This window comes from Falsiroseomonas algicola, from assembly GCF_011040385.1.
Taxonomy (GTDB): Bacteria; Pseudomonadota; Alphaproteobacteria; order Acetobacterales; family Acetobacteraceae; genus Falsiroseomonas; species Falsiroseomonas algicola.
In genome coordinates, this window is record NZ_JAAIKB010000024.1 from 1 (window position 1) to 53,156 (window position 53,156).

The following is a 53,156-nucleotide window of genomic DNA, read 5'->3' on the forward strand; positions in this document are numbered from 1 at the left end:
GGTGGAGCAGCCCGGTAGCTCGTCAGGCTCATAACCTGAAGGTCACAGGTTCAAATCCTGTCCCCGCATCCCAATGATACCTCCAAAGCCCCCACGGCCACCGCCGCGGGGGCTTTCGCACGTCCAGCCCCGGAGACGCGCAGCAAAGACGCCAGGGCGGCCGCTTCCCCAACCGCGTACCACCAACCAGGGACCGACGACAAAGGCGGTGCCAGGCGATGCTGGCCCAGCGCGTCGACGCCCCGATCTCCGCCTGAACGGCACCGTGACATGTCCGCTGCCACGAACGGGGCGAGGCCCGGCGTTCGGCGGTGAGGCCGCCTGTCCGGCCTGCCAGACGAACCAACGGAAGGATTCGGGAAATCGCCGCCGGCGCCGAACCGCGATCCGAGGGTGCCGTTCGGCCGTGACACTGCGCTCTGGCGCAGGGTCCAACGGGCAAGGAGGAGGGATGATGATCGGCCTCACGACACGGATGGCCGCAGGCCTGGCGCTGGTGACGCTGCTGGCCGGGCCGGCCGCCGCGCAGGGGGCGCCTTCCGCGTCCTGCCTCGACAGCCTCGGCGCGCTGGACCGCCGGATGGACCAGGACGGCTTCTGGCTGTCGGGCTACCGGGCGAGCCTGGGGTGGAGCGGCGTCGCGACCCCGCCCGGGACGGAGCCGAACATGGGCGTGCGCGCACCAGGGCTTGTGGCGCCTGGCGGCGCCGTGGCAGCGGGCGCTGCTCCGACGCGCCCCCCGGCGGGCACCGATGCGGGCACCGATGGGGGCGTCAGCCCCTTCGCCGCGGTGGATTGGGACGGCGCGCCTGCACAGGCGCTTCGCATGCTCTTCGCAGCGGCCCAGATCCTCGGCCAGACGGGGCGGGAGGAACCCTGCCGGGCCGTGCTCGCGGCGGCCGAGCAGGATTATGAGGGCTATATCGAACGCCTCCGTCAGGCCGGCGTGCGGCCTGCCGACATCAGCAGCTGGCGCGAGAAGCAGCTCGCCATCGCCCGTCCCGTGGCCGAGGCCGGGCCGCTGCCGTCGGAGGTGATCGAGGGCACCGATCTGCGTAACCCCCGGGACGAATACCTCGGCAGGGTCGCCGATCTGGTCATCGGCCCAGGCGGCGAACCCGCGCTCGCGGTCGTGCGACGGGGCGGCTTCCTCGGCGTCGGGGGCGGTCATGTGGCGGTGCCCTGGCAGGCCCTGCGCGTCACGCCTGGCCTTGATGCCTTCGTGCTGGATGCGACGCGGGCGCAGATGGACGCGGCGCCGCGCCTGGACCGCAACCTGTCCCGCACGCCGGAGGCCCATGGGCGGCTGGCGGAGGACGTGCGCGCCTTCTGGTCTGGCCAATCCGCCGCGACCGGCGGCGGCGGCTGATGGAAGGCCGGGGCGGCGTGGCGCGGTGCCGCCCGCCGCTCCCGGCTCCGCGTGGCGCTGCCGACGAAGCCGTCGTCATCTGCCTCGCAGGCGGCCTTCTGCCTGCGCGACCCGACGGAGGGGCAGCCCGCGATCGCTCTCCCGCTGCACGGCACGCGATATGACCCTGCGCGGCGGCATCGCCTCGCCCAGGGCGCCAGGCGGCTTTCCGCCGCGCGGCCGCCGAATGGCGCCACCGCATCCAACAGCCCGGCCGGCACCCTGACCTGCAACGGCCGGTCCCGCGAGTTCCTGCCCCCAGGCCGGACGCCGCCGGATCAGCCGTCTGGCGGCCCTGCCACGTCGCGGGACAAGTCGCGCGCCAGGCGCGCCTGGCACCACCGCCCGTACCAGTCGCTGATGCGCGGGAAGGCCAGCATCGCTCGCGGCCCCAGCCCCGGCGCGGCGTAGCGGCGGCCCGACAGCGTCGCGGACAGCAGGCTCCGTGCAACAGCCTCCGCCGACAGGATGGGCGCGTCGCGCAGGTAGCGGCGCGCGACGGGTGGGCGCTCAGCGATCTCGGCTCGCAGTTGCGGCGTGTCGGTGTCGCCCGGGAAGGCGACTGTCACGGTGACGCCGTGCGGGGCCATCTCCAGCGCCAGCACATCGCCAAGGGCGCGCAGCGCGGCCTTCGACGGTGCATAGGCGGAAAAGCCATGGAAGGAGCCGAGCGCTGCCGCCGAGGAGACGAGCAGGAGCCGGCCCTGCCTGGCCTCCGCCATGGCGGGAAGGCATGCATGGGCCAGGTTGAGACTGCCCAGGTAGTTGGTTGCCATCGCCGCCTCATGATCGGCCAGCGGCAGGTCCAGGAACACGCCCGGCTTCGCGATGCCCGCGCAGGCGATCACCAGCGTTGGCGGCCCGTGCCGAAGAATGGACGCGCCGCAGGCTGCCCGCAGGGCCAAGGCGTCCCGGACATCGCAGGCGGTGGTCGCATAGCGGGCGCCCGCTGCGCCCAGTTCCGCGCGGGCGGCGCGGAGCCTGTCCTCGCCCCGCGCGATCGCCAGCACCTCCATGCCCGCCGAGAGCAGTTCGCGGGCCATCGCCAACCCGATGCCGCTGGATCCGCCGGTGATGATGGCCAGTCCCACGCGTCGTCCTGAAGCCTCCGGTGGTGCAAACCATATAGTTGATGATGGCCAGGATAAATCGCGAAATGCTTTCTTTCCTCTTTCGGCCGGCAAGCGGCGGTGAATATAAATGCGCGATGCCAACGACCATCCGGACCTCGCCGGCGCCCCGCATTCCATCGGCTGTGCTGGTGGTGCCCCCTTCCTCGGCGGGCCGTCGCGGCGGCGGCACATCGTCCAGCCAGACACTGCCGGGATCAATGGGATGATGGAGGCGCCCTTGCCGCGTGACCCGCATGCGGGCGCCACCGCCCCCTGGTCGATCGGCCGCTGCCCATCGGGCGCCGCGGCGGGGCCAGCCGGGTGATCTGCGCGCCGGAGAAGGGGCTTGATGTCCTGGGCCTTGCCGCCCGCCTGCCGGGTGCGCCGGGCCTCGACGCCTTCTGGACGGCGCTGCTTCAGGGGCGTTGCACCGTCTCCGATTCGGTCCCGGCGGGGCGCTGGCGGCCGGAGCGCTTCCTGAGTCCGGACCGGGCCGCGCGCGGCACGACCTACACCTTCGCGGGTGGCTACCTCGACGATGTCTTCGGCTTCGACGCCGCCGCCTTCGGCTTCTCCCCGCGGGAGGCCGCGCAGACCGATCCGCAGCAGCGGGTGCTGCTGGAGGTGGTGTGGGAGGCGATGGAGGATGCGGGCATCCCGCCCTCCAGCCTCGCGCGGCGGCGGGTCGGCGTCTTTGTCGGCGCCTCCGCAACCGACTACGCGGATGTGCCGCTGCTCGACCTCGGCGCGATCGGCGCGCATTTCATGGTCGGCAACAGCCTCTCCATCCTTGCCAACCGCATCTCCTACGTCTTCGACCTGCGCGGGCCGAGCCTGACGGTCGATACCGCCTGCTCCTCCTCCCTCGTCGCGCTGCACCAGGCGGCGGTGGCGCTGGAGCGCGGGGAGGTGGAGATGGCGGTGGTGGCGGGGGTGAACATCCTGTCCTCGCCGGCGCCCTTCGTGGGCTTCTCACGCGCGGGCATGCTGTCGCCGACCGGGCGCTGCCGGCCCTTCTCCGCGGCGGCCGATGGCTATGTGCGGGCGGAGGGCGCGGTGGCGCTGGTGCTCGGGCGGCCGGGGGCGGATCGCCCGCTGCCGGCGCGGGCCAGGCTGCGCGCCATCGGCACCAATTCGGATGGGCGGAAGAACGGCATCGCCTTCCCCTCGGTGGAGGGGCAGCGGGCGCTGCTGGCGGCGACCTATGCGCAGGCCGGGATCAGCCCCCGCTCGCTCGCCTTCGTCGAGGCGCATGGCACCGGCACCGCGGTCGGGGACCCGGTGGAGGCGCGGGCGATCGGGGAGGCGCTGGGGCAGCCGCGCGACCGGCTTCTGCCCGTGGGCTCGGTAAAGTCGAATATCGGGCATCTCGAGGCGGTGTCGGGCCTGGCGGGACTGGCCAAGGCGATGCTGGCGCTGGAGCACCGGCACCTGCCCGCGACGCTGCACCTCGATGCCATCAATCCCGCCATCGACGTGGCGGCGCTGAAGCTGGCGCCGGCCCGCCAGGCCCTGGACCTGCCGGCGACGGGCCCGCTGCTGGCTGGCATCTGCAACTACGGTTTCGGCGGCACCAACGCCCACGCCATCCTGGAGGGTGTCCAGCGCGCCGAGGCACCGGCGGCGGCGGCGCCGGACCTGCTGGTGATCTCCGCCCCGACGCGGGAGGGGCTGGCGCGACTGGCCGCTTCCTATGCGCCGGCGGTCGAGAGCCTCGGCGGAGCCGCGGTGGCGGCGGCCGCCGCCGCAACGCGCGACCTGCTGCGCCATCGCCTGGTGGTGGACCTCAAGGAGGTAGCCGATCCCGCCGCGGCCCTGCGCGGGATGGGGGGGCGAAGCGGGGAGGCGATCGCCCCCCGGGCCCGCATTGCCTTCGTCTTCACCGGCAATGGCTGCCAATATGCCGGCATGGCGCTGGAGGCGCTGGAGCGCTCCGCCGTCTTCCGCGCGAGCGTGGAGGCGACCGCGGCGCTGATCCGCGATGCCGGCGGCACCTGCCCGCTGGAGACGCTGCACGCGCCGGATGCGGAGGAGCGCCTGGCCGCCACCACGGCGGCGCAGACGGCGCTTTATGCCATCCAGATGGGGCTGGTGGATGCGCTGGCGGCGGAGGGGCTGGCGCCGGCGCTGGTGCTCGGCCATTCGGTGGGGGAGGTCGCGGCGGCGGCGGCGGCCGGCATCCTGGACCGTGCCCAGGCCGCGCATGTCATCGCGGCCCGCAGCGCCTGCCAGGAGGCGATCCGCGGCCTCGGCCGCATGGCGGTGCTGGGCTGCGAGGCCGGGCGCGCCCGCGCCCTGGCCGAGGCGCTGGCGCGGGAGGAGGGGGCGTCCCCTGCCGCGCGGGTCGAGGTGGCGGCGGAGAATGGCCCGGCCTCCACCACCATCTCCGGCCCTGCCGCCGCGATCCGCGCGGTGATGGCCGCGGCGCGGCGGGAGGGCATTCCCTCCGTCCTGCTCGACATCGACTACCCCTTCCACCACGCGCTGCTGGAGCCGGAGCGCGACACGGTGCTGCGGGCCCTGGCGGGGCTGGCGCCGGCGGCGGGGCAGGTGCCGCTGGTCTCCGCCGTGACGGGGGCGATCGCCCCGGGGGTCACGCTCGGCGCCGGATACTGGTGGGACAATATCCGCTCCCCCGTGCTCTTCGCGCCAGCGATGGCGGCGGCGATCGGGCAGGCGGAGCTGTTCATCGAGATCGGGCCCCGGCCGCTGCTGGGCAATGCCATGGCCGATGTGGCGCGGCGGGCGGGGCAGGCGGTGGCCGTGATGGGCAGCCTGGCGCCCAACCCGCCGGCGGGGAGCGACCCGATCCGCGCCATCCTGGCGGAGGCGGTGGCGCGGGGCGCGGTGCCGCGGGGTTGGGGCGTGGCGCGCGGGCAAGGCCGGCGCGTGCTGCCGCCCATGGCCTGGAACCGCGCGCATCACCTGATCGAACGGACGCCGGAGGCCTATGGGCTCTATGAGGGCGAGGCCGGCAGCCCGGGATGCCATCCCCTGGCCGGGCTGCGCGTGGCGCCGGGCGGGCTGGAGTGGCGGCACCGGCTGAGCCTGGAAACCGTGCCCTTCCTCGCCGGGCACCGCGTGGACGGCCAGGCGGTGCTGCCCGCCACCGGGTTCATCGAGATGATGGCGGCGGTGGCGGAGCAGGTGCTGGGCACGGCGCGGCTGCGGCTGCATGACCTCGACATCCTGCGCGCCCTGGTGCTGGAGCCCGGTCAGACGCGGGAGGTGAGCATCACCTTCGACCCGGCCGACCAGGTGCTGGCCGTGCGGTCCCGCGCCCGCACCGACCATGGCGAGCCCTTCGTGCTGCATGCCCGCGGCACCGCGCAGGTCCTGGCCGGGGAGGCGCCGGCACCGGCGCTGCCGGCCGAGGCGGGCACGCCGGTGGAGGCCCGCGAGGTCTATGCCGCGGCGGCGCGCGCGCGGCTGGACTATGGCGGGGCCTTCCGGGCCGTGACGGCGCTGACGCGATTCTCGGGCGGCTTCGCGGCGGTGCTGGAGGGGCCGGCGCCGGACCTCGGTGCCTTCCCGCCGATCATGGTGACCGATCCCGCGACGCTGGACGCGGCGCTGCACGGGCTGTTCCTGGACCTGATGCCGGTGCCGAACTGCGCGGCGGGGGAGTTGCCGGTGCGCGTCGGGCGCCTGTCGCTCTTCGTGCCGCGGGCGCGCATCGCGCGGGCCGTCGCCCGGGTGGTGCGCCGCAGCCGGGGCACCCGCGTGGTGGATGTGGACCTGATGGGCGCCGACGGGGCGCTGGTGGCACGGGTGGACGGCGCCGTGATGCGGCGCGTCGTCTTCGCGGCCTGGCGCGATGCGGACCGCATCATCCTGCCCTGCGACCATGACGCGGGGAGGCGGCGCCTGGCCCTGCGGGAGGCGCCGGCGCTGCCGGCGTTGACGGCGGAGCCGGAGGTGGCGGCCGCGCTGTCCGACTGGGCGGTGGCCCTGGCCGGGCGCTTGCCGGCCGACCCGGAGGAGGCGGTGCCGGCGACGGCGCGGCCGCTGTGGCACGCGCTGCGGGAGGTCCTGCGGGAGGGGCGTTCGCCCGCCGATCCTGAAGCGGCGCTGCGCGACCTGCTGCGGCGCTGCCCGGCGGCGGTGGCCGATCTTCGCCTGGCCTCGCATGCCATGGACCGGCTGGGCGAGTTCCTGCGCAGCGGCGTGCCCGCGGCCCCGGAGCCCTCGCTGGCGGATGGCTGGCTGGCGCGGTCGCGGCTGGTGGCGCCGACGATGGAGGCCGTGGCCTCCGTGATCCTGGCCCGGGCGGGGCAAGGCGCGCCGCTGAGGGTCGCGCTGCTCGAGCCCGGGCTGGAGGGGCTGCTGCCGCGCCTGCTGCCCGCGCTGCGGGAGGGGAGGCTGGTGGCGGAGGTGCTGACCGCCACGCCGCGGCAGGCGGAGGCGGTGCTGGCGCGTCTCGGCGCGCGCGGCCTGGTGCCGGTGCGGGAGGCGGCGGAGGCTCGGGCGGCGCTGCCGGATCTGGTGGCTGTCGTCGCGGTCCAGCCGCTGGACGCCTCGCTTTCCCAGCCGCTGCGGCAGATGCGGGCGCTGGGCGGCGGGGTGCCCCTGCTGCTGGGCGTGCCGCCGCATCTGCCGGTGATCGACCTGCTGCGTGGGGCGGAGGAGGGGTGGTGGGCGCTGACGGCGGACCCCGAAGCGCCGGTCGGCCAATGGCCCCTGCCGGCGGAGACGCGGGGGGCGGTGCTGGCCGCCGGCCTCGGCCCGGTGGTGGCGGAGCGGCTGGACGCCGATGGCGCAGGGCTGATGCTGCTGGGCGGCACGGATGCCGTCGCGGCGCCGCCAGCCCCTGCGCTGCCGCCCATGCGGGTGCGGCAGGCCGCGATGGGCCGGGCGCGCGCGCTGTTCCCCGACCTGGAGCTGCGCGCTCATGGCGCCGGCCTGCCCGATCCGGCGGAAGGCGAGCTGGTGCTGGACCTGGAGCCGGGGCCGGCGATGGCGGAGCGGGCTGCGCTGCGGGACCGCATCCTGAGGCTGCGCGACCTGGCGCAGGCGCTGGCCGCGGCGCCCGGACGCCGGCTGCTGGTGGTGGTGGAGGGCGACGGCGCGCTGGCGGCGGCAACCGGCGCGGTGGTGCGCAGCCTGGCCAATGAATGCCAGGCGGTGGCGATGGGCGTGCTGCGGCTGGCCGATGGCGCGACCGCCGATGGCGTCGTGCCGGGGCTGCGCGCCTTCCTCGATGCCGGGGAGCGGGACATCCGGGTGGATGCGGCGGGCATGACCGTGGCCCGGCTGCGGCGCGGTCGGCCGGCGCCGTGCGCGCCGGGTGAGGATGAGCGGACGCTGCTGGTGCAGCAGGGCACGGGGATCGATGGCCTGGGCTGGGTGCTGGCGCCCCGCACGGCGCCCGGGCCAGGGGAGGTCGAGGTCGCGGTGGCGGCCACGGGGCTCAATTTCCGCGACGTGATGCTGGCCATCGGGCTGCTGGACGAGGAGATCCTGGGGGAGGGTCTGACGGGCGGGAGCCTCGGCTTCGAATTCGCGGGGCATGTGCTGCGCGTGGGGGAAGGGGTGCCGGACCACCTGCGGCCCGGCGCGGCGGTCGTGGGCTTCGCGGAGAATGCCTTCGCCTCGCATCTGGTGGTGAAGGCCGCGCAGCTGCTGCCGGCGCCGGCGGGGATGCCGATCGAGGCCGCGGCCGCGCTGCCGGTGGCGGCCACCACGGCCTGGCACGCGCTGGTGGACCGTGCGGGGCTGCGGGCCGGGGAGACGCTGCTCGTGCATGGCGGGGCGGGCGCGGTGGGGCTGGCGGCGCTCGGCATCGCGCGGGCGCGGGGCGCGCGGGTGATCGCGGCGGCGGGCACGCCGGAGAAGCGCGCGCTGCTGCGGCGGCTCGGCGCCGATGCCGTGGTGGATTCGCGCGCGCCGGACTTCGAGGCGCAGGTGCGCGCCGTGGCGGATGGCGTCGATGTCGTGCTGAACGCCGTGGCCGGGGAGGCGATGCGCGCCACGCTGCGCCTGGTGCGGCCCTTCGGGCGCTTCGTCGAACTCGGCAAGCGCGATTTCCTGGAGAACACACGGCTCGGCCTGCGGCCCTTCGCGCGCAACATCGCCTTCATCGGCGTCGATCTGGACCAGCTGCTGGCGCATGCGCCGGCGGTGGCGCTGGAAGCGGCGGCGGCGGCGCTGGATGCGGTAGCGGGCGGGAAGACCCTGCCCTTGCCGACTCTGGTGCTGGAGGGGCCGGCGGTCAGCGACGCGTTCCGGCTGATGCAGGCCTCCGGCCATGTGGGCAAGATCGTGGTGCGGCCGGCGCGGCAGGGCGCGGCCCGCGCGGCGGCGGGCTTCGTCCCTGCGCCAGGGCTGCATGTGGTGCTGGGTGGGACGGGCGGCTTCGGGCTGGCCATCGCCTTCTGGCTGGCGGAGCGGGGGGCGAGGGCGATCCTCGTCGCGTCGCGGCGCGGGCTGGTGGATGACGACGCCCTGGCGCGGATCGAGGCGCTGCGGGCGAGCGGCGTCGTCTTCGAGGTCGAGGCGCTGGACGTGACCGACGCGGCCGCGATGGCGGGCGCGGTGGAACGCTGGCGGGCGGCGCATGGCGCCATTGCGGGGGTCGTCCACGCCGCCATGGTGCTGGAGGACGGGCTGCTGCAGGGCGTGACGGCGGAGACGCTGGACCGCGTGCTGGCGCCCAAGGTCGATGGCATCCGCGCCGTGGGGACGACGCTGGTGGGGCAGGGCCTGCAATACCTGCTCGCCTGTTCCTCCGTGACCACCATGGTCGGCAGTCCCGGCCAGGGCGCCTATGTCGCCGCCAATGGCTTCCTGGAAGGCGCCATGCGGGAGTTGCGCGGGCAGGGCCTGCCGGCGCTGGCGGTGTGCTGGGGCGCCATCGCGGATGTCGGCGTCGTCGCGCGGACGCGCGGCCTGGCGGAGCGGCTGCGGGCCTCGACCGGTGTCGCGGGCGTCACCGCGGCGGAGGCGCTGGCCTATCTCGAGCGGCTGCTCGCCGATCCCGCCGCCGCGCCCGTGGTCAGCGCCTATACCGTCGCGCATTGGGCGGCGGGGGCACGGGGGCTGGCGACCGTGCGGGCGCCGCTCTTCGCCGAATTGTTCGCTGGCGGCGTGGAGGAGGAGGAAGCGGCCGGCGCGCTGCTCGACCTTGCCGCCCTGCCGCGGGAGGAGGCGGCGGAGCGGCTGCTGGCGGCGGTGCGGGAGGAGGTGGGGCGTATTCTCCGCCTGCCGGTGGAGGAGGTGGATGCGGACCGCAACCTCATCGACCTCGGCCTGGATTCGCTGATGGCGCTGGAACTCCGCCTGGCGCTGGAGAAGCGGACGGGCGCGGCGATGACCGGGCTGGCGGCGCTGGGCGGCGGGCAATCCGCGCGGCAGCTGGTGCACCGGCTGCTGCCGGGCCTGGTCGGCACCGTGCCGGAGGGCGAGGCCACGCCGCCGCCCGAGCAGCAGCCGGCCGAGCCGGTGGCGGGGGAGGCGCGGGCATGAGCCGCCCCGTCAGGCAGCGCGCCCTGCCGGCGGCGCCGGCGCGCGATGACCCCTTCCTGCAGCATCCCCTGCATGAGGAGATCGAGCAGGAGCGCTACTGGGGCGGCGTGCTCGGCGTGCGCGATCCCTACTACCGGGTGCGGGAGGCGCTGCCGGAGGGCCAGGCCCGGCTGGATGGCCGGGTGATGCGCAACTTCGCCAGCTACGACTATCTCGGCCTGAACCGGCATCCGGAGGTGCTGGCGGCGGCGGCGGAGGCGGCATCCCGCTGGGGCATCTCCGCGGGGGGCAGCCGAATGACCTCCGGCGAGCGGCCCGTGCATGGGGCGCTGGAGCGGGAGCTGGCGGCGTTCACCGGCGCGGAGGCCGCGGCGGTCTTCGTCAGCGGCCATGCGACGGCGATCTCCGTCATCCTGACGCTGATGGGGCCGCGCGACCTGGTGGTGCATGATGCACTGGCCCACAACTGCCTGGTGCTGGGCGCCGATTCCTCGCGCGCCGCGCGGCTCGCCTTCCGGCACAACGACCTCGACCACCTCGAGGAGATCCTGCGCCGGTCTCGGCACCTGCATGACAAGGTGCTGATCGTCTCCGAGGGGCTCTTCTCCATGTCCGGCGATGGGCCGGACCTGCGGGCCCTGCTGCGGATCAAGCAGCGCCACGACGCCTGGCTGATGATGGACGAGGCGCATGCGCTCGGCGTGCTCGGCGCGACGGGGCGCGGCATCGCGGAACACGCCGGCATCGACCCGCGCGAGGTCGAGGTCTGGTTCGGCACGCTGTCCAAGTCCCTGGTCGGCTGCGGCGGCTATGTCGCGGGGTCGCGGGCGCTGGTGGACATCATGCGGGCGCGGGCGCCGGGGCTGGTGTTCAGCGTCGGCATGCCCCCGCCGGTCGCGGCGGCGTCGCTGGCGGCCCTCGGCGTGCTGCGGCGGGAGCCGGCGCGGGTGGCTCGGCTGCGCGCGAATAGCCGGCGGCTGCTGGAGGGCGTGCGGGCGCTCGGACTCGATGCCGGGACGGCGTGGGGGGAGGGGATCGTGCCGGTGATCCTGGGCGAGGTGCCGGCCACGCTGCACGCGGCGCAAACGCTGGAGGAGGCGGGCATCTGCACCTTCCCCGTCCTGCCGCCGGGCGTGCCGGAGGGGACGGCGCGGCTGCGCTTCTTCGCCTCCGCCGACCACGCGCCCGCGGATATCGATGCCGCCCTGGCCGCGCTGGCGGAACTCACGGGATGACGCCGCTGCGGCGGAATGGTGGGCTGCTCGCGGCGCCGGAGGCGCGGGCGCTGGATGCGCTGCTGCCGATTCTGCCGCGCTGGGTCATGCCGGACATGCTCTCCGCCATCGGGCTGGTCGGCGCGGTGGTCGCGGCGCTGGGCGTCGCGCTGGCGGCGGAGGGCGCGGCCTGGTGCCTGGTGGCGGTGCTCGGGCTCGCGCTCAACTGGTTCGGCGATTCGCTGGATGGCCGCCTGGCGCGGCATCGTGGCATGGCGCGGCCGCGACGGGGCTACATCCTCGACAACGGGCTCGACATGCTGGGCTACCTGGCGATGGCCATCGGCTTCGCCGTGTCGGGCCTGATGTGGCCGGCGCTGCCCTTCATCGCGGTGGCGCTGCATTTCATGCTGGTGAACCTGGCGGCGGCGCGGCTGGCGGTGACGAATGTGCTCGACCTCTCGGCCGGGCCGGTCGGCACGACGGAGCTGCGCGTGATCTTCGCCGGCGTGGTGACGCTGCTGGCGGTGGCTCCGCCAGGCATGGCCGCGGCGCCGGTGATGGCGGGGTGGACGGCGCTCGACCTCGGCGGCTGGGCCTGGGTGGTGGCGATGGGCTGGGGCTATGGCGCGGCGCTGCGGGCCGATCTGCGCGAGGCCACGGCCCGCGATGGCGGCGTCGCGCGATGAGCGAGGGCGGGATGGGGGAGGCGCCTTGCCTCCGCCTGGCCATGGTCAGCACCACCGATGCCCTGTGCGGGATCGCGAGCTACACGCGGGCGCTCGCGCCGCAGTTGCAGGCTTGGATGGAGGTCGAGGTCTTCGGCCTGGACCAGGACCTGCTGCTGCAGCGCCATCCGCGGCTCGCCGCGCTGGGTGACCGCCACATCGAGGCGATCGCGGCACGGCTCGCGGGCTTCGACGTCGTGAACATCCAGCTCGAATTCGGCACGCTCGGCCTGACGCCGCCGCGGATCCTGCGCCGGCTGCGCTGGCTGATGGAAGCGGCGCCGGCGCTCTCCCTCACGCTGCACCGGGTGCCGGAGCCGGGGGGCTGGGGCACGATCGGCGGCGGCAGGCCGCGGGAGGTGTTCGACCGCTTCATCGCCGCGGTGCATGAGGCGCGGCTGGCCCGCGGGCTGCACGGGCTGATGCGGCAGGCGGAACGGCGCGGCCCCTTCGCCATCATCGTGCATGGCGCGCGGGAGGCGCGGCTGCTGCGGGACCTGCATGGCTACGGGACGGTGGAGCATCACCCGCTGGCCTTCCTGACGGCAGCGCAGGCGCAGGCCGTGCGGGCAGCGGCCAGCCGGACGGAATTCGCGCAGATCGCGTCGCTGCCGGCCAATGCGGTGCTGGTCGGCGTCTTCGGCTTCCTGTCGCCCTACAAGGGCATCGAGACGGCGATCGAGGCGATGCGCCTGCTGCCGGAGACGCATCACCTGCTGCTGTTCGGCAATGTCCATGCGCAGCGCTACCGGCCGCATCAGGCGATTGATCCCTACCTCCAGCGCATCGTGCAGGCCTGTGGCGGGCCCATGGCGCGGCGCGTGCACTTCATGGGCAGTCCGGGGGATGAGGATTTCGCGCGGGCGATGGCGATCTGCGACGTGGTGGCGATGCCCTATCTCGAGGTGGGGCAGACCAGCAGCGGCGCGGTCGCCATGGCGCTGGAACTGGGCTGCCGCGTCGTCGCGTCCCGGACGCGGAACTTCCTGCAGCTGGATCGCGCCATGCCGGGGCTGATCGAGTTCTTCGACATCGGCAACGCGGTGGAACTGGCCCAACGCCTCCTCACGCCGATCGAGCGTCGCGACGGCAGCTTCCTGCCCTTCACCGTCAACACGAATGTCGCGCTCTATCGGCGGGTTCATCGGGCGCTGGCGCAGGCACGAGCGACAGAACTTAAGGTTGATGAACATCGCTAATTGTTTGACTCATGGGTGAGCGAGGGCGATCATTGCGACGGTGGTGACCGGCAGGATTTCGGGTTTGGATCACGGCCCCGCCGCTGCCCAATGCGGGCCCGTTGGGTCCAAGACACGGACGATGCCGAATGAGCGCCGAGTTGTGCCTTGCGACTGCCGAGCCGGTGCTGCGGGACGAGGTGCCTGGCGAATCCCTGCCTCGGCGCCTGCGCTTCCTGCACATCCGCAAGACCGCGGGGACGACGCTGCATTCGCTGCTGGATGACCTGATCGCCAGCGACCGGACGGCGCGTGCCAGCAGCCTTCGGCATGAACGGATCACCAGCCGGATCACCGAGGCGGACCGAGCGCGCTACCTCTACATTCATGGCCACGGCTCCATCGATTGGTTCGAGGAACCGGACGCCTTCGTCTTCGCCTTCTTCCGCGACCCGCTGTCCCGCTTCCTGTCGGAGCGCCGGCAATGGTCGCAGGCGAGCGACGAGGACCTGGCCGCGGCGCCGGAAGCGCCGTCCCGCGCCATGGCGCGGTTCAGGACGCTCGACATCTGGGGCTTCCTCGATGCCATCGCCGAGCATCCGATCGCGATGACGTCGATGTGGAACCACCAGACGCTGTCGATGGGCCTCTGGCCCGTCCTGACGGCGCGGCTGGGGCGCGAACGCTGCGAGGACCTGGCGTTCGGCGAGCCCTGCACGCTGTTCGAGACGGGCGAGGCCTTCCGCGCCTTCCTGGAGGCGGAGGCGGATGCCATCCTCGACGTCGCGTTGGCGAAGCTGGAGAGGCTGTCCTTCATCGGGCTGACGGAGCGCTTCGCGACGCAGGTGCCGGAACTGTTCGACCATCTGGGCCTGCGCCTGCCGCGACGCCTGCCGGTGCTGAATGCACGAACCTCCTTCGGCGATGAGGGAAATCCCGGTGTCGCCGACGCCATCGCGCCCTTCATCCGCCTCGATGAGATCCTGGTCCGCGAAGCCTGCCGCATGATCGATGCGAAGCCGCGGCTCACGCGGTCCGCGCGGGCCGACTACATGGGACGCGAGGTTCGGCGCGGGGAGCGGATCGAGCGGGATGCCGCCGATCCGCCGGGCGGGCCAGGCTGGCATCCCCATCATCGGCGCGCCGACGGCCACGCCAGCCGCTGGTCGCGCAGTGAGCCCTGGCTGTCCTTTCGCGGCGAGCCCGGCGGCTATGCGCTGGCGCTGGATGTCTATGGCGCGAACGACGCCAATACGATCCTCGGCGCGCGGCTGCGTTGCGGCGACCGGGTGACGGACGCGGTCGCGGAGCAGATGGCGGACGGGCGCTGGCGGCTGCAGGCGCCGTTCACGGTGCTGGAGCCGGGGCTGTGCGACCTGGCCATCCTGCTGCCGACCGAGGCCGAGGTGGGCATCGAGGTTGCCGGCTTCGCGATCACGGCGGATGACTGGATCGCGCCGCCCGATGCCGATGCGGTGGATGCGGAACGTCGCCACTACGGCGAGGAACGCGTCCGTGGCCATGTGGCCTTCCGCGAGGCCGTCGGGGCGCTGCGCGCCCGGCCGATGCTGACCACGGAGATGGAGGCGGTCCTCGCCTTCGGGCGCGTGGCGGAAGCCTTCTGCCGCCGCTTCGACCTGCGCTTCGCCGCCGGCTGGCAGCATGCCGCGGGATGCCTCACCGCCGCCGATGTGTTCGCGGCGGCGATCGACCTGGTGGCGGCCGGCGCCGAGGCGGCCGGGCTGGCGCCGGAGGCGCGGCAGCGACTGGAGGAGGAGGTCCGGGGGCAGGTGGCGCAATCCCTCGCCCGGCTTCCCGGGGTACCGGCGCCGCCGGGCTTCGCGCGCGTGGAGAGGGGCCCGGAGGCGGTCCCGGAGGCCTTCCCTCGGGGCGACCCGCGCGCGACGCGGGTGCTGGCGGATGCGGTGCAGAACCTGGTGGCCATCATGGACTGGCTGACCGAGGAAGCGCTGCGGCGTCGATAGGACGGCGTCCGGCAGGGCGGTGCCAGGGGCGAGATTGACCCGCCGATGGGACGTGTCACGCGGAATGGAACAGGACCGGTGAAGAAAATCGCCTCTGAGGCGATATTGGGGTGGAGAATATTCCACCTGTGGTGCATCGTCGCTGGCGACCGTTAGCTTCCGGTTGAGGACCCTCGGACGGGCCGGCCCGGCGGCGCTGCAACGGGTTGGGACGGCCGGCAGCGATCCGGTCGGGTCTTCGAATGGCCCAAGACGGGGGACCGAGCCTGATGGGCAAACGACTGGCGATTGTGTCGAGTTTCAACGAGGAATGCGGCGCGGCGTTCTACTCGTCGCGCCTGAAGGTCCATCTTGAAGCCGCGGGCCACCAGGTGGATGTGAAGCGGCTGCCGGTCTCCCTGCTGCGGGTGCAGACGCCGCGCGTCATCCGCAACAAGGGCGACCAGGCGGTGGCGCAGATCGCGGGCGAGTTGCGCGACTACGACGCGGTGCTGCTGCAGTTCGAGCCCGGGCTCTATGGCAGCAACCGACGCACGTCGTACCGGCGCGTGACGAAGCTGCTGAAGGCGGCGCGCAACGCGATCGTCACCGTGCATGGATTCGATCGCGCCTCCGCCGGCGCGGGCGTGCTCTCCGCCATCGATGCGCTGATCGACCGCGACCTGCGGCGCGCCTATGCGCATATCACGGTCGGCGGCCTGGTGGATGAGATCGGGCGCTTCTGGAAATTCGTCGCCAGCGCGCCGCATGTGAAGGTGATGACCTTCTGCCGCGGCGACGAGACGCTGCTGAAGCGCTTCTACGGGCTCAGCCGCATCACCAACTACCCCATCACCTACTTCTCAGCCGAGCAGGCGCGGGAGATCCGCGCCTCGGTGGACCGCGATCTCTTCCTGCGGAAGGTGGGGCTCGATCCCCGGCACAAGCACTTCGCGGTTTACGGATTTCTTAACGCCTACAAGGGCCACATGACGGCCATGAAGGCGCTGGAATACCTGCCCGACGATTGGCACCTGTCCATCATCGGCGGCGAGCATCCGCAGGGCCTTTCGCCGGATCGCGACATCGGCCCCTATGTGCGCCAGCTCCTCGCCTTCGGGCTGACGACGGAGGGGCCGGCAAGCGCGGACCAGGCGATGGTCGCGCTGCCGGGGGAGGGGCAGGCGATGAAGCCCGTCTCCTACGAGAAGCAGCAGATCCGCACGGAGCTGTTCCGCTACTCCGAATTCCGCAACTTCCTGCCATCGCGCGACCTGCGCGACCGCATCCACTTCCTCGGCCAGGTGAGCGACGAGGAGATGCCGCGCTACTACCACGCGATGGACTTCGCCGTGCACCCCTACATCAAGACGATGTCGGGGCAATCCGGATCGGGGCCCGCGACGATGGCGGTGGAGTTCGGATCGGACGCGCTGTTCAGCAACGCGCCAGTGTTCCGGGAGATGGGCCAGTACTTCGACGGCGCCATGGGCTTCTTCAACATCGGCAATTTCGTCGAGCTGGCGGAGGCGCTGCAGCGCTTCCCGAACTTCCGGCAGGAGCTGTCAGCGAATCGCGAGAAGGCGCTGCAGACCTACAATCCCCGCGGCATGGTTCAAACCTACATGGATCTGATCGATGCCTGAACGCGCGCATTGGAACGTCCTCATCACCGGCGCCTGCGGCATGGTGGGGTCGCACATGTATGAACGGTTGCAGGCGGAATGCGCCTCCGTGACCGGGACCTACACCAAGCCCACCACGGATATCCGCGAATTGCCGCTGGCCGACCGGCTGGTGGAGATGGATGTCCGCTACGGGCAGCATGTGACGGAGGTGATCGAGCGGCTGCGGCCGAACGTCATCTTCCACCTGGCGGCGCAGAGCTATCCGACCGTGTCCTGGGAAAGGCCGCAGGAGACGCTGGAGACCAACGTCGTCGGCACCGCCAATGTGTTCGAGGCGGTGCGGATGCTGCGACGACGCAGCGCGGGCTACGACCCGGTGGTGGTGGTGGCGTCCTCCTCCGCCTCCTACGGCGCGAGCCTGCTGAACAGCAACGGACCGATCACGGAGGATGCGGCGCTGCTGCCGCTGCATCCCTATGGCGTCAGCAAGGCGGCGACGGATCTCCTCGCCTTCCAGTACTGGAAGTCGGACGGCATCCGCAGCATCCGGGCCCGCATCTTCAACTGCAGCGGGCCGCGCAAGAAGGGCGATGTGGTGTCCGACTTCGCGCGCCGCATCGCGGCGCTGCCGGCGGAAGGGGGCACGCTGCGCGTCGGCAACCTCCGCACGCGCCGCGCCTTCCTGCATGTCGCCGACTTGATCGAGGCGCTGATCGGCCTGGCGCAGAAGGGCGCGCCGGGCGAGGCCTACAACATCAGCGGCGAGGAGGTGGTGGAGGTCGGCGCGCTGCTGCCGATGTTCGAAGCCATCTCCGGCAAGCGCGCCACGCCCGATGTCGATACAAGCCTGCTGCGCCCGACCGATGAGCCGGTGATCGCCGGCGACAACACGCGGCTGCGCTGCCGCACCGGCTGGGTGCCGCAGCGGCGCGTGCGGGACATCGTCGAGGATGTCTACGCCGATGCCGCCTGGCGCGTCGCCAGCGCCCGCGCCGCCGCCGCCACGCCCCTGCCACCCGTCATCCGTCGCACGGCCACACTGGGAGATCCCCGCCTTGGACTCGCACTCCGATCCCTCGCCGCCCAGCATGCCGACAGACCTGTCGCCAGCTAGCTTCGCCGCGGAAGCGGCGCCGGAACCGGCACCGCCGCCCTTGCCGACGCTGAAGGACCTGCTGCCCGCCAGCATCTTCAAGCTGCGCACGGAAGCGAATCTCGGCGTGATCGAGCCGTGGTTCTTCAAGTCGCTCTCCGTGCCGGGCGACATCGTGGAGATCGGCTGCTTCCGCGGCACCATGTCGCTGAAATTTGCCTGGGCGCTGCGCGAACTCGGCCTGACCGCCGAGAAGACCGTCTATGCCTTCGATACCTTCGAAGGCTTCCAGATCGATGATCCCGGCGGCGGGGCGCTCGGCATCGGCGCCTATTCCGACAACGAGAATGCCTTCGAGCACCTGACGGCCTGGTCGCATGTTCTTCCGATCCGGCCCATCAAGGGCGATGCCACGCAGACCTGGCGGCAGCTGACGAAGCCGCTCTCCTTCGTGTGGCTCGACCTCGACATGGATGTGCTGATGGCGCCGGTCTTCGAGGGCATCCTGCCGCTGATCGGGCCCAACACCATCGTCGGCATCGACGATGTCGGCAGGCCGGAGACGCCGACGGTGAAGCCCTGGGTGGAGCCGCTGATCGAACAGGGGCGGCTGACGCAACTCGCGGAATATCCCGGCGCCTTCATCCGGTTCTTCCATCTGAACAAGGGCTGAGGCTACTCCGGCGCGCGCTGCTCCGCGGGTGCGAGCAGCGTCGCCTCGTAATAGTCGAAGGCATCGTCGAGGCGGTCGAAGACATCGAGCCGGCCTTGATGCATCACCGCCGCGCAATCGCAATGCCGGCGGATGGTGTCCATGTTCTGCGACACCAGGATCAGCGAGGCGTCGTGCAGCCTTGCATCGAAGGCGGCGGCGCATTTGGCGCGGAAGGCGGTGTCGCCGACCTCGAAAGCCTCATCCACCAGGTAGATGTCGAAGTCGAAGGCGAAGCTGGAGGCCATCGCCATGCGCGCGAACATGCCCGAGGAATAGGTGGCGACGGGCATGTCGAAATAGGGGCCAAGCTCCGTGAACTCCTCCACCCAGCCCGCCGTCTCCGCATGGTCCATGCCATAGACCGTGCAGAGGAAGTGCAGGTTCTGCCGGGCCGTCAGCATGGGGTGGAAGGTGCCGGTGAAACCGACGGGGAAGGAGACGGCGCCCTCCATCACGATGCGGCCGGCATCCACCGGCTCGCTGCCCGCGAGCAGCTTCAGCAGGGTGCTCTTGCCCGCGCCGTTGCGGCCGAGGATGCCGAGGCGCATGCGACCGGGCAGGTCGATGGAGACGTCGTCCAGGATCACCTGGTGGCCGCCGCGGCGGCGGAAGGTCTTGGTGACACGCTCGAATCGCATCATGGGCGGACCTGGCGCCGCAGCGCCACCTCCAGCACCAGGCCGAGCACGGTGAGGCAGACCGCCCATTGCAGGACATAGAGCGGGGACAGCCAGGGCGGTTCGTATTGCGGGAAGATGCCGTGCCGGAACCACTCGATGAGGTGGAGGACGGGGTTCATGATCATCCAGTCGCGCACCCATTCCGGCATGTGCATGGGCAGGTAGAAGATGCCGGAGACCATGTAGAGCAGGCGCTGCGCGCTGACCCAGAGCTTCTGCACGCCGCGATTGAGGCTGTTCAGCGCGGCGCCGAGCAGCGCGAGGCCGGTGCCGAGCGCGATGCCGGCGAGGAAGGCGGCCGCGACCGTCCACCAATCATCCACCAGCGCGTGTTCGCGCAGCAGCACCATGCCGCCGAGCACGACGAAGCAGGCGATGCCATCGACGATGAGATGCGCGAGGGCGACGCTGAAGACGAGGTCCAGGCGCCGGATCTGCGGCACCTGCAGCAGGCTCGCTTCCTCGCGATAGGCGTTGAAGGAATGCTGGGTGATGTGCGTGAAGGCGAGGAAGACGAGGACGCCCGAGGCGTAGAAGAAGAAGAGGTCCTTCCCCAGCGGCGGGCGGCCATGGTTGAAGTAGTACATGCCCGCCGCCAGCACGGCCATGTGCAGCATCGGCTCCAGCACCGCGGAGAAGAGGCCGAGGCGGGAGAACTGCGTCATGTGGTGGATGCGGTAGCCGACCAGCGCGTTCAGCGCCCGCGCCTGGCCCGCCGCGCCGCGGCGCAGCGCATCCCATTCGGATCGGGGCGGCCCTGCGCGGCCGGGGCGGCGTGGGAGCGGGCGATCCGGCAGGGCGGCGGCCTGGGTCGTGATGTCGGGTTCCGCCTGCAGCAGCAGCGTGGCGCGGCGCTGCCGCACCCGTTCATCGGCCGGCAATGCGTCCCGCGCCCGGTCGGCAAAATCCAGCGCCAGCTGGCGCTGGCCGGCGGCGGATTCGAGTTCGACCCGGAGCAGCCAGGCTTCGGCATGGGTGGGCGCGACCTCCAGCAGCCGGTCGAGCAGCGAGCGCGCTTCGGCGAGGTCGTGCAGGCGCATGGCGATGCCGGCGGCGTGGTAGAGCAGGGCGGGGTCGCCCTCCCGCAGCGCCAACGCCTTCAGCGCGCCGGCCAGCGCTTCCCGCAGCCGGCCGAGATGCAGCAGGACGGCGCTGCGGAGGTGGTGGAAATCCACCCCGTCGGCACCCGCGGCCGCCGCGCGATCCAGCACGGGCAGCGCCGCGGCCCAGTCCTGCTCCGCCGCCAGGCCGCGCGCCAGGATCATCAGCAGCGTCGTGTCGTCCGGCGCCTGGGCGAGCCCCTGCAAGGCGGCCTCCGCCATCTCCCGCGCCTGGCCGAGGGAGGAGGCGATATGGGCGCGCAGCCGGCAGGCATCGGCATGGGCGGCCGGGTCCTCCAGCGTCACCGCATCCAGCATGGCGCGGGCTTCGAGCGGCTTGCGGAGATGCAGCAGGATGCGGGCGCGGGCGATGGCGAGGGCGGCTTCCCGCCGGCCCGTCGCGGGCAGCTGGGCGAGGGCGGCGAGCGCGCCGGAGCCGTCGCCCTGGCGGACCAGCATCTCCGCCAGCCGCACCCAGCCCTGCCAGTCCTGCGGCGTGCGCAGCAGATGGGCGCGCATCACGGCGGTGGCGGCGGCCTCATCCCCCGATCGCAGCAGCACGCCGACCAGGCGCCAGCGCTGCGCCGGCGTGTCGCGATCCGGATGGGCGGCGATCAGCGCCTGCAGCCAGGCGGCCGTCAGCGCGCTGTCACCGGCGCGGTGCGCGACCTCGATCGCCACTTCCAGCGCGCGGGCATCGAAGGCGTCGCGGTCTGTCAGCCAGCGCCGGGCGATGACGTCGATCGGGGTGTCGAGGCTTGGCGGCCAGTCCGCGGCCTCCGGTGGCGGGCTGTCAGGCATGCTCGCGGATGGAGCGCAGCGCGAAGGCGGCGAGCAGCCACAGCACGGTGCCGCCGGCGGCGACCTGCAGCAGAATCAGCCAGCGCCGCGGCCATTCCGAGGTCTCGGCGAGGGTCGGTGCGACGAAGGTGGTGAGGTAGACGAGCTGCCGCGCGGCCTCGGCCTGCGCCGCGGAGAGCGCGGTCTGGGCGCGTTCCAGCCGGGCGACGGCGAGGCGTTCCTCGACCTCCAGCGCCGTGTAGCCGCTGAGGCGGGAGGCGATGGAGCGGTCCTGCGTGCCGCCACTGGGCCCGGGGCCCGTGAGTTCGCCGCGCACGCGGATGATCTCCTGCTCCAGCCCCGTGACGCGGCGGCGGAGGTTGTCGACATGCACGGCATTCGGATTGCCGCCGCTGGCGAGTTGCACGGCAAGCTGGCTGCGGAGTTCGGCCAGGGATTCGCGCAGGCGCGTTTCCACCTGGCTGACCATCTGGGCGTTCAGGTTGGGGAACAGCATCTCGTTGGCGTTGCGGAACTCCGCCATCTCCAGCCGGACGCGCTGGAGATCGGCCTCGGCTTCGGCGAGGTCGCGCTGGGCCTGGCGGAGCCAGTCATCCTGCGACCGGCGGCCGAGGCCGTTAACGAGCGACTCGGCCTGGTCCCGCAGCGCGGCGGCGAGGCGCTGTGCATCCTCCGGCGAGAAGGCCCAGACGCGGACGGTGGTGACGCCCGTGGTGTTGTCGAGATAGGGCTGTACCATGCCGCGCCAGTAGCGGAGCCGCTGTTCGATCGGCATGGCGGGGTCGAGCCTGAACAGCCAGTCCTGCTCCGGCCGCGCCCAGAGCGTCGTGACGTCGAGATCGCCGCGGATGTCGTCCAGCGCCTGCCGGCTGCGGAGATACTGGTTGATGATCTCGCTGTCCTGCAGCAGGGCGGCCAGCGGATTGACGCCGGAGAGCGCGCCCATGACGGAGGGCTGGTCCGCGCGCGTCACCGCCTGGCGGCGGACGGTGAAGCGGAATTCGGAAACATACTGGTCCGCGGCGAGATAGTGCAGGTAGCCCGCGGTCACCGCGAGTGGCAGCAGCAGGAAGACCAGCGCGCCGATTAGCAGGCCCTTGCGGGACCGTCGGCGTGGCGCCCAGGTATTCGGCAGCGGAGCGATGGTGGCATTGGCGTCGCGCCGCGCCAGCGCGCCCTCGCCCCGCGTCGCCAGCGACCGGTCGCCCGGTCGGCGTTCCTCACTGACCGATCCGAAACGGGGCGCCACGGGCGATGTCATGCGCCCCATATTCTACCGGTGCGATAGATGGGGGGCAAGAATGAAGCGCCCGTGGCGCCGTGCTCAATCCGCGAACTGGCCCGCTTCCAGGATCAGCGGGCGCAGCCGCGCGATCTCGGAGGCCAGGAACTGGGTGTGATGCTCGGGCGTCACCTCCTCGTCCCGCGCGACGGTCGTCAGCGTCTCCGCGAAGCGCTGGCGCAGGCGTTCGTCGCGCAGCGCGGCGCGGATGGCCTGGGCGAGGCGCTGCTGGATCTCGGGCGGCGTGCCCGCCACGGCATAGAGGCCGTGCCAGGCGGACATGATGAGATCGACGCCCTGTTCGCGTGCCGTCGGCACGTCGAAGCCCGGGATGCGCTCCGGCAGCGTGACGGCATAGGCCTTGATGCGCCCGTCCCGCGCGAAGGGGGCGGCGACGGTCGCCTGTTCGCAGGAGATGTCGAGCCGGCCGGCCATCATCTCCGTCATCGCGGGCGCGCTGCCGCGGAAGACGATGGTGGTTGCGCTGCGCCCCGCCGCGGCCTGCATCAGCATGCCGCAGAGCTGGTTGGATCCGCCGAGCCCGGCATGGCCGAGGTTCAGCCGGTCACCCTGCTCCCGCAGCACGGCGAGGTAGCCGGGCAGGTCGCGCGCCGGGAAATCGGGGCGGGAGACGACCGCCATGCCGGTATGGGAGACGACGCCGAGGGGGGCGAAGCCGCGTTCGATGTTGAAGGGCAGTTGCCGGTAGAGCGTGGCCGCGGCGGCCAGGCCGATATGGTGGATCATCAGCGTGTGGCCGTCCGGGCGCGACTGCGCGATGCGGGCGGCGGCGATGGTGCCGCCGGCGCCCGTGACATTCTCCGCCGCCACGGGCTGGCCGAGTTCGCGCGACATGCCCTCCGCCAGCAGGCGAGCGATCATGTCGGTGGGGCCGCCGGCGGCGAAGGGGATGGCGATGGTCAGCGGCCGGTTCGGGAAGGCCTGCCCGAAGGCGTTGCGACCGATGAAGGGCAGCGCGAGCGCGCCACCCAGGATCCCGCGGCGGGTCGTTCCCAAGATTTCCTCCCATGGCCGTCACGCGGCCTGTTGTGCGGGGGGAGTGTCGCATGCGGGGCCGCGACGGCGTCAATCCTCGAAGAAAGGCGTTTCCTCTGCCGCCGGGCCGCGCAGGCGGATGTCGAAGCGGAAGATTCGCAGGCCGTCTTCCGTGCCGTCCGCCACCGCGACGAGCTTCGGTCGCAGCGCGGGCGGCACGAGCGTCAGCACGGGATCGGCTGCATGCGCGGCTTCGTGATCCGGGAAGAAAACGGTGGTCTGGGCACGGCGCATCAGGCCGGCGCCCATGATGGCGATGTTGATGTGCGGTGCGCGGGGGCCGGCCTCGTCCTGGTAGGCGCCGGGCATGACAGTTCGGAACTCGTAGCGTCCCTCGGCATCCGTCCAGGCGCGGCCCCAGCCGAGGAAGTTGGGATCGGCCTTGTCGCGGCCAGGATCGAGCGGATGGTCGAAATGCCCGCCGGCATCGGCCTGCCAGGCCTCCAGGATCATGTTGAGGCAGGGCACCGCATCCTCCCGCCGCACCTGGCCGCGGAGGATGATGACCTCGCCGGTCGCGGTGCCGGTGGCGCCGTCGGCGACCACCGTCAGGTCGTTGTCCTGCGCGCGGAAGAAGGTGCGGGGGAAGAAGGGGCCGATGGTGTGCTCGGAACTGGGCAGCGACATCACGGCGCCTCCGGCGTGGCATGGCGGCCGCGCAGCACGATGTCGAAGCTGTAGCCGAGCCAGAGGTCACCGACCTCCGCCGGCGGCAGGTCCTTGGCGATCAGGCGCTGGCGCGCGGACTCGTCGGGGACGGATTGCAGGATGCGGTCGATCGCGTTCAGCGGGTCGCCGGCGAAATACATCTGCGTGACGAGGCGGGAGAGGGAGGCGGGGCCTAGGACGGAGAAGTGGATATGGGGCGGGCGCCACCAGGTCTCCTTCACCGGGACGGGATAGGCGCCGGGCTTGATGGTGAAGAAGGCGTAGCGGCCTTCCTCATCCGTGCGCACGCGGCCATTGCCGACGAAGTTGGGGTCGAGCGGCGCGGCGCGCTGGTCGATCGGGTTGAAATAGCGGCCGGAGGCATTGGCCTGCCACAGCTCCACCACCGCGCCCCGGACCGGCCGGCCCTCCTCATCCAGCACACGGCCGGCGAGGTGCATGAGTTGGCCGATGGCGGGGCGGCCCGGGATGGGCTCGGCCAGGTTGGCGTCGCCGCAAGGCAGCTTGCGGTCGAGCCGCAGCGGGCCGGTGGCTTCCGTGCGCGTCGTGGGGCGCCGGATCAGGGGCTGGGACGGGGTGTGGGTCCAGGTGTTCGGATAGCCCGCGATGGGGACATCCGGCTGGATGCCGGGCGGCCAGGGATCGAAGCGATCCGGCACGGTCTCGTGGTTCATGGTCTCGTTTCCCCGCGCCCCGGTCAGGCGGCGCGGACGAAGCGTGGCCCGGGGTGGGGGCCGCCGTCAACGTTATGATGCATAATGATCGCGCTGGCCGGCCCTTCCGGCAGGCGAAGCCGTGTTTCTGCGCCCGAAACGCTGCGCAGCCGTGTTGCGCGCCTGCGCCGCAGGATTGAAACGCAGCCGAGGCTATCCCGCCGGGGCCATCAACCCCAGCGAGGACCACCCCCATGCCTGTCATCATCGGCGGCGCCGCAGCGGACATCATCACGCCCGGCGTCACCACCACCCGGCCCATCGGCACCCGGCCCAGCTTCGGCGCCGATACCATCGACGGCGCGGGCGGCAACGATACGATCGATGGCGGCGGCGGCAATGACTGGCTGCTGGGCGGCGCTGACGATGACAGCGTCGCCGGTGGTACGGGTGCCGACACGGTCTTCGGCGGCACGGGTGCCGACACCCTCCTCGGCGGCTTCGGCAACGACCTGCTCAAGGGCGAGCAGGGCAATGACCGGCTGGACCTGACCGAGGCCGGCATCGGCGATCTCTGGGAGATGGCCGATGGCGGGGAGGGAGCCGACCTGCTGATGGGCCATCAGGCCGCGGTGAAGGGGGCCAACGTGTTCCTCGCCGGCGGCGCCGGCGACGACACGATCAGGGGCTACGGCATCTACGACAACATTGCGGATTACGGCCAGGCCGCGCAGGGCATCAAGGCGACGCTCGGCACGACCGGCAGCGTCGTCACGGGCGCGGAGGTGGACACGCTGGACCAGGTGATCCGCATCCGCGCCACCGCCTTCAACGATACGCTGTCGGGCAGCGGCGCGGCGGAAACCTTCATGCCGGGCCGGGGGACCGATACGATCAGCGGCGGCAGCGGCCAGGACTGGATCGACTACTCCGACGAGAGTGCCGCCGTGAAGGTGGACATCGCGGCCAAGCAGGCGACCGACGGCGGCGGGGCCACCGACAGCTTCACGGGCATCGAGAACGCGACCGGCGGCAGCGGCGACGACACGCTGATCGGCAATGACCAGGTGAACGTCTTCCGCGGCATGGCCGGCGCCGACCAGATCGATGGCGGCGCGGGCTGGGACAGCGTGCGCTACGACCTTGCGGGCACGACGGACGGCACGGCCGGCACGCTGCCATCGGGCATCATCGCCAGCCTGCAGGCCAACGAGGTGACGGACAATTGGGGGAACAAGGACACGCTGTCCAACATCGAGGAGATCGTCGGTTCCGACCTCGCGGATGACATCACCGGCCGCAGCGGCGACAACAACAACCACCTGAAGGGGCTGGGTGGCAACGACACGCTGCGATCCCCGCTGGCGGACCAGCCGGTGCTGGCGGATTACCGCGAGAGCCCGCAGGCGATCGAGATCAACCTCTCCGCCATCGATGCCGTCAGCAGCTTCGGCAACACCATCGCGGCCGGCACCGGCAAGGATGGCCACGGCTTCGTCGACACCTTCGACAAGATCCAGGGCATCATCGGCAGCAGCCAGGGCGACTGGATCCAGGGCGGCGACCAGCCCTGGGAGTATGGCGAACGCCTGCTCGGCTGGGCCGGCAACGACACCATCATCGGCGGCTGGGGCGACGATACGATGTTCGGCGGCCAGGGCGTGGATGTGCTGGTCGGCGGCAAGGGCATGGATTTCCTGTCCTTCGCGGCCTACGCCTCCTCCGAGGGTACGCAGACCCAGGGCGCCATCGCCAATCTGCTGACGGGCGTCATCGCCAATGACGGCTGGGGCAATGTGGAGAGCCTGGGCGCGAACAATGAGTTCGAGGTGCTGCTCGGCACCGCCTTCGGTGACGACTTCACCGGCAAGAAGATCGCCGATGCCGGCGTGATCGCGGAGCAGATGGAATGCCAGCTGCGCGGCGGCGCGGGGCAGGACACGCTGCGCGCCGCGGCGGGCGATGAGCGCTGGGTCTCCGCCGACTACATGACGGACACCAAGGGCGTCACCGTGAACCTGTCGACGCAGACGGCCACCGATGGCTGGGGCTTCCAGGACGTGCTGATCAACATCGGCGGCACGCGGGGCAGCGCCTTCGATGACGTGCTGACCGGCAATGCGGGCGACAACTGGTTCCGCGGCGAGAAGGGCAACGACGTCATCAATGGCGGCGATGGCGTGGACCTCGCCAGCTGGTTCAGCAGCGAAAATGGCGTGCTGGTGGACCTGATCGCCGGCACGGCGCAGGACGGCTACGGCACGGTGGATACGCTGATCTCCATCGAGCAGGTGGTGGGGTCCAAGGCCAACAACGACACCATCTTCGGCAGCAACATCGACAACCGGCTGTCCGGCTTCGGCGGCAATGACCGGCTGGATGGCCGCGGCGGGATGGACAGCCTGTTCGGCGGCATGGGCGCGGATACGCTGATCGGCGGCACGGGCGCGGACAAGCTGACCGGTGGCGATGGCGCGGACCGGTTCCTGTGGCAGAACAGCGGGCAGGGCGGCGATACGGTGTTCGACTTCGCGGGCGGCGCCGGCGGTGACCGCCTGGTCTTCGAGGCCGCGGGCTTCGGCGGTGGGCTTGCCGTGGGCACGCTGGCCGCGGGGCGCTTCGTGGCGGGGACGAATGCGCAGGCGAATGCCGGCTTCGGGCAGTTCCTCTACAACACCGGGACCGGCGCGCTGAGCTGGGATGCCGATGGGAATGGCGCGGGCAGCGCCGTGCATATCGCCACCTTCGACACCCTGCCGACGCTGACCGCGAGCGACATCCTGATCGGCTAGTCCAGCAGTTCCGGCGGCGCCTCCTGGTCGGTCTCGTAGAGCTCGATCGGGGGGATGGCGCCGGGCTTCCAGTCGGGATCGTCCCAGGCGGCCATCTTGCCGGGGTTGAGCAGGCCCTTGGGGTCCGCCTGCCGCTTGAAGTCGAGCTGCGCCTGGTCGACCAGCTTCATGCCCCCTTCTTCCAGCAGGAAGGTGTGCGGGTTGAAGATGGGGCTGCCGGCTTCCTCGTGGATGCGCATGATCTCCGCCAGGCGCTCCTCCGTCGTGAAGCGGACGATCGGCAGGCCGATGGCGCAGACGGTGCCGGCGAAGCGCACGGCCTCCACATGGAACAGCACCTCGTCGCCGAAGCGCTTCTCGAGCGTTTCGATCAGGGCGAGGTGGTCGGGAGCCGGGAAGAGGGATTGCAGATAGGTGATGGTCTTGTCGGTCTTCAGCACCTGCAGCGTGGTGTGGTTCCAGGAATGCTCGTAGCAGGGCACGGCGGCGTCTTCCGTGCGTTCGCGATGAATCTCCTGCCCGGCGTGATCGGCGATGAGCCCATCCAGCCGTGCGAGGTCGGGTGCTGCAACCATCAGGCACGCGACGGCCATGCCCGCCGGCACCTTCGCGCCCCAATGGCGGAAATGCTTCTGCGGCAGGGGCGCGGGGACGACGCAGGCGAGCTTCTTCGTGATGTCGTCGCGCCGCGCCAGCGCATCGGCGAAGCGGCAGGCGGCGGGGAGCGTCCCGAAGGCCACGACGACGTCGATCCACTCATGCGCGGGGGCGAGGGGCATCTCCAGCGCGGTGATGATGCCGTTGGTGCCATAGGCATGGTTGGCCTGCTGGATCTCCGCGCCGCGGAGTTCCAGCACGCGCGGCTCGGCCTCCATGGTCATGACGCGTAGGCCGAGGATGTTACCCGGTGCGCGCAGCCCGCCCCAGGTGATGCTGCCGACACCGCCGGAGCCGCCCGCGATGAAGCCGCCCAGCGTGGCGGTGCGGAGCGTCGAGGGATGGATGCGGAGCTCCCCGCCCACATCGCGGCGCAGCTGCGCGTCGAGGTCGATGAGGCGGATGCCGGCCTCCGCACGGACCATGCCGGGCTCGGCGTGCAGGATGCGGTTGAGGCGCAGCAGGTCGAGCACGATGCCACCGCGGAGCGGCATGGCCTGGCCGTAATTGCCGGTGCCGCCGCCGCGGGGCGTGACGGGCACGTCATGCGCATAGGCGGCGGCGAGGAGGGCGCGGAGCTCCGCCTCGTCCCGCGGCGCGACCACCGCTTCGCCGGTGACGCGATTCAATTGGCGCTTCAGCACCGGGGAGTACCAGAAGAAGTCGCGCGACTTCTGGCGCACCAGGGCCGGGTCGGTGGTCCAGTCGAGCCCTGGCAGCGCGTTCATCACGGCCGTCACGCCACCGGTCATGCTTCGTCTTCCCTGAGCCAGGCCGCGACATCGAAGGCGGCGAGTTGCGTGAACAGGTCTGCCAGCCGGGTGGCTGCGTGGTCCAGCAGCGCCTGGCCCATCGCGGGCGTGGCGGCTGCGGCGTTGCCCACGGCGCCGGCGGGATGCAGGTCCTGCGCCTGCCAGCCCGGCGGCATGGCGCGTAGCGCGGGCGGCAGGGCCATGAGGCGGCTGGTGAAGTCGCAGGCGCTTTCCATCCGCACGCTGGCGGGGGAGAGGGCGAGCATGAGCGCCGTCTCGTCCCTTCCGGCATGGATGCCGAAGGCGGCCTCCACCGGGTCATGCAGCGCCGCGGGGCGGCCATGGCGCGGCCAGGCGGTATTGAGGACGAGGATGTCGTGTGCCTGCCGGACGCGGAAGGCCGCCGCTTCCAGCACCGGGATGTTGCCGCCATGGCTGTTGATGATGACGAGGCGGTCGAGGCCCGCCCGTGCGACGCTGGCGCCGATATCGCTGACCAGCGCCAGCAGCGTCTCCGCCGAGAGGGTCAGCGATCCGGGATAGCGCAGATGCTCGGCGGCAAGCGCGACCTTGATCGTTGGCAGGACCAGCAGCGGCACCTCGGCCGGCAGGCGGGCCAGCGTCGCCTCCACCACGCCCTCGCCGATCACCGTATCGACGGAAAGCGGCAGATGCGGCCCGTGCTGTTCGGTGCTGGCGACCGGCAGCATCGCGATGGTGTTGCGCGGCAGGTCGCGGAAGGCGGGCCAGGGAAGATCCTGCCAGAGGCGGGAGGCGGTCATGCGTCGGGGTTATCGAAGCGGGGCGAGTGGCGCAAGCGCGTTGGACAAGCCGCGCCGGGCTGTGGGACCGTGCCGTCGCCGCCCCGAATCAGGACGCCCCATGCCGATCACGCCCGCCCCCGTCACCCGCCGCGCGCTGCTGGGCGCCGGCCTCGGCGCCCTTGCGCTGCGCGATGCCGCGGCGCAGGCCGCCTGGCCGAGCCGCCCGATCCGCTTCATCGTCATGACGCCGCCGGGACCGGGCAGCGACCAGATGGCCCGCGCCCTGGCGGGGCACTACCAGACCACGCTCGGCCAGCCCGTGGTGGTGGAGAACCGGCCCGGCGCGGGGGGCGCCATCACGGCGCAGGCGGTCGCGACGGCGACGGATGGGCACACGATCGGCCTCGTCTTCGGCGGGCCGACGACGACGGCGCGGATGCTGAACCCGGGCCTGCCCTATGACCCCGCGACGGCCTTCTCCTCGGTCAGCCTGCTGACGCGGTCTCCCTTCGTGCTGACGGTGCATCCATCCTTCCCGGCGAAGACATGGGCGGAGTTCGTCGCCGTGCTGCGCGCCAATCCGGGCAAGTATCGCTATGCCTCGATCGGGCCCGGGACGACGACGCACCTGGCGATGGAGGAGACGAAGCAGCGGCTCGGCCTGGATATCGAGCACGTGCCCTATCGCGGCTTCGCGCCGGCGACGCTCGACCTGCTGGCGGGGCGCGTGGAGGTGATGTTCCACTCCCCCTTCAGCGCGCTGCAGCACATCCGGGCCGGCGCGCTGACGGCGCTGGTGCAGACCGGCGACCGGCGCGTAGCCCAGATGCCCGACGTGCCGACACTGGCCGAGGCCGGGCTGCCCGACAGCGCCTTCTTCGGCTGGACCGGCATCATCGCGCCGGCGAGTTTCCCGCCCGCGGTCGCGGAACGCCTGGCGGCACTGACGCGGGAGGCGATGGCGAAGGACCCCGCGGCCCGGGGCGGCATGGAGGAGACGGGGGCGGAGATCGTCGGTTCCGCGCCCGCGGAACTGGCGGCGCTGCAGCAGCGGGAGACGACGCGCTGGGGCGCCGTCATCACGCGGCTCGGGCTGACGGTGACGGACTGAGCCTCAGTTCAGGGTGACGTTGCCGGCGCGGACGACGTCCCGCCACTTCGTGACCTCGTCCCGCACCAGCGCGGCGAACTCGCCCGGCGTGGAGGCAGCGACGATGAAGCCCTGGGCGGCGAAGGGGTCGCGGATCTCCGGCTGGGCGAGGGCGGCGGCGACTTCAGCGTGCAGGCGGGCCAGCACGGGGGCGGGCGTGTTGGCGGGGGCGAAGAGGCCCTGCCAGGAGGTCGCCTCGAAGCCCGGCAGCCCGGCCTCCGCCATGGTGGGGACGTTGGGCAGCAGCGGGTGGCGCTCCGGCGAGGTCACGGCGAGCGCGCGCACGGCGCCGGACTGGATGTGGGGCAGCGTGACCAGGACATCGGCAAACGACGAATAGACGAGCCCCGCAATGAGATCCGTCGTCGCCTGGGCGGAGCCGCGATAGGGCACGTGGGTCAGCGGCACGCCGGCGCGCTGGGCGAACATCTCCCCGGTCAGATGCATCGAGGTGCCGTTGCCGGGCGTTGCATAGGTCAGCGGCGCGCTGGCGGATGCGCGGGCGGCGGCGATGTAGCCGGCGACGTCGCGCGCGGGGCTCGATGGGTTCACCACCAGCACCAGCGGCGCCGAGACCAGGCGGGAGACCGGCGCGAAATCGCGCACGGGGTCATAGGGCAGGTTGGGGAAGAGGCTGGCGGCGATGGCGTTGCTGCCGGTGACGCCCATCAGCAGCGTGTGGCCGTCCGGCGCCGATTTCGCGACCATGTCGGCGCCCGTCGTGCCGCCGGCGCCAGGGCGGTTCTCCACCAGCACGGTCTGGCCGAGGCTCGCCGTCATGCGCTCCGCCAGGCGCCGCGCCAGAAGATCCGTGCTGCCACCGGGCGGGAAGGGGACGACGATGCGGATGGGGCGCGTGGGCCAGGCCTGCGCGAGGGCGGGCGCGGCGATCGCGGTCAAGGCAATGCCGCCGAGCAGGCGGCGCGTCAGTGTGGTCATCGTCAGGTCTCCCCGTTGGATGGCGGGCCCCAGCCCCCGCCGCCGGCAGTCTCGATGATCAGCAATTCCCCGGCCAGCCAGGCAAAGCGGGCCTTGGAGGGGAAGGCGCGTTCGGTCCCGTCCACGGCCACCAGCCGAAGCCGCGCCACGCCGCCCGCGCCGCCACCGAGCGCGCCAGGCGCGCCGGCCAGGTGGCGTTCGCCGCGATAGGAGATCTCCGCCGTGCCCGACAGCAACCGATAGGCGCGGCGGACGCCATCGCCGCCCTGCATGGCGCCTGCGCCGCCGGAACCGCGGTGGCGGGCGAAGGCCTCCACGCGGATGGGCGCGATCTCCTCCAGCACCTCGGCGGGCAGGTTGCGGGCGTTGGAGACATCGGCGGAGAGGGCGTGCAGGCCGGGGCGGTCCGGACCACCGCCCTCTCCGCCCGCCAGGATTTCAGTGAACATCCAGCGCCTGCCCTCGTCATCGGTGCCGGCGACGGCGAGCACGACGGCGACGCCGGCATTGGAGGCGCGGGCGCGGCGTGGCGCCAGCCGGGCATGTGCGGCGAAGAGCGCGTTGGTGGCGAGCTTCACCGTCGCGGTGCGCGCATTCACCGCGGCGGGGAAGCGCGGATTGACGACGCTGCCCTCGGGCAGCGACAGGTCCAGAAGGTCGAGCAGCCCGTGATTGGCCGCGGCCCCCGGCGCGATGCGCTGCAGCAGGGCGAAGCAGGCAGCGAGCAGGCCGGAGGGGGCGGCATTCACCGGCCCCGCCGTCTGTGGCGCCGACCCCGCGAAATCCACCGCGAGGCGCGGGCCGGGCAGGCGTTTCAGGGTGGCGCGGATCGGCACGGCATCGGGCGTGATGCCATCGCCTTCCAGCGCAACCTCGGCGCTGGCCTCGGCTTCGGGGATCGCGTCCAGCGCCAGCGCCAGCGCGTCCCGGGCTTCGTCGAGCAGCGACGCCGCGCGGCTTGCGAAGGCCGCCACACCGATGCGCGTGGCCAGGGCGGAGACCTCGCTGGCGGCCTGCGTGACGGCGGCCCACTGCGCGTCGAGGTCGGCGCGCAGCATGGCGGGGGTGCGGGTATTGGCGAGCAGGATGGCGGCGATGCCCGCATCCTCGGCACCGCCGCGGCGCCACTGCACCGGCGGCAGGCGCAGCCCTTCCTGGAAGATGTCGCGGGCATCGGGCGGGATGGAGCCGGGCGCCAGGCCGCCGACATCCTGGTGGTGCAGGATGGTGCCGGCCAGGGCCACGACCTGGCCCTCCGCCAGGATCGGGCGCAGCAGGATGAGGTCCGGCAGATGCGTGCCGCCGGACCAGGGATCGTTGGTCAGGAAGCCGTCGCCCTCCGCCATGCCCGCTGCCGGGAAGGCACGGAGCATGCCGGCGATGGCGGGGATCATCCCGCCGAGCAGCAGGGGCAGGGACCGCGCCTGGGCCAGCACGCGGCCATCGGGCAGGAAGAGGGCGGCCGCGCAATCCATGCCCTCCCGCGCCACGGGCGACTTCGCCTTGGCCAGCAGCATGTCCTGCATGCGGTCGGCAAGGCCTTCGAGGGCGATGCGGAGGATGGCGGTGTCGCTCATGCGGCGCGGTCCAGCAGCAGGGCGCCGTCGCTTCGCAGCGAGGCGCGCCAGCCCGCGGGGATGCGCGCGGTGGCGGTGCCGTCGTCCAGCAGCAGCGGGCCGGCTGCCGTGCCGGTGAAGGGCGTGCCGTTCCGGCAACGCCAGGCGGCGGGGAGGGCGGGCGGCGTATCGAGCATTCCGCTCGCCGCCATCACGCCGGGGCAGGGCGGGATCAGCACGCGCGGGCAGCCGATGAGGGCGGCGATGGCGGCGGCCAGCAGCGGGCCGAAACCGCCGCCGGCGACCAGCAGCGACAGGTCGGGATGGATGTTGCGACGGAGCGCGATGCGGCGGAGCGATTCCGCCAGCATGGCCTCCGCGATGGCGAGCGTGCCGGCATCGCCATTGCCATCACCCGGCAGCCAGCCGGCGGCGCGGGCGGCGGGAGTCAGCGCATCGCCGCCGATCGGCAGGCTCTCCACATCCAGCGCCTTCAGCCGGAAGGCGAGGGGGCCGAGCGTCACGCTGCCCGTCTCCAGCGCGACGCCATCGCGCACCAGGCTGACCTCCGCCGTCGTGCCGCCCATGTCGAGGCCGATGGCGGTGGGCACATCGGATGCCCAACGCGCCACGGCGCGTGCGCCGGCGGCGGGGCCCGACAGCACCAGCGGCAGGGGCGCTGCCAGCGCCTCGTTCGGCGAGGCGGCGCGCCCATCGGCGAGCGCGAAGCGGGGCTCGGGCAGGCCGGCCGCGACCAGCGCCTGTCCGACCGGCGCAAGCGTCCGCGCCACCAACGGCTTCAGCGAGGCATCGAGCATTGTGGCCAGCAAGCGCTCGAACTCCCGCGTCTCCGGATCGACGCGGTGGGACAGCGACAGCGCCGTGCCGCGCGGCAGGGCGGCCGCAACAGCGCGCTCATGCGTGGGGTTGCGATGCGCGAAGAGCAGGCAGGCCGCGACGGGCAGGTCGGGCAGCGCGGGCAGGGCCGTCAGGTCGAGCGGCGCGACCTCCACGCCGCGCGCATCGATGCGGCCGGGCAGGCCGAAGCGGAGCTTGGGCGGGGAGAGCCAGGCGGGCACCGGCGGCGGCGGGTCCAGCGCATCGGGGTCGCGGCGCGACTGGCGGCCGAGATCGGGCAAATCCTCGAAGCCCTGGGTCGTGATCAGCACGACGGGCGAGGCCGTGCCGGTCAGGATCGCATTGGCGGGGAGCGTGGTGGCGATGGTGATGCGGGCCGGCGTGAGGCGCTCCGCCTGGCAGAAATCGATGATGGCGGCGGCAAGGTCCGTGGCCTCCGCGCGCGGGCGCTTGGCGATGCGCGCGGGGCCGCCGCCCTCCGGCGCCGCGATGATGTCGAGGAAGCTGCCGCCCTGGTCCAGCGCCAGGGCGTGGCGCGGCCTCACGCCGCGCGCCGGAAGCGGGTGGGGGAGAAGGGCGCCAGGTCCACCTCCGGATCGCGCCCGGCGACGAGGTTCGCGACCTCCCGCCCCGTCGTCGCCGCGCCGCACATGCCGACATGGCCATGGCCGAAGGCGAACCAGGCATTGTCCACGCGCGGCGCCGGGCCGATCACCGGCATGGAATCCGGCAGGCAGGGGCGGTGGCCCATCCATTCGCTGGTGCGCGAGGTGTCGAGATGCGGGAACATCTCCCGCCCCCGCTCCAGCAATGCAGCGGCTCGGCGCATGTCGGGCGGCGCCTTCAGCCCCGCGAATTCGACGGAGCCCGCAAGCCGAAGCCCCATGCGCATCGGGTTCACCATCATGTTGTGCTCGACCGCCATGACGGTGTGACGGAGTGCGAGGTTGTTGCTCTCCACCGTCACGTGGTAGCCGCGCTGCGTCTCCAGCGGGATGGCGGGGCCAAGCTGCGCGGCGAGCTTCGCCGACCAGGCGCCACCGGCCAGCACCACGCCCTCCGTCTCCCGGCTCGTGCCGTCATCGAGCGTGAGGCCGGTGACGGAGCCGCCCTTGACCGTGAGGCCCGTGACGCGTGCGCGCACCACCTGCGCGCCATCGGCGACGCATTGGTCGAAGATCGCGCGCGTCAGCGCGGCGGGGTCGAGCGTCGATCCGTTCTCCGGCGCCAGGATGCCGAAGCGGAAGCGGCCCTTGAGGTCGGGCTCCAGCGCGACGAGTTCGTCCTCGCCCACGTCGCGCATTTCGACGCCGAGGCTGCGGCGAAGCTTCATGCCCCAGGCCCATTGCCGCGCCGCTTGCTCGCCGGAATAGACATAGAGGCAGCCGCTGCGGCGCATCAGGCCCGTGGCGTTGGCGCGCTGCAGGATCGGCTCATAGCAGTCGAAGATGGGCGCCAGCAGGCCGCGCATGGCGGTGGCGATGCGCGTCACCTCCGCGGGCGTGGAGGCCTGGAGGAAGCGGGCGATCCAGGGCGCGACGATCGGCGCGTACCACCAGCGCACCGTCAGCGGGCCGAGCGGGTCGAGCAGCCAGCGCGGCACCTTCTTCCACATCCCCGGCATGCCGACCGGCAGGCAGGCGGAGGGGGAGAGGGAGCCGGCATTGCCGAAGCTCGTGGCCTCCGCGGGGCCGAGCGGGTCGATGAACGTCACCTCATGCCCATCGCGTTGCAGCCAGGCGGCGCAGCAACTGCCGACGATGCCGTTGCCGATCACCGCGATGCGCATGGGTAGCCCTTCTGTCGTGGGAGCGCGAGCGTAACCGCCGGCTTTGCAGGCGTGAACCCCGCTGCCATGCTGGGCGCAACCGAAGGAGGAAACCCCATGACCAGCCGCCGTGCCCTGCTGGGCGCTGCCGCCGCGCTGCTCGCGGCGAAGCCTGCCCTCGCCGCCTTCCCGGACCGGCCCATCCGCGTGGTCGTGCCCTTCGCGCCCGGCGGCAATGCGGATGTGGTGGCGCGGCTGCTGCAGCCGCGGTTGCAGGAACGGCTCGGCCAGCCGGTGGTGGTGGAGAACCGGCCCGGCGCAGGCGGCAGCCTGGGCGCGCAAACCGTCGCGCGATCGGCGCCGGATGGCTACACGCTGCTGATCGGGTCGAACGGGCCGCTCAGCGTGAACCCCGTGGTGCAGGCGCGGCTGCCCTATGACGCGGCGAAGGATTTCGCGCCGATCGGCATGGCGATGCAGGTGCCGCATTGCCTGGTGGTGCAGGCAAATGCGCCGCAGCGGCGGCTGGCGGAACTGGTTTCGGCATCGCGTGCGCGTGCGGATGGGCTTGGCATCGGCACGGCAGGGGTGGCGAGTGCCACGCATCTGTCGATGGAGGCCTTCGCCGCGGCCAGCGGCGCGCGGCTGCTGCATGTGCCCTATCGCGGTGGTGGCGCCGCGGTGCCGGACTTCATCGCGGGCAACATCCCGTTGCTGTTCACGGAATTCTCGACGGCGCTGCCGCTGCATCGCGCGGGGCAGGGGCGCATCCTGGCCATCGCATCCGCCGCGCGGCTGCCCGCGCTGCCGGAGGTGCCGACGATGATCGAGGAAGGCACGGCGGGCTTCCTGGCGGGGTCCTATGTCGGCCTGCTGGCGCCCGCCGGCATCCCGGCGGAGGCGATGCGGGCGCTGGGCGGCGCCATGGCGGCGATCGTGCGGGAGGAGGATTTCCGGGCCCGCATGGTGGCGATGGGGGGCGAGGTCGCGTCCGATGCGCTGGCGACGCCGGCCGGCTTCGCGGCGCTGATCGCGGAGGACCTGCAACGGTCGCGCGTGGCGGCGGAGAAGGCGGGCATCCGGCCGGAGTAGGGCCGGCTGGACAGGGACGCAGGGCGGCGCGACAAGCGGCACAACATCAAGGAGGACGTCGATGACGAAGCGCATGCTGCTGGCCGCCCTGCTGGGCGGCGCGCTCGCCATGCCTGCCGCGGCGCAGGAAACCTACCCGAACCGCGCCATCCGCTTCATCGTGCCCTTCGCCGCCGGCGGGCCTTCCGACATCGTGGCCCGCATCATGGCGCCGCGCATGGCGGCGACGCTCGGCCAGCCGGTGGTGGTGGAGAACCGCGTCGGCGCAGGCGGCGTCACCGGCGTGGATGTCGCGGCCAAGGCGGCGCCGGATGGCTACACCTTCGCCATCGGCAGCGCCGGCGCGCTGGCGATCTCCCCCAATCTCGGCCGCGGCACGCCCTATGACCCCGTGCGGGACCTGGCGCCGATCACGCTCGGCGTGCTGGTGCCGGAGCCGGTGGTGGTGCCGGCCGTTTCCCCCTTCCGCACCATCCAGGAGCTGGTGGCGGGGGCCAAGGCGCGGCCGGGGGCGCTGAATTTCGGGTCCACCGGCAATGGCAGCATGCCGCATCTGGCGGCGGAACAGCTGCGCGCGGCGGCGGGGATCGAGATCGTCCACATCAGCTACAACAGCGGCGGCCAGCTGGCGACGGCGATCCTGCGGAACGAGGTGCAGCTGGGCTTCGCCGACCTGCCGGTGCTGCTGCCGCAGATCCAGGCGGGGTCGCTGCGCGCGCTGGCCGTGGGCACGCCTCGGCGCCTGTCCTGGCTGCCGGATGTGCCGACGATGACGGAGGTCGGGCTGGCCGCGGTGGACGCCAGCAACTGGCACGGCCTCGTCGCCTCCGTCCGCACGCCCGCCGGCCCGCTGGCGGCGCTGCGCCGTGCCGCGATCGGGGCCCTGCAGGATGCGGAGGTGATCCGCCTGCTGGACGCGCAGGGCGCCATTCCCGGCGGCAACAGCCCGGAGGAGTTCGGCGCCTTCATCCAGCGGGAGAACGCGAAGTGGGGCGAGGTGATCCGCCGGAACAACATCCAGGCGGATTGATCAACCCGGGCGTTTCGCAACCCGCCGTTCCCGGGGTTTCACCCTGGGGGCGGCGGGTTTTCCATGCGCGCAGCAAACTTGCGCATGTGACAGTTTTGTTGCAATGGAATGGCAGGAGCGCGGGGCGACGGGAGGCGGTTGTGCCACGCCCGCGGCATCACACGGGATGAGGGAAAGAAGAACCATGCAACGCCGCCTGCTGATCCCGGCCATCGCCCTGGCCGCGCCGCTCGGCCTGGCCTCGCCCGCCGCGGCGCAGGGGACGCTGAACCTCTACTGCTCCGTCCAGATCGAGTGGTGCCAGGCCATCGCGACCAACTTCAACCGCGACACCGGCATCCGCGTGAACATGACTCAGCGCGGATCGGGCGAGAGCCTGGCCGCCATCCGGGCCGAGGCGCAGAACCCGCGCGGCGATGTGTGGTTCGGCGGCACCGGCGACCCGCATCTGGCGGCGGCGGAGGAGAACCTCACCCAGGCCTATGAAAGCGGCAACAACGCCGCGCTTCATCCCTGGGCGCTGACGCAGTGGAACCAGTCCGGCCGCCGCGCCATCGGCGTCTACGCCGGCGCGGTCGGCTTCGGCTACAACAGTGAACTCCTTGCCCGGAAGAACATCGCGCCGCCGACCTGCTGGGCCGACCTGGCCGATCCGCGCTTCCGCGGCGAGATCCAGGTGGCGAACCCCAATTCCTCCGGCACCGCCTACGTCATCATCGCGACGCTGGTGCAGCTGATGGGCGAGGAGGAAGCCTTCGCCTATATGCGTCGCCTGCACCCGAACGTGAACAGCTACGCCCGCAGCGGCACCGGGCCCATCAAGGCCGTGGCGCGGGGCGAGACGGGCGTGTCGCTCAGCTTCGTGCATGATGCGGTGACGGAGCGGAATGCAGGCTTTCCCGTGGCCTACAACACGCCCTGCGAGGGCACGGGCTACGAGATCGGCTCCATGTCCATCATCCGCGGCGCGCGCAACATCGCGCAGGCGCGGCGCTTCTATGACTGGGCGCTGACGGAGCCCGCGCAGCGCCTGGGCTTCGAGGCCGGCGGCCAGCTGCAGCAGCCTTCCAACCGCAGCGCGCCGCTGCCGCCCAATGCGCCGGACCTCGGGCGCATTCGCCTCATCGAATACGACTTCGCGAAGTATGGCCGTGCCGCGGAGCGCCGGCGCCTGATCGAGCGCTGGGACCGCGAGGTCGGCTCGCTGCCGCGCTGATCGCCCCCGCATCTCCCGAGCCCGACGGAACCTGCCCATGTCCCTTCGCCTGATTGCCGCCACCGGCGCGGTCTTCGCGCTGTCCACGCCCGCCATGGCGCAGGGCAGCCTCAACATGCTCTGCGCGCCCGCCGCCGATTGGTGCGAGGCCATCGCTGCCGGCTTCCAGCGGGAGACGGGCATCCGCGTTGCCATGGCGCGGAAATCGGCGGGCGAGATCCTGGCGCAGATCCGCGCGGAGGCGGCCAATCCGCGCACCGACATCTGGTTCGGCGCCTCGGCGGAGACGCATATCTCGGCGGCGGAGGCGAACCTGCTGCAGCCCTACACATCGCCGAACATGGCGGGGCTGCATCCCTGGGCGCAGCGCGTGCACGCGATGTCCGGGGAGCGCTGCGTCGGCGTGTCGTCGGGCGCGATCGGCCTGGCCTGGAACCGGGAGCTGATGGCGCGGAAGAACCTGCCGCTGCCGGCGAGCTGGGCGGATCTGCTGAACCCCGCCTATCGCGGCGAGATCCAGCTGCCGAACCCCAACTCCTCCGGCACCGCCTACACCATCATCGCGGGGCTGGTGCAGCTCTGGGATGAGGATCGGGCCTTCGACTACCTGAAGCGCCTGCATGCGAATGTGAACGCCTATACCCGCTCCGGCGCCGCGCCGATGCAGGCGGTGTCGCGGGGCGAGACGGCGATGGCGGTGAGCTTCAACATGGAGGTCACCTCCATGCAGCAGGCGGGATTCCCGATCGAGCTGGTCTTCCCGACGGAGGGCACGAGCTACGAGGTGGCCTGCATGTCGATCATCCGCGGCGCCCGCAACCTGGCGCAGGCGCGGCGCTTCTATGACTGGTACCTGACCCCCGCGGCGATGAACATCGCCACCACGGCCAACCAGTTCCACACCCCCGCGCATCGCGACGCGGCGCCGGATGCGCGGATCGCAGACCTGTCGCGCGTCAACCTCATCAACTACGATTTCGCCGCCTATGGCCAGGCCGATACGCGCCGGCGAATCCTCGCGCGATGGGACCGCGAGATCGGGTCCCTGCCGCGATGAGGGCCGCACTCGGCTGCACCGCGATCCTCCTGCTCCCTGCGCTGCCGGCCTCCGCGCAGGGATCGCTGAACCTCTACTGCTCCGCCACCATCGAATGGTGCACGCCGATCGCGCGAGGGTTCGAGCGCGAGAGCGGCATCCGCGTGGTGCTCAGCCAGAAATCCACCGGCGAGATGCTGGCGCAGCTGCGCGCGGAAGCGCGCAACCCGCGGGGCGACGTCTGGTGGGGCGGCACGGGCGATCCGCATGTGGCGGCGGGGGAGGAAGGCCTCACCGTCGCCCATGAAAGCCCGCGCATCGCGGAGCTGCATGACTGGGCGCAGGCGCAGTGGCGGCAGACGGAGGGCCGCACCGTCGGCGTCTATGCCAGCGTGCTCGGCTTCGGCTTCAACACGGAGTTGGTGGCGCGCCGCAACCTGCCCGCGCCGCGCTGCTGGGCCGATCTGCTGAACCCCGCCTATCGCGGGGAGATCCAGATGGCCAATCCCAACTCCTCGGGCACCGCGTATATCGTCATCGCGACGCTGGTGCAGATGATGGGGGAGGAGCCGGCCTTCGACTACCTGAAGCGCCTGCATGGCAGCATCAACGCCTATCCCCGCAGCGGCACGGCGCCGATCACGGCGGTGGCGCGGGGGGAGACGGCGCTGTCCATCTCCTTCGTCCACAACGCGGCGGAGGAAGCGGCGGCGGGGTTCCCCGTGGGCCATGCCGTGCCGTGCGAGGGCACGGGCTACGAGATCGGGTCCATGTCCATCATCCGCGGCGCCCGCAACATGGCGAATGCGCAGCGCTTCTACCACTGGGCGCTGAGTGCGGAGGCGCAGATCGCGGCGAGCGCGGAAGCGCGCAAGCTGCAGACCATGGCCAACCGCAACGTGCCGCTGACCGATGGCGCGCCCAACATGGCGACGGCGCGGATCATCGACTACGACAATGCCCGCTTCGGCGCGGGTGCCGAGCGCCGCCGCCTGCTGGCGCGCTGGGACCGTGAAGTGGGCGCGCTGCCGCGATGAGGTTTGCCGGATCCTCCCTGTTCTTCTGGCTGATCGCCGCCATCGGCACCGCGCTGGTGCCCTGGCACATGCAGCAGGATGGGCTCACCGTGCCCGGGCTGATGGCGCTGGGGCAGGAGGATCCGGAAGCATCTTCCGCGCTGTGGCAGGCGATCGCGCATGGGCGCTGGTGGTTCTGGCCGGTGGTGGCGCTGGTGGCGCTGGCGCTGCCGGGCGCGCTTCCCGCCGGCAGCGCGCGGGCGCGCTCCACCTTCCTGCTCTGGGGCGGCGGGCTCGGGCTGGCGGCCATCGTGGCGCAGGGCCTCGCCATCGGGGTGCAGGGCTGGTCCTTCCCCTGGCTGGAGGCAAATTTCGGCGAGTTGAACGATCGCCAGTTCGGCTTCGGCCTCGGCGCCTGCATGGCCTTCCTCGGCTGCCTGGTGATGCTGACGGATGGCCTGGCGCTGCGCGGGCTGTTCAAGGGGGATCGCTTCGTCTCGGGCGCGGTCGGGCTGCTCGTCGCCTCCATCATCGTCTTCACCGCCTGGCCGGTGCTCACGATGATGAGCCAGATGTTCGCGCCGCGCGGCGACATGTCCATCGCGGCCTCCATGGCCGACCGGCTGGTGGACAACAAGATCTGGGGCCTCGGCTGCGTGACGGGCCGCGTCAATTGCGGCGTGTTCTGGAACACGCTGGTGCTGGCGACGAGCACGGCGACGGCGGCGACGATGCTCGGCCTCTGCTTCGCGCTGATCGTCACCCGCACGGCGTTTCCGGCCAAGCGGGCGATGCGGCTGCTGACGGTGCTGCCCATCATCACGCCGCCCTTCGTCATCGGCCTTGGCCTGATCCTGATCTTCGGGCGGTCGGGTGTCGTGAACCAGATCGTCGCCTCCGTCTTCGGCGTCGAGCTCGGGCGCTGGATCTACGGCTTCAACGGCGTCTTTCTCGCCCAGGTCTTCTCCTTCACCCCCACCGCCTTCCTGGTGCTGATCGGCGTGGTGGAGGGCATTTCACCGACCATGGAGGAAGCGTCCCAGACGCTGCGCGCGTCCAAGATGCGCACCTTCCGTGCCGTGACGCTGCCGCTGATGGTGCCGGGGCTGGCCAATGCCTGGCTGGTGGTCTTCGTGGAAAGCCTGGCCGATTTCGGCAACCCGATCGTGCTCGGCGGATCCTTCGGCGTGCTGTCCACCGAGATCTTCTTCGCCGTCGTCGGCGCGCAGCAGGATTTCGGCCGCGCGGCGGTGCTGGCGGCGATCATGCTGGTGGTGGGCCTGGCAGCCTTCATGCTGCAGCGGGCCGTGGTGGGGCGGCGGTCCTATGTCTCCGTCACCGGCAAGGGCGATGGCGGGCTGCAGCAGGTGCTGCCGCGGCCCGTGAAGATCGTGGCCTTCGCCATCGCGATCCCCTGGGCGGTGCTGACCATCACGGTCTACACCATGGCCATGGCCGGGGCGTTCGTGCGCGTCTGGGGGCGCGACTGGACCTTCACGCTCAGCCATTTCCAGCGCGCCTTCGCCATCGAATGGGCGGCCGATGGGCGCATGCTGTTCAGCGGCGGCGCCTGGCATTCGCTGGTGACGACGATCCAGCTGGCGGCCGTCGCGGCACCCATCACGGCGGGCATCGGCTTGCTCGCCGCCTGGGTGCTGACGCGGCAGCGCTTCGCGGGTCGCACGGCGCTGGAATTCGCGCTCATGCTGACCTTCGCGGTGCCGGGCACCGTGATCGGCGTCGCCTATATCCTGACCTACAACATCCCGCCGCTCGAGATCACCGGCACGGCCTTCATCCTCGTCGCCTGCTTCGTCTTCCGTAACCTGCCGGTCGGCGTGCGATCCGGCGTCGCGGCGATGAGCCAGCTTGACAAGTCGCTGGATGAGGCCGCGATCACGCTCCGCGCCTCCACCTTCCGGGCGCTGACGACGGTGGTGCTGCCGCTGCTGAAGCCCGCCATCGTCACCGCGCTGGTCTATTCCTTCGTCCGTGCGATGACGACGGTGTCCGCCGTAATCTTCCTGGTCTCCGCGGAATACGAGATGGCGACGGTCTTCATCATCAACCGCGTCATCAATGGCGATTACGGCCTCGCCATCGCCTATTGCGCCGTGCTGATCGTGCTGATGATGACGGCGATCGGCCTCATCAACCTCGTCGTCGGCCGTCGTCGCCTCGGCCGACGGAGCGCCCAGCCTGCCGGAGCCGCCGCATGACCCTGCCCCTGAAGCTCAGCGGCGCGGAGGTGCGCCTCGCCGGCATCGGCAAGCGCTACGGGCAGGTGACGGCGGTGAAGCCGCTCGACCTGGTGATCGAGGGCGGCACGCTGGTCACGCTGCTCGGCCCCTCCGGCTGCGGCAAGACGACGCTGCTGCGCATGATCGCGGGGCTGGAGCAGGCGACGGAGGGGCGGCTGTTCATCGGCGGCAAGGACGTCACGCTGCTGCCTGCGGGCGAGCGCAACGTCTCCATGGTGTTCCAGTCCTACGCGCTTTTCCCGCACATGTCGGTGCTGGACAATGTCGCCTATGGCCTCGTCTCCTCCGGCATCCGCAAGCGCGATGCGCATGCGAAGGCCGAGGCGGCGCTGGAAACGGTGGGCCTGAAGGGCTTCGGCGGGCGCCTGCCGTCGGAGATGTCGGGCGGGCAGCAGCAGCGCGTCGCGGTGGCGCGGGCGCTGGTTCTGGAGCCGGAGGTGCTGCTGTTCGACGAGCCGCTGTCGAACCTCGATGCGCGGCTGCGGCGGAGCATGCGGGAGGAGATCCGGGCGCTGCAGCAGCGGCTCGGCCTGACCGTCGTCTATGTGACACATGACCAGGCGGAGGCGCTGGCCGTCTCCGACAAGATCGTCGTCATGCGCAATGCGGAGATCGCGCAGGCCGGCACGCCGGAGGAACTCTACACCCAGCCGGGCAACGTCTTCGTCGCCACCTTCATGGGGGAGGCGAACCATGTGCGCGGCGTGGTGGAGAGCATCGACGGCGCGCTGGCGACGGTGAAGCTGGATGAGGCGGTGCTGACCCTGCCGCATCGCGGGACGACGCCCGGGCCGGTCGATATCGTCATCCGGCCGGAGGCGATCCGCATCAGCAATTCGCCCGTAGGCCTGCCGGCCAAGGTGGCGCGTGCGACCTATATGGGGTCGCACACCGAATATCACTTCGCGACGGCGGCGGGCGAGTTGTTCGCGGTCGGCGCGGACCGGCTGAAGCGGCGCGCGCCCGGCGAAGCCGTCATGCTGGCGCTGGACCCGGAGGGGGTCGTTCTGGTCAAGCCGTAGCGGGCAGGCGCAGCGACGCGTCCAGCAGCGCCCGCGTGTAGTCATGCGCGGGCGCATCCAGCACCTGGTCGCGCGGGCCTTCCTCCACGATGCGGCCGGACTGCATCACCACGACGCGGTCGGCGATCTCCTCCACCACGCCAAGATCATGCGTGACGAAGAGGCAGGCGAAGCCGCGCTTGCGCTGCTGGTCGCGCAGCAGCGCGATCACCTGCTTGCGCACCGTCGCATCCAGCGCGCTGACGGCTTCGTCGGCCACGACGAAGGCGGGGTTGCGGACCAGCGCGCGCGCGATGGCGACGCGCTGGCGCTGGCCGCCGGACAGCGCGTGGGGATAGCGGTCGCCGAGGCCGCCGAGGCCGACCTCCGCCAGCATCGCCTCGGCCCGGCGCTGGCGTTCGGGGATGGGCATGCCGGCGGGCAGACGCAGCGGTTCGGCCACGATGTCGCGCACGCGCATGCGCGGGTCGAGCGACGAATAGGGATCCTGGAAGACGATCTGGCAGGCGAGGCGGAAATCGAGCAGCGCCGGGCCGGTGCTGGCCGTCACGTCCTGACCTCGGAAAAGCAGCGAGCCGCCGCTGGCGGGCAGCAGGCGCAGCATGGCGCGGCCAAGCGTCGTCTTGCCGGAACCGGAGCCGCCGACCAGGGCCACGACCTCCCCGGGATGGATGCTCAGCGAAACCCCTTGCACCGCCTGCATCGGCGCGGCGCGGCGGAACCATCCGCCGCGGCCGGGATAGGCCACCGACAGGTCGCGCGCCTCGATCAGTGGCGCGGCTTGCGGCAGGGCACGCGAAGGACCACGGCGGGGCAGGGCGGCCACCAGCGCCTGCGTGTAGGGCTGCCGCGGGGCGGCCAGCAGAGGCGCGGCCGCGCCTTCCTCCACCGCCTGGCCGGCCTGCATCACCAGCGCGCGGTCGGCATGGCGCGCGACCAGGCCGAGATCATGCGTGATCAGCAGGATCGCGCTGCCCTGTTCCCGCGCCAATTCCTTCATCAGCGACAGCACCTCCGCCTGGGTCAGCGTGTCGAGCGCCGTCGTCGGCTCGTCCGCGATCAGCAGGCGCGGGCGCAGCAGCATGACGGAGGCCAGCATGATGCGTTGGCGCATGCCGCCGGAGAATTCATGCGGGAAGGCCTGCAGACGCCGTTCCGGATCGGTGATGCCGACGCGCTCCAGCATGGCGATGCAGGCCTGGCGCCGCGACCTGGCATCCAGCGTCCGGTGCAGCGCGAGGCCTTCTTCCATCTGCGCGCCGATGCGCTGGGCGGGGTTCAGCGAGGTCATGGGTTCCTGGAACACCATGCCCATGCCGGGGCCGCGCAGCGCGCGCAGCCTTGCCGGTGACAGTGCGGAGAGGCCCTGGCCGGCGAAGGCGATGCGGCCGCCAGACTGGCGGAGCCCCGGCGGCAGCAGGCCGATGACGGCGCGGGCCGTGGCACTCTTGCCCGATCCGCTTTCGCCGACCAGGGCCAGCGTCTCGCCCTCCGCCACCGTGAAAGAAAGGTCACGCACGACCTCCCGCATGCCGGCGGCAATGCGAAGAGCCGCGACCTCCAGCACGCTCATGCGCCGTCCCTCGGATCGAGCAGGTCGCGCAGCGCATCGCCCAGCAGGTTGGCGCCGAGCAGGCAGATGGCGATCAGCGCGCCGGGGGCGATGGAGAGCAGCGGCGCCTCCTGCATGAAGGGGCGGGCGGAGGCCAGCATGTTGCCCCAGGTGGCGGCGGGCGGTGGCACGCCGAGGCCGAGGAAGGAGAGCGCGCTTTCCGACAGGATCACCCAGCCGAAGAGCGAGGTCGCGAGCACCGTGACGGGCGCTGCCGTGTGCGGCAGCACGTGGCGGAGCAGCGTATAGGCCTCCGAATTGCCCAGCGCGCGCGATGCCTCGACGAACTCACGCTCCCGGATCGACAGCACGCTGCCGCGCACCACGCGCGCGACCGTCGGCGCATAGGCGAGCCCCAGGGCCAGGACGATGCCGGACCGCGACGGGCCGATGACGGCCAGCAGGCCGAGCGCCAGCAGGATGCCGGGGAAGGCCAGCAGCGTGTCGTTCACCGCGCCGAGCACGCGATCGACCCAGCCGCGGAGGAACCCACTGGCGAGACCGATCGCAATGCCGATCGCCAGCGCCACCAGCACCGTCGCCGCCGCGACGCCGAGGCTGGTGACGGCGCCCGCCATCAGCCGCGATGCGACGTCGCGCCCGAACTCGTCGGTGCCGAGCCAGTAGTCGGCCGAGGGCGGGCGCAGGCGGCGGCGCAGATTCGTGCGCGTGGGGTCATAGGGCGTCCAGGCCAGGGCGAGGACAGCCAGGGCCAGCACGGCGCCCATCAGCGTGCCGCCGATCACCAGGTTCAGCCGCAGCCGCATCATTCGGCCGCCACGCGCGGATCGAAGACGGGGTAGAGCAGGTCCACGGCCAGGTTCACGCTGACATAGACCAGCGCGATGAAGAGCATGACGCCCTGGATGACGGGATAGTCGCGCGCGAAGATGGCATCGACCAGCAGCCGGCCGAGGCCGGGCAGGGTGAAGACCGTCTCGATCACCGCGATGCCGCCGAGCAGATTGCCGAGCACCAGCCCCACCAGCGTCAGCGTCGGCGCGAAGGCATTGGGGAAGGCGTGGCGCAGCAGGACGCGGGATTCGGGCACGCCCTTGGCGCGGGCATGCGCGATGTAGTCGAGGCGCAGCACCTCGATCGTGGAGGCGCGGGCCATGCGGATCAGCACGCCGATCTCGACCAGCGCAAGGGTCGCGATGGGCAGGAGGATGTAGTGCAGCGCCGCCCAGGGGTTCTCCGCGAAGGTGACGTAGCCGACGACCGGCACCCAGCCGAGCTTCAGCCCGAAGACCAGCAGCAGGATCAGCCCGAGCCAGAAGGAGGGGATGGAGAGCAGCAGCGTCGCCAGCGACACCGCGGCGATGTCGCCCCAGCTGCCCTGCTTCCAGGCGGCGAGCATGCCCGCCGGCACGGCCAGCAGCACGGCGATGGCGACGGCGGCGAGCACGATGGCGGCGGTGACGCCGAAGCGGTCCAGGATCAGCGGGCCCACGGCCTCCCCGCTCGTGATGGAAAAGCCGAGGTCGCCGCCCAGCAGCTGCGACAGCCAGAGCGCGAACTGCACGGGAAGCGTGCGGTCCAGGCCCATGCTGGCGCGAAGGTCCGCGATGGCCTCCGGCGTCGCCGCATCGCCCAGCACCAGCAGCGCGGGGTCGCCGGGGATGAGGCGCATCAGGAAGAAGACGCTGGCGGCGACCAGCAGCAGGGTCGGGATCGCCGCCAGCAGGCGCTTCAGGACGTAGAGCGCCACCTCAGCGAACGATCCGCACGCCCCAGGCGCGTGGCGCGTCCACGGCCCAGGAGCGGTAGCCCTGGACATGGCGCGGCGTCACGCCATGGGTCGTGGAGGAATAGAGCGCGATGATCGGCACCTCCTCCATCAGCCGCGCCTGCATCGCCTCGAACAGCGAGCGGCGGCGGGCAGGGTCGCCCTCCGCCATGGTCTGGTCGAGCATCGCCTGCACGGCGGGATTGTCCCAGGCCTTGCGGGGCTGCGTCGCCTTGGGGCCGGTGAACATCTCGAAGGACAGGGACGGATCGAGGCGGGCGGAGAAGCCGAAGGCCATCATCTGGTAGTCGCCGCGGCTGTAGCGATCCAGCTGCGTCGCCCATTCCAGCACTTCCAGCTCGCTCTCGATGCCCGCTTCCTTCAGCATGTCCTGCACCACGACGGCGATCTCGTAGAAGGCCTCGTAGCGGCGGGTGGTGATGATGCGGAGCTTCTGGCCGCGATAGCCCGCTTCCTGCGCAAGCCGCCGCGCCTGCGCCAGGTCCCGCGGCGGCACCTCCAGCATCGCCGGCGTGTTGAAGGCGGAGCCCGGCGGGATGGGGGATCGGCTGGGGCGCGATCCGCCCTCGCTGACCGCGCGCACGAGTTCGGGCACGTCGAGCGCCAGGGCGATGGCGCGGCGCATGCGGACATCCTGCAGCAGCGGATCGCGCGTCTGCATCAGCACCGTCTGCAGATCCATCGACGGCGCGGAGTGCACGCTGAAGCCGGGACGGGCGCGGAGGTCCGGCAGGTCCCGCGACCGTGCATCGGGCAGGATGTCGATATTGCCGGCGATCAGCGCGGCGCGCGAAGCGGCCTCGTCCGGGATGATGGTGAAGCGCACGCGTTCCACCAGCGGCGTCTTGTTGCCGGCAAGGCCCGTGGGCTCCCCGGGCAGGGCCGCGTAGTCGGCGAAGCGCGTCAGCTCCACGAACTGCCCGCGGCGCCATTCGCCGAGGCGGAAGGGGCCGGTGCCGATGGGCGCGCGCCAGCTGCCATCCGCGTTCAGGCTGTCCCGGTGCCAGATGCCGGCCTGGCCGCAATCCGGCCTTGCGAGAATGGTCAGGAACAGCGCGGAGGGTTTCTCGAGGCGCATGACGACGGTGCGGTCATCCGGCGTCTCCACCGCCGTCAGGCGCGTGGCGGCGGAATCGAGGTCGGCACGGCAGCGCCAATTCGTCTCCCGCCGCATGTAGCGCTGCATGGCAAAGGCGACGTCGGCCGAGGTCAGCGCCTGGCCGTTGTGGAAGCGCACGCCGGCGCGCAGCGGGAAGGTGTAGGTCAGGCCATCGGGGGAGACGTCGACACGCTCCGCCAGCATCTGCGCCACCGTCGCATCGTCGCGCAGCGCGACCAGGCCCTCCACGATGTGCCAGGCGATTCCATCCGTATTGGCATCGCGGTTCACGCCGGGGTCGGTGGAGCGGATGTCGGCGTTCATCCGGATGCGCAGCAGGTCCTGCGCCGCCGCCGGGGCGGCCAGGGCACAGGCTGTGGCCAAGGCCGCGAGGGCAGTGCGAAACTTCATCGATCAACCCTTTTCCCGCCGGTTTCGGTTCTTCATTTGCACGAAATACCAAAACGGCGTTAGGTTCAAGCGTGACGATGACAGCCCCGATCTCCCCCCTCCATCACGACCTCGCCCGTGCCGCCCGGCAGATCTGGCTGACGGAGGGGACGCCGCCCGGCAGCCCGGTGGTGGAGGCCGTGCTGGCGGGGCGGCTCGCTGTTTCCCGCACGCCGGTGCGCGCCGCGCTGCGGCTGCTGGAGGAGGCGGGGATCACGCAGCGGCGTGGCCGGCTGATGGTGGTGGCCGATCCCGCCCGCGAATTGCCGGCGGTGGAGGCGCGCGATCCCGTCGATGCGCTGGTCGGCGCCATCGCCCGGGCGCGGGAGGAGCGCCGCCTGGCCGATATCGTCCGGGAATCCGATCTGATGCGGGAGTTCGGCCAGCCGCGAGGCCTCGTCTCCCGCGCCCTGGCGAAGCTCGCGACGCTCGGCGTGGTGGCGCGCAACCCGGCACAGGGGTGGCACTTCGCGGCGACGCTGGCAGGGGAGGAGGAGCGCATGCAGGCCATGCGCTTCCGCCTGGTGCTGGAACCCGCGGCGCTGCGCCAGCCCGGCTACGCGCTGGACCCGGCCTTCGCCCGGGCGATGCGGGAGGCGCATGAGGCAGTGCTGGCGAGGCCCTGGCGCGATGTGGAGGCGGTACGGCTGTTCGAGATGAATGCGGCCTTCCACCTCGGCCTGGCGCAGGGCAGCGGCAACCGCTTCTTCATCGATGCGGTGGAGGCGCAGAACCGGCTGCGCGCGCTGGTCAATGCGGATTGGCGCTTCGGCGACAACCGCGCGCATGACAGCTGCCGCGAGCACCTGGCGGTGCTGAATGCGCTGGAAGCCGGCGACAACGAGCGCGCCGCGATGCTGCTGGAAGACCATCTGCGCTGCGCGGGCCCATGAGGCAGCGCTCCCTCTGGCAGGACACCGCGACGCCACCCGTGCCCCTGCTGCCGCTGGAGGGCGTGGCGGAGACCGAGGTCGCGATCGTCGGCGCGGGCTATACGGGGCTGTCCACGGCGCTGGCGCTGGCGGAACGCGGCGTGGCGGTGACGGTGCTGGAGGCGGAGGCACCGGGCGCGGGTGCCTCCGGCGCCAATGGCGGGCAGGTCATACCGGGGCTCAAGCATTTCGTGCAGGACCTCGTGAAGGATTTCGGCGATGCGCTCGGACGGCGGCTGCACCAGGCGGGTGCCGTGGATACGGATGCGCTCTTCGCGCTGATCGCGCGGCTCGGCATCGACTGCGAGGCGACGCGCGCTGGCTGGCTGCAGGTGGCGGACAACCCGGTGGCGCTGGAGGAATGCCGGCAGCGGGCCCGCGCCTGGGCTGAATGGGGCGCGCCGGTGCGGATGCTGGGGACGGAGGAGGTGCGCGCCATCACGGGGGCGGTCGGTTACCTCGGCGGCTGGATCGATGAGCGTGGCGGCAGCGTGCAGCCGCTCTCGCTGGCGCGCGGGCTGGCGCGGGCGGCGATGGCGGCGGGCGCGCGGGTGCATGCGCCATCGCGAGTCACCGCGATCCGCCCGGAAGGCGCGGGCTGGCGGCTGGAGACGGCGGCGGGCGCGCTTCGGGCACGGCGCGTGGTGCTGGCGACGAATGCGGCGCCGGGGCGGCTCTGGCCGGGGCTCGCGCATACCATCATGGCGGTCTGGTCCTTCCAGACCGCGACGCGGCCTGGCGCCGGCGTGCTGCCGGGCGGGCAGGTGGTGTCCGATACGCGACGCGTGCTGCGCTACTGGCGGCGCGATGCGGCGGGGCGGCTGGTGGTCGGCGGCAAGGGCACGCTGCGCGCGCCGCGCGGTCCGCGATCCTTCAGCGTGCCGGAACGCATGCGGGCCAGGCTCTATCCCGCGCTGCCGGATGTGGCGCCCGACTACTACTGGGGCGGGCGCGTCGGCATCACGCCGGACCGGCTGCCGCGGCTGTTCCACCTGGCGGAGGGCGTCTTCGCCGTGATGCAGGACAACGGCAAGGGCGTGGCCTGGTGCACCGCATCGGGGCCTGCGCTGGCCGACCTGCTGACGGGCGCGCCGCCGGAGGACCTGGCGCTGCCGCCCGTCACGCCCCTTCGCCCCATTCCGCTGCACCCCTTCCGCAGCGTCTATGCCGCCGCCGGATCACTGTATTTCCGGGCGCGGGATGCGCTGGATCGCGCGAGGACCGCATGAACCACCTGCCGAACACGCCCGTGCTGGAAGACGGCGTCTGGCTGCCCTTCACCGCCATGCGCGGCTTCACCGAAGCGCCGATGATCTTCGATCGGGCCGAGGGCATGCACTACGTCACCCCCGAGGGCCATCGGGTGCTGGACATGATGGCGGGGCTCTGGTGCGTGAATGCGGGGCACGCCCATCCGCGCATCACGGCGGCGATCAGGGAGGCCGCGGGGAAGCTCGACTTCGTGAGTTCCTTCCGCATGTCGCATCCCGGCGCCTTCGCCTTTGCCCGACGCCTGCTGGATGCCGTGCCGGGGATGGCGCGCGCCTTCTTCAGCAATTCGGGGTCGGAGGCGGTGGACACCGCGCTGAAGATCGCCCGCGGCTACCACCGCGCCCGCGGCGATGCGGCTCGGACCAAGTTCATCGGGCGGGCGAAGAGCTATCACGGGGTCGGCTTCGGTGGCCTCAGCGTCGGCGGCATCGCGCGGCACAAGCGGGATTTCGGGCCGCTGCTGGCGGATGTCTTCCACATGCCGCTGCCGCATGACCCGGCGCAGCGTTTTCTCCGTGACCGCCCGCCGGCGGGCGACCATTGGCTGGCGGGGCTGGACGACATTCTCGCGGTGCAGGATCCCTCCACCGTCGCGGCCATCATCGTGGAGCCGGTGACGGGGTCGGGCGGCGTCTACCCGCCGCCGATCGGCTACCTGGAGGCGCTGCGCGCGCGCTGCGACAGGCACGGCATCCTGCTGATCTTCGACGAGGTCATCACGGGCTTCGGGCGGCTCGGCGCCTGCACGGCGGCGGAGGCGCTGGGTGTCTGGCCGGATATCATGACCCTGGCGAAGGGGCTGACCAACGGCGCGGTGCCGATGGGTGCCACGCTGGTGGATGGCCGCGTCTTCGACGCCTACATGCAGGGCCCGGCCGGCGCGCCGGAACTCATGCATGGCTACACCTACTCCGCCCATCCGCTGGCCTGCGCGGCGGGGATGGCGGCGCTGGATGCCTATCAGCAGGAGGGGATGTTCGAGGCCTCGGCCCGCATCGCGCAGCCCTTCGCGGCGGCGCTGCTGGCGTTGCAGGGCGCGCCGCATGTCATCGATGTCCGCCATTGCGGGCTGCTGGCGGCGGTGGAGCTGGAGCCCCGCGAGGGCGCCCCCGGGGCGCGCGGTGCGGCGGTGGCGGATGCCTGCTTCACCGATGGCGTGCTGGTGCGCGCGGCCGGCGACACGATGGTGCTCTCGCCCCCGCTGGTGGTGACGGAGGCTCAGGTGGCGCAGACCGTGGAGGCGATGGCGCGGGCGCTGGCGACCATCGGCTGACCCTCAACGGGCAGGTGCGGGAGTTCCCCCACCCCAACCCTCCCCCGCAAGCGCGCTAGTAGATTCACACATCTGCATAGGTCTGGAGGGTTTTGAGAGCGGTTTTGCCGGCCT

39 protein-coding genes are annotated in these 53,156 nt (G+C 71.9%); 22 read left to right on the plus strand and 17 right to left on the minus strand.

Annotated elements, in window-relative coordinates; all coding sequences use genetic code 11:
- Window positions 1–451: 451 nt before the first annotated feature.
- Window positions 452–1,369, plus strand: a complete 918-nt coding sequence (locus G3576_RS28960) for a PRC-barrel domain-containing protein (RefSeq protein ID WP_164697982.1) — start codon at window positions 452–454, stop codon at window positions 1,367–1,369.
- A 317-nt stretch (window positions 1,370–1,686) separates the two neighbouring features.
- Here the strand turns inward: G3576_RS28960 and G3576_RS28965 are convergent, their stop codons facing one another.
- Window positions 1,687–2,499, minus strand: a complete 813-nt coding sequence (locus G3576_RS28965; protein ID WP_164697983.1) for an SDR family NAD(P)-dependent oxidoreductase — start codon at window positions 2,497–2,499, stop codon at window positions 1,687–1,689.
- A gap of 109 nt (window positions 2,500–2,608) precedes the next feature.
- On the opposite strand from G3576_RS28965, the gene G3576_RS28970 reads away from it, so the two are divergent.
- The 9 genes from G3576_RS28970 (at window position 2,609) to G3576_RS29010 (ending at window position 18,462) form a co-directional block, all read left to right on the plus strand.
- Entirely contained in the window at window positions 2,609–2,845 is a 237-nt protein-coding gene (locus G3576_RS28970) for a hypothetical protein (RefSeq protein ID WP_164697984.1), read from the plus strand.
- The gene (locus G3576_RS28975; RefSeq protein ID WP_164697985.1) at window positions 2,842–9,984 is read left to right on the plus strand and encodes a type I polyketide synthase; all 7,143 of its coding nucleotides are present in this window, start codon (window positions 2,842–2,844) and stop codon (window positions 9,982–9,984) included. The genes G3576_RS28970 and G3576_RS28975 overlap by 4 nt, the downstream gene beginning before the upstream one ends.
- Window positions 9,981–11,219 carry an aminotransferase class I/II-fold pyridoxal phosphate-dependent enzyme gene (locus G3576_RS28980; RefSeq protein WP_164697986.1) on the plus strand — a complete coding sequence of 413 codons (1,239 nt, stop codon included), beginning with the start codon at window positions 9,981–9,983 and terminating at the stop codon, window positions 11,217–11,219. The genes G3576_RS28975 and G3576_RS28980 overlap by 4 nt, the downstream gene beginning before the upstream one ends.
- The gene (locus G3576_RS28985) at window positions 11,216–11,887 is read left to right on the plus strand and encodes a CDP-alcohol phosphatidyltransferase family protein (RefSeq protein ID WP_164697987.1); all 672 of its coding nucleotides are present in this window, start codon (window positions 11,216–11,218) and stop codon (window positions 11,885–11,887) included. The genes G3576_RS28980 and G3576_RS28985 overlap by 4 nt, the downstream gene beginning before the upstream one ends.
- Window positions 11,884–13,125 (plus strand): glycosyltransferase, encoded by a 1,242-nt coding sequence (locus G3576_RS28990; RefSeq protein ID WP_164697988.1) that lies wholly within the window; start codon window positions 11,884–11,886, stop codon window positions 13,123–13,125. The genes G3576_RS28985 and G3576_RS28990 overlap by 4 nt, the downstream gene beginning before the upstream one ends.
- 128 nt (window positions 13,126–13,253) lie before the next feature.
- Window positions 13,254–15,089 (plus strand): sulfotransferase family protein, encoded by a 1,836-nt coding sequence (locus G3576_RS28995; RefSeq protein ID WP_164697989.1) that lies wholly within the window; start codon window positions 13,254–13,256, stop codon window positions 15,087–15,089.
- A 269-nt stretch (window positions 15,090–15,358) separates the two neighbouring features.
- On the plus strand, window positions 15,359–16,714 hold the full coding sequence (locus tag G3576_RS29000) for a glycosyltransferase family protein (RefSeq protein WP_164697990.1): 1,356 nt from the start codon (window positions 15,359–15,361) through the stop codon (window positions 16,712–16,714).
- Window positions 16,707–17,810: a GDP-mannose 4,6-dehydratase gene (locus tag G3576_RS29005; RefSeq protein WP_164697991.1), complete on the plus strand. Its 1,104-nt coding sequence runs from the start codon at window positions 16,707–16,709 to the stop codon at window positions 17,808–17,810. The genes G3576_RS29000 and G3576_RS29005 overlap by 8 nt, the downstream gene beginning before the upstream one ends.
- Window positions 17,785–18,462, plus strand: a complete 678-nt coding sequence (locus G3576_RS29010; RefSeq protein ID WP_164697992.1) for a class I SAM-dependent methyltransferase — start codon at window positions 17,785–17,787, stop codon at window positions 18,460–18,462. The genes G3576_RS29005 and G3576_RS29010 overlap by 26 nt, the downstream gene beginning before the upstream one ends.
- A 2-nt stretch (window positions 18,463–18,464) precedes the next feature.
- Here G3576_RS29010 and G3576_RS29015 read toward each other — a convergent pair whose 3' ends face one another.
- The 6 genes from G3576_RS29015 to G3576_RS29040 all read right to left on the minus strand — a co-directional run bounded on the left by G3576_RS29015 (window position 18,465) and on the right by G3576_RS29040 (window position 24,766).
- The gene (locus tag G3576_RS29015) at window positions 18,465–19,145 is read right to left on the minus strand and encodes an ABC transporter ATP-binding protein (RefSeq protein WP_164697993.1); all 681 of its coding nucleotides are present in this window, start codon (window positions 19,143–19,145) and stop codon (window positions 18,465–18,467) included.
- Window positions 19,142–21,085: a tetratricopeptide repeat protein gene (locus G3576_RS29020; RefSeq protein ID WP_164697994.1), complete on the minus strand. Its 1,944-nt coding sequence runs from the start codon at window positions 21,083–21,085 to the stop codon at window positions 19,142–19,144. Before G3576_RS29020 ends, G3576_RS29015 begins: the two co-directional genes overlap by 4 nt.
- Window positions 21,078–22,346 (minus strand): hypothetical protein, encoded by a 1,269-nt coding sequence (locus tag G3576_RS29025; protein ID WP_164697995.1) that lies wholly within the window; start codon window positions 22,344–22,346, stop codon window positions 21,078–21,080. Before G3576_RS29025 ends, G3576_RS29020 begins: the two co-directional genes overlap by 8 nt.
- 63 nt (window positions 22,347–22,409) lie before the next feature.
- The gene (locus tag G3576_RS29030; protein ID WP_235952520.1) at window positions 22,410–23,384 is read right to left on the minus strand and encodes a Bug family tripartite tricarboxylate transporter substrate binding protein; all 975 of its coding nucleotides are present in this window, start codon (window positions 23,382–23,384) and stop codon (window positions 22,410–22,412) included.
- Window positions 23,385–23,453: 69 nt separating this feature from the next.
- Window positions 23,454–24,050 (minus strand): protocatechuate 3,4-dioxygenase subunit alpha, encoded by a 597-nt coding sequence (gene pcaG, locus G3576_RS29035; protein WP_164697996.1) that lies wholly within the window; start codon window positions 24,048–24,050, stop codon window positions 23,454–23,456.
- Window positions 24,050–24,766 (minus strand): dioxygenase family protein, encoded by a 717-nt coding sequence (locus tag G3576_RS29040; RefSeq protein WP_164697997.1) that lies wholly within the window; start codon window positions 24,764–24,766, stop codon window positions 24,050–24,052. Before G3576_RS29040 ends, pcaG begins: the two co-directional genes overlap by 1 nt.
- Before the next feature lie 233 nt (window positions 24,767–24,999).
- Here G3576_RS29040 and G3576_RS29045 point away from each other — a divergent pair, with 233 nt between their 5' ends.
- A complete protein-coding gene (locus tag G3576_RS29045) occupies window positions 25,000–27,537 on the plus strand; it encodes a beta strand repeat-containing protein (RefSeq protein ID WP_164697998.1) in 2,538 nt (845 codons plus the stop codon).
- Here G3576_RS29045 and G3576_RS29050 read toward each other — a convergent pair.
- Together G3576_RS29050 and G3576_RS29055 are read right to left on the minus strand one after the other, a co-directional pair.
- Entirely contained in the window at window positions 27,534–28,946 is a 1,413-nt protein-coding gene (locus G3576_RS29050) for an FAD-binding oxidoreductase (protein ID WP_235952521.1), read from the minus strand. The genes G3576_RS29045 and G3576_RS29050 overlap by 4 nt on opposite strands.
- A complete protein-coding gene (locus G3576_RS29055; RefSeq protein WP_164697999.1) occupies window positions 28,943–29,728 on the minus strand; it encodes a creatininase family protein in 786 nt (261 codons plus the stop codon). Before G3576_RS29055 ends, G3576_RS29050 begins: the two co-directional genes overlap by 4 nt.
- Before the next feature lie 100 nt (window positions 29,729–29,828).
- Between G3576_RS29055 and G3576_RS29060 the strand changes: the two genes are divergently transcribed.
- Complete coding sequence (locus G3576_RS29060; protein ID WP_164698000.1) at window positions 29,829–30,821, plus strand: Bug family tripartite tricarboxylate transporter substrate binding protein; 993 nt, start codon at window positions 29,829–29,831, stop codon at window positions 30,819–30,821.
- A 3-nt stretch (window positions 30,822–30,824) separates the two neighbouring features.
- On the opposite strand, the gene G3576_RS29065 is transcribed toward G3576_RS29060, so the two are convergent.
- From G3576_RS29065 to G3576_RS29080, 4 genes are read right to left on the minus strand one after another with little or no spacing between them, the layout of a single operon-like run.
- Window positions 30,825–31,799 (minus strand): tripartite tricarboxylate transporter substrate binding protein, encoded by a 975-nt coding sequence (locus G3576_RS29065; protein WP_164698001.1) that lies wholly within the window; start codon window positions 31,797–31,799, stop codon window positions 30,825–30,827.
- Window positions 31,800–31,801: 2 nt separating this feature from the next.
- Entirely contained in the window at window positions 31,802–33,376 is a 1,575-nt protein-coding gene (locus tag G3576_RS29070; RefSeq protein ID WP_164698002.1) for a hydantoinase B/oxoprolinase family protein, read from the minus strand.
- Complete coding sequence (locus G3576_RS29075) at window positions 33,373–34,758, minus strand: hydantoinase/oxoprolinase family protein (protein WP_164698003.1); 1,386 nt, start codon at window positions 34,756–34,758, stop codon at window positions 33,373–33,375. The genes G3576_RS29070 and G3576_RS29075 overlap by 4 nt, the downstream gene beginning before the upstream one ends.
- Window positions 34,755–36,002: an NAD(P)/FAD-dependent oxidoreductase gene (locus G3576_RS29080; protein WP_164698004.1), complete on the minus strand. Its 1,248-nt coding sequence runs from the start codon at window positions 36,000–36,002 to the stop codon at window positions 34,755–34,757. Before G3576_RS29080 ends, G3576_RS29075 begins: the two co-directional genes overlap by 4 nt.
- A 96-nt stretch (window positions 36,003–36,098) precedes the next feature.
- Here G3576_RS29080 and G3576_RS29085 point away from each other — a divergent pair, with 96 nt between their 5' ends.
- The 7 genes from G3576_RS29085 to G3576_RS29115 all read left to right on the plus strand — a co-directional run bounded on the left by G3576_RS29085 (window position 36,099) and on the right by G3576_RS29115 (window position 44,654).
- Complete coding sequence (locus tag G3576_RS29085; RefSeq protein ID WP_164698005.1) at window positions 36,099–37,073, plus strand: Bug family tripartite tricarboxylate transporter substrate binding protein; 975 nt, start codon at window positions 36,099–36,101, stop codon at window positions 37,071–37,073.
- A gap of 61 nt (window positions 37,074–37,134) precedes the next feature.
- The gene (locus tag G3576_RS29090) at window positions 37,135–38,103 is read left to right on the plus strand and encodes a Bug family tripartite tricarboxylate transporter substrate binding protein (protein ID WP_164698006.1); all 969 of its coding nucleotides are present in this window, start codon (window positions 37,135–37,137) and stop codon (window positions 38,101–38,103) included.
- A gap of 184 nt (window positions 38,104–38,287) precedes the next feature.
- On the plus strand, window positions 38,288–39,319 hold the full coding sequence (locus tag G3576_RS29095; protein WP_164698007.1) for an ABC transporter substrate-binding protein: 1,032 nt from the start codon (window positions 38,288–38,290) through the stop codon (window positions 39,317–39,319).
- Window positions 39,320–39,356: 37 nt separating this feature from the next.
- Entirely contained in the window at window positions 39,357–40,376 is a 1,020-nt protein-coding gene (locus tag G3576_RS29100) for an ABC transporter substrate-binding protein (RefSeq protein ID WP_164698008.1), read from the plus strand.
- Window positions 40,373–41,392, plus strand: a complete 1,020-nt coding sequence (locus tag G3576_RS29105) for an ABC transporter substrate-binding protein (protein WP_164698009.1) — start codon at window positions 40,373–40,375, stop codon at window positions 41,390–41,392. The genes G3576_RS29100 and G3576_RS29105 overlap by 4 nt, the downstream gene beginning before the upstream one ends.
- Window positions 41,389–43,590, plus strand: coding sequence for an ABC transporter permease (locus tag G3576_RS29110; RefSeq protein WP_164698010.1), 2,202 nt, complete (start codon window positions 41,389–41,391; stop codon window positions 43,588–43,590). Before G3576_RS29105 ends, G3576_RS29110 begins: the two co-directional genes overlap by 4 nt.
- Entirely contained in the window at window positions 43,587–44,654 is a 1,068-nt protein-coding gene (locus G3576_RS29115; protein WP_164698011.1) for an ABC transporter ATP-binding protein, read from the plus strand. The genes G3576_RS29110 and G3576_RS29115 overlap by 4 nt, the downstream gene beginning before the upstream one ends.
- Here the strand turns inward: G3576_RS29115 and G3576_RS29120 are convergent.
- The 4 genes from G3576_RS29120 to G3576_RS29135 are packed head-to-tail and all read right to left on the minus strand — an operon-like array spanning window position 44,644 to window position 49,526.
- Window positions 44,644–46,227 carry a dipeptide ABC transporter ATP-binding protein gene (locus G3576_RS29120; RefSeq protein ID WP_164698012.1) on the minus strand — a complete coding sequence of 528 codons (1,584 nt, stop codon included), beginning with the start codon at window positions 46,225–46,227 and terminating at the stop codon, window positions 44,644–44,646. The genes G3576_RS29115 and G3576_RS29120 overlap by 11 nt on opposite strands.
- A complete protein-coding gene (locus tag G3576_RS29125) occupies window positions 46,224–47,036 on the minus strand; it encodes an ABC transporter permease (RefSeq protein ID WP_207623097.1) in 813 nt (270 codons plus the stop codon). Before G3576_RS29125 ends, G3576_RS29120 begins: the two co-directional genes overlap by 4 nt.
- Window positions 47,033–47,977 carry an ABC transporter permease gene (locus G3576_RS29130; RefSeq protein ID WP_328730085.1) on the minus strand — a complete coding sequence of 315 codons (945 nt, stop codon included), beginning with the start codon at window positions 47,975–47,977 and terminating at the stop codon, window positions 47,033–47,035. Before G3576_RS29130 ends, G3576_RS29125 begins: the two co-directional genes overlap by 4 nt.
- 1 nt (window position 47,978) lies before the next feature.
- On the minus strand, window positions 47,979–49,526 hold the full coding sequence (locus G3576_RS29135; RefSeq protein ID WP_164698014.1) for an ABC transporter substrate-binding protein: 1,548 nt from the start codon (window positions 49,524–49,526) through the stop codon (window positions 47,979–47,981).
- A gap of 77 nt (window positions 49,527–49,603) precedes the next feature.
- Here G3576_RS29135 and G3576_RS29140 point away from each other — a divergent pair, with 77 nt between their 5' ends.
- From G3576_RS29140 to G3576_RS29150, 3 genes are read left to right on the plus strand one after another with little or no spacing between them, the layout of a single operon-like run.
- Complete coding sequence (locus G3576_RS29140) at window positions 49,604–50,458, plus strand: GntR family transcriptional regulator (protein ID WP_235952526.1); 855 nt, start codon at window positions 49,604–49,606, stop codon at window positions 50,456–50,458.
- Entirely contained in the window at window positions 50,455–51,726 is a 1,272-nt protein-coding gene (locus tag G3576_RS29145) for an NAD(P)/FAD-dependent oxidoreductase (protein WP_164698016.1), read from the plus strand. Before G3576_RS29140 ends, G3576_RS29145 begins: the two co-directional genes overlap by 4 nt.
- Window positions 51,723–53,042, plus strand: coding sequence for an aminotransferase class III-fold pyridoxal phosphate-dependent enzyme (locus G3576_RS29150; RefSeq protein WP_164698017.1), 1,320 nt, complete (start codon window positions 51,723–51,725; stop codon window positions 53,040–53,042). The genes G3576_RS29145 and G3576_RS29150 overlap by 4 nt, the downstream gene beginning before the upstream one ends.
- Window positions 53,043–53,156 lie beyond the last annotated feature (114 nt).

What these genes read in the sequence shown, in the direction of transcription:
- G3576_RS28980 (WP_164697986.1), top strand. Translation starts at nt 9,981, where the DNA reads ATGAGCCGCCCCGTCAGGCAGCGCGCCCTGCCGGCGGCGCCGGCGCGC.
- G3576_RS29095 (WP_164698007.1), top strand. Translation starts at nt 38,288, where the DNA reads ATGCAACGCCGCCTGCTGATCCCGGCCATCGCCCTGGCCGCGCCGCTC.
- G3576_RS29025 (WP_164697995.1), bottom strand. Translation starts at nt 22,346, where the DNA reads ATGACATCGCCCGTGGCGCCCCGTTTCGGATCGGTCAGTGAGGAACGC.
- G3576_RS29145 (WP_164698016.1), top strand. Translation starts at nt 50,455, where the DNA reads ATGAGGCAGCGCTCCCTCTGGCAGGACACCGCGACGCCACCCGTGCCC.
- G3576_RS29045 (WP_164697998.1), top strand. Translation starts at nt 25,000, where the DNA reads ATGCCTGTCATCATCGGCGGCGCCGCAGCGGACATCATCACGCCCGGC.
- G3576_RS29110 (WP_164698010.1), top strand. Translation starts at nt 41,389, where the DNA reads ATGAGGTTTGCCGGATCCTCCCTGTTCTTCTGGCTGATCGCCGCCATC.
- G3576_RS29020 (WP_164697994.1), bottom strand. Translation starts at nt 21,085, where the DNA reads ATGCCTGACAGCCCGCCACCGGAGGCCGCGGACTGGCCGCCAAGCCTC.
- pcaG (WP_164697996.1), bottom strand. Translation starts at nt 24,050, where the DNA reads ATGTCGCTGCCCAGTTCCGAGCACACCATCGGCCCCTTCTTCCCCCGC.
- G3576_RS29055 (WP_164697999.1), bottom strand. Translation starts at nt 29,728, where the DNA reads ATGACCGCCTCCCGCCTCTGGCAGGATCTTCCCTGGCCCGCCTTCCGC.
- G3576_RS29015 (WP_164697993.1), bottom strand. Translation starts at nt 19,145, where the DNA reads ATGATGCGATTCGAGCGTGTCACCAAGACCTTCCGCCGCCGCGGCGGC.
- G3576_RS28995 (WP_164697989.1), top strand. Translation starts at nt 13,254, where the DNA reads ATGAGCGCCGAGTTGTGCCTTGCGACTGCCGAGCCGGTGCTGCGGGAC.
- G3576_RS28985 (WP_164697987.1), top strand. Translation starts at nt 11,216, where the DNA reads ATGACGCCGCTGCGGCGGAATGGTGGGCTGCTCGCGGCGCCGGAGGCG.
- G3576_RS29135 (WP_164698014.1), bottom strand. Translation starts at nt 49,526, where the DNA reads ATGAAGTTTCGCACTGCCCTCGCGGCCTTGGCCACAGCCTGTGCCCTG.
- G3576_RS29115 (WP_164698011.1), top strand. Translation starts at nt 43,587, where the DNA reads ATGACCCTGCCCCTGAAGCTCAGCGGCGCGGAGGTGCGCCTCGCCGGC.
- G3576_RS29150 (WP_164698017.1), top strand. Translation starts at nt 51,723, where the DNA reads ATGAACCACCTGCCGAACACGCCCGTGCTGGAAGACGGCGTCTGGCTG.
- G3576_RS29050 (WP_235952521.1), bottom strand. Translation starts at nt 28,946, where the DNA reads ATGACCGGTGGCGTGACGGCCGTGATGAACGCGCTGCCAGGGCTCGAC.
- G3576_RS29140 (WP_235952526.1), top strand. Translation starts at nt 49,604, where the DNA reads ATGACAGCCCCGATCTCCCCCCTCCATCACGACCTCGCCCGTGCCGCC.
- G3576_RS29060 (WP_164698000.1), top strand. Translation starts at nt 29,829, where the DNA reads ATGCCGATCACGCCCGCCCCCGTCACCCGCCGCGCGCTGCTGGGCGCC.
- G3576_RS29000 (WP_164697990.1), top strand. Translation starts at nt 15,359, where the DNA reads ATGGGCAAACGACTGGCGATTGTGTCGAGTTTCAACGAGGAATGCGGC.
- G3576_RS29070 (WP_164698002.1), bottom strand. Translation starts at nt 33,376, where the DNA reads ATGAGCGACACCGCCATCCTCCGCATCGCCCTCGAAGGCCTTGCCGAC.
- G3576_RS29125 (WP_207623097.1), bottom strand. Translation starts at nt 47,036, where the DNA reads ATGATGCGGCTGCGGCTGAACCTGGTGATCGGCGGCACGCTGATGGGC.
- G3576_RS29040 (WP_164697997.1), bottom strand. Translation starts at nt 24,766, where the DNA reads ATGAACCACGAGACCGTGCCGGATCGCTTCGATCCCTGGCCGCCCGGC.
- G3576_RS29065 (WP_164698001.1), bottom strand. Translation starts at nt 31,799, where the DNA reads ATGACCACACTGACGCGCCGCCTGCTCGGCGGCATTGCCTTGACCGCG.
- G3576_RS29010 (WP_164697992.1), top strand. Translation starts at nt 17,785, where the DNA reads ATGCCGACAGACCTGTCGCCAGCTAGCTTCGCCGCGGAAGCGGCGCCG.
- G3576_RS28960 (WP_164697982.1), top strand. Translation starts at nt 452, where the DNA reads ATGATGATCGGCCTCACGACACGGATGGCCGCAGGCCTGGCGCTGGTG.
- G3576_RS28970 (WP_164697984.1), top strand. Translation starts at nt 2,609, where the DNA reads ATGCGCGATGCCAACGACCATCCGGACCTCGCCGGCGCCCCGCATTCC.
- G3576_RS29100 (WP_164698008.1), top strand. Translation starts at nt 39,357, where the DNA reads ATGTCCCTTCGCCTGATTGCCGCCACCGGCGCGGTCTTCGCGCTGTCC.
- G3576_RS29085 (WP_164698005.1), top strand. Translation starts at nt 36,099, where the DNA reads ATGACCAGCCGCCGTGCCCTGCTGGGCGCTGCCGCCGCGCTGCTCGCG.
- G3576_RS28990 (WP_164697988.1), top strand. Translation starts at nt 11,884, where the DNA reads ATGAGCGAGGGCGGGATGGGGGAGGCGCCTTGCCTCCGCCTGGCCATG.
- G3576_RS29080 (WP_164698004.1), bottom strand. Translation starts at nt 36,002, where the DNA reads ATGCGCATCGCGGTGATCGGCAACGGCATCGTCGGCAGTTGCTGCGCC.
- G3576_RS29090 (WP_164698006.1), top strand. Translation starts at nt 37,135, where the DNA reads ATGACGAAGCGCATGCTGCTGGCCGCCCTGCTGGGCGGCGCGCTCGCC.
- G3576_RS29005 (WP_164697991.1), top strand. Translation starts at nt 16,707, where the DNA reads ATGCCTGAACGCGCGCATTGGAACGTCCTCATCACCGGCGCCTGCGGC.
- G3576_RS29120 (WP_164698012.1), bottom strand. Translation starts at nt 46,227, where the DNA reads ATGAGCGTGCTGGAGGTCGCGGCTCTTCGCATTGCCGCCGGCATGCGG.
- G3576_RS29105 (WP_164698009.1), top strand. Translation starts at nt 40,373, where the DNA reads ATGAGGGCCGCACTCGGCTGCACCGCGATCCTCCTGCTCCCTGCGCTG.